The organism is Nostoc sp., assembly GCF_041747015.1.
Classification (GTDB): domain Bacteria; phylum Cyanobacteriota; class Cyanobacteriia; order Cyanobacteriales; family Nostocaceae; genus Nostoc.
The window spans coordinates 1-44,679 of record NZ_JBGTFY010000098.1 but is presented as its reverse complement, the minus strand read 5'-3'; the positions used below and the strand labels follow the sequence as shown (position 1 = coordinate 44,679).

The 44,679-nt window shown below is 39.7% G+C and carries 28 protein-coding genes and 3 pseudogenes; 13 read left to right on the top strand and 18 right to left on the bottom strand.

Features of this window, described 5'->3' with window-relative positions; genetic code table 11:
- Positions 1–64: 64 nt before the first annotated feature.
- The 4 genes and pseudogenes from ACEW80_RS07515 to ACEW80_RS07500 form a co-directional block, all read left to right on the top strand.
- Positions 65–268 (top strand): annotated as a pseudogene (locus tag ACEW80_RS07515) (Tn3 family transposase); the annotation flags it as partial.
- Positions 269–714: 446 nt separating this feature from the next.
- A complete protein-coding gene (locus ACEW80_RS07510; protein WP_373525997.1) occupies positions 715–2,235 on the top strand; it encodes an efflux RND transporter periplasmic adaptor subunit in 1,521 nt (506 codons plus the stop codon).
- Positions 2,236–2,277: 42 nt separating this feature from the next.
- Positions 2,278–3,543 (top strand): ABC transporter permease, encoded by a 1,266-nt coding sequence (locus tag ACEW80_RS07505; RefSeq protein ID WP_373525996.1) that lies wholly within the window; start codon positions 2,278–2,280, stop codon positions 3,541–3,543.
- Positions 3,544–3,824: 281 nt separating this feature from the next.
- Positions 3,825–4,487 carry an ABC transporter ATP-binding protein gene (locus tag ACEW80_RS07500; protein WP_373525995.1) on the top strand — a complete coding sequence of 221 codons (663 nt, stop codon included), beginning with the start codon at positions 3,825–3,827 and terminating at the stop codon, positions 4,485–4,487.
- Positions 4,488–4,641: 154 nt separating this feature from the next.
- On the opposite strand, the gene ACEW80_RS07495 is transcribed toward ACEW80_RS07500, so the two are convergent.
- From ACEW80_RS07495 to hutH, 10 genes are all read right to left on the bottom strand, one after another.
- Positions 4,642–6,438, bottom strand: a complete 1,797-nt coding sequence (locus tag ACEW80_RS07495; protein ID WP_373525994.1) for an ABC transporter ATP-binding protein — start codon at positions 6,436–6,438, stop codon at positions 4,642–4,644.
- Between the two features lie 54 nt (positions 6,439–6,492).
- On the bottom strand, positions 6,493–8,223 hold the full coding sequence (locus ACEW80_RS07490; RefSeq protein ID WP_373525993.1) for an ABC transporter ATP-binding protein: 1,731 nt from the start codon (positions 8,221–8,223) through the stop codon (positions 6,493–6,495).
- On the bottom strand, positions 8,220–9,224 hold the full coding sequence (gene tyrA / locus ACEW80_RS07485) for a bifunctional chorismate mutase/prephenate dehydrogenase (RefSeq protein ID WP_373525992.1): 1,005 nt from the start codon (positions 9,222–9,224) through the stop codon (positions 8,220–8,222). The genes ACEW80_RS07490 and tyrA overlap by 4 nt, the downstream gene beginning before the upstream one ends.
- 135 nt (positions 9,225–9,359) lie before the next feature.
- Entirely contained in the window at positions 9,360–9,953 is a 594-nt protein-coding gene (locus ACEW80_RS07480; RefSeq protein WP_373525991.1) for a hypothetical protein, read from the bottom strand.
- Between the two features lie 57 nt (positions 9,954–10,010).
- Complete coding sequence (locus ACEW80_RS07475; RefSeq protein WP_373525990.1) at positions 10,011–10,604, bottom strand: hypothetical protein; 594 nt, start codon at positions 10,602–10,604, stop codon at positions 10,011–10,013.
- A gap of 71 nt (positions 10,605–10,675) precedes the next feature.
- Positions 10,676–11,803, bottom strand: a complete 1,128-nt coding sequence (locus ACEW80_RS07470; RefSeq protein ID WP_373525989.1) for a 3-oxoacyl-ACP synthase III family protein — start codon at positions 11,801–11,803, stop codon at positions 10,676–10,678.
- On the bottom strand, positions 11,800–13,572 hold the full coding sequence (locus ACEW80_RS07465; RefSeq protein ID WP_373525988.1) for a thiamine pyrophosphate-dependent enzyme: 1,773 nt from the start codon (positions 13,570–13,572) through the stop codon (positions 11,800–11,802). Before ACEW80_RS07465 ends, ACEW80_RS07470 begins: the two co-directional genes overlap by 4 nt.
- 135 nt (positions 13,573–13,707) lie before the next feature.
- Positions 13,708–14,775 carry a methyltransferase gene (locus ACEW80_RS07460; protein WP_373525987.1) on the bottom strand — a complete coding sequence of 356 codons (1,068 nt, stop codon included), beginning with the start codon at positions 14,773–14,775 and terminating at the stop codon, positions 13,708–13,710.
- A gap of 58 nt (positions 14,776–14,833) precedes the next feature.
- Positions 14,834–16,483, bottom strand: a complete 1,650-nt coding sequence (locus ACEW80_RS07455; RefSeq protein WP_373525986.1) for a class I adenylate-forming enzyme family protein — start codon at positions 16,481–16,483, stop codon at positions 14,834–14,836.
- A gap of 61 nt (positions 16,484–16,544) precedes the next feature.
- Positions 16,545–18,254, bottom strand: coding sequence for a histidine ammonia-lyase (hutH, locus tag ACEW80_RS07450; RefSeq protein WP_373525985.1), 1,710 nt, complete (start codon positions 18,252–18,254; stop codon positions 16,545–16,547).
- A gap of 282 nt (positions 18,255–18,536) precedes the next feature.
- Here hutH and ACEW80_RS07445 point away from each other — a divergent pair, with 282 nt between their 5' ends.
- The 3 genes from ACEW80_RS07445 (at position 18,537) to ACEW80_RS07435 (ending at position 24,332) form a co-directional block, all read left to right on the top strand.
- The gene (locus ACEW80_RS07445) at positions 18,537–22,610 is read left to right on the top strand and encodes a beta strand repeat-containing protein (RefSeq protein ID WP_373525984.1); all 4,074 of its coding nucleotides are present in this window, start codon (positions 18,537–18,539) and stop codon (positions 22,608–22,610) included.
- 249 nt (positions 22,611–22,859) lie between these two features.
- Positions 22,860–23,435 carry a Uma2 family endonuclease gene (locus ACEW80_RS07440; protein ID WP_373525983.1) on the top strand — a complete coding sequence of 192 codons (576 nt, stop codon included), beginning with the start codon at positions 22,860–22,862 and terminating at the stop codon, positions 23,433–23,435.
- A gap of 471 nt (positions 23,436–23,906) precedes the next feature.
- On the top strand, positions 23,907–24,332 hold the full coding sequence (locus ACEW80_RS07435; protein WP_373525982.1) for a hypothetical protein: 426 nt from the start codon (positions 23,907–23,909) through the stop codon (positions 24,330–24,332).
- An 87-nt stretch (positions 24,333–24,419) separates the two neighbouring features.
- Here the strand turns inward: ACEW80_RS07435 and ACEW80_RS07430 are convergent, their stop codons facing one another.
- Positions 24,420–26,144 (bottom strand): ShlB/FhaC/HecB family hemolysin secretion/activation protein, encoded by a 1,725-nt coding sequence (locus tag ACEW80_RS07430; protein WP_373525981.1) that lies wholly within the window; start codon positions 26,142–26,144, stop codon positions 24,420–24,422.
- A 404-nt stretch (positions 26,145–26,548) separates the two neighbouring features.
- The gene (locus ACEW80_RS07425) at positions 26,549–27,091 is read right to left on the bottom strand and encodes a hypothetical protein (RefSeq protein ID WP_373525980.1); all 543 of its coding nucleotides are present in this window, start codon (positions 27,089–27,091) and stop codon (positions 26,549–26,551) included.
- 226 nt (positions 27,092–27,317) lie between these two features.
- Between ACEW80_RS07425 and ACEW80_RS07420 the strand changes: the two genes are divergently transcribed.
- From ACEW80_RS07420 to ACEW80_RS07405, 4 genes are all read left to right on the top strand, one after another.
- Positions 27,318–27,485, top strand: a complete 168-nt coding sequence (locus ACEW80_RS07420) for a hypothetical protein (RefSeq protein WP_373525979.1) — start codon at positions 27,318–27,320, stop codon at positions 27,483–27,485.
- 129 nt (positions 27,486–27,614) lie between these two features.
- Positions 27,615–30,410, top strand: a complete 2,796-nt coding sequence (locus tag ACEW80_RS07415; RefSeq protein ID WP_373525978.1) for a CHAT domain-containing protein — start codon at positions 27,615–27,617, stop codon at positions 30,408–30,410.
- A 384-nt stretch (positions 30,411–30,794) separates the two neighbouring features.
- Complete coding sequence (locus tag ACEW80_RS07410) at positions 30,795–31,088, top strand: hypothetical protein (RefSeq protein WP_373525977.1); 294 nt, start codon at positions 30,795–30,797, stop codon at positions 31,086–31,088.
- The gene (locus ACEW80_RS07405; RefSeq protein ID WP_373525976.1) at positions 31,009–31,911 is read left to right on the top strand and encodes a transposase; all 903 of its coding nucleotides are present in this window, start codon (positions 31,009–31,011) and stop codon (positions 31,909–31,911) included. The genes ACEW80_RS07410 and ACEW80_RS07405 overlap by 80 nt, the downstream gene beginning before the upstream one ends.
- On the opposite strand, the pseudogene ACEW80_RS07400 reads toward ACEW80_RS07405, so the two are convergent.
- Positions 31,906–32,211: pseudogene (locus ACEW80_RS07400) on the bottom strand (Uma2 family endonuclease); the annotation flags it as partial. The gene ACEW80_RS07405 and the pseudogene ACEW80_RS07400 sit on opposite strands and share 6 nt — an antisense overlap.
- A 32-nt stretch (positions 32,212–32,243) precedes the next feature.
- Here ACEW80_RS07400 and ACEW80_RS07395 point away from each other — a divergent pair.
- Positions 32,244–32,456, top strand: coding sequence for a hypothetical protein (locus tag ACEW80_RS07395; RefSeq protein WP_373525975.1), 213 nt, complete (start codon positions 32,244–32,246; stop codon positions 32,454–32,456).
- A gap of 50 nt (positions 32,457–32,506) precedes the next feature.
- Here ACEW80_RS07395 and ACEW80_RS07390 read toward each other — a convergent pair whose 3' ends face one another.
- From ACEW80_RS07390 to ACEW80_RS07370, 5 genes are all read right to left on the bottom strand, one after another.
- Positions 32,507–35,935, bottom strand: coding sequence for a filamentous hemagglutinin N-terminal domain-containing protein (locus tag ACEW80_RS07390; protein WP_373525974.1), 3,429 nt, complete (start codon positions 35,933–35,935; stop codon positions 32,507–32,509).
- A 729-nt stretch (positions 35,936–36,664) separates the two neighbouring features.
- Positions 36,665–39,550, bottom strand: coding sequence for a filamentous hemagglutinin N-terminal domain-containing protein (locus ACEW80_RS07385; RefSeq protein WP_373525973.1), 2,886 nt, complete (start codon positions 39,548–39,550; stop codon positions 36,665–36,667).
- A 20-nt stretch (positions 39,551–39,570) separates the two neighbouring features.
- Entirely contained in the window at positions 39,571–40,302 is a 732-nt protein-coding gene (locus ACEW80_RS07380) for a DUF928 domain-containing protein (RefSeq protein WP_373525972.1), read from the bottom strand.
- A 54-nt stretch (positions 40,303–40,356) separates the two neighbouring features.
- On the bottom strand, positions 40,357–42,309 hold the full coding sequence (locus ACEW80_RS07375) for a CHASE2 domain-containing protein (protein ID WP_373525971.1): 1,953 nt from the start codon (positions 42,307–42,309) through the stop codon (positions 40,357–40,359).
- Positions 42,310–42,325: 16 nt separating this feature from the next.
- On the bottom strand, positions 42,326–43,036 hold the full coding sequence (locus ACEW80_RS07370; protein ID WP_373525970.1) for a response regulator: 711 nt from the start codon (positions 43,034–43,036) through the stop codon (positions 42,326–42,328).
- Positions 43,037–44,037: 1,001 nt separating this feature from the next.
- Here ACEW80_RS07370 and ACEW80_RS07365 point away from each other — a divergent pair.
- A pseudogene (locus tag ACEW80_RS07365) lies at positions 44,038–44,202 on the top strand (ISNCY family transposase); the annotation flags it as partial.
- Positions 44,203–44,679 lie beyond the last annotated feature (477 nt).

Sequence of the window (44,679 nt, the reverse complement as noted above, 5' to 3'; positions counted from 1 at the left end):
GGAGTGAGCATTAAAGCTGTAGCCCTTATTCTGCAAAGCTTAGAGCTTTTCTTAGTGCCATTCCTACATGGATGCAGCAGTCAATAAGTTGAGTTCTCTTGGTCAGGCGACACATAGAGAAGACATTGCCCGACTTTCTCCGTTGGGACGCAAACATATTAATATGTTGGGGCGTTATTATTTCTTGTTGGCAGAACCAATTTTAAAGGGAGAACTCCGCTCTTTGCGTGACCCTTATGCTCCTGTTGATTTTGATGATTTGTTGTAGAGTTTAGGACTTATCCCGATTTTCTGTTCTTAAGTTATGTAACATTTCTAGCCATGTATATACATGGCTAGAAATGAAGAATGACCTATCTTCAATGCTTTTATCTATGTATATACATGGCAGTGGCTGTTTTTAGTCTTTGAACTCAATTTTCTTATCCCGGTTTTCTGTTCCATTGATACTCACACCCCGTATCAAGGGAATGACTAAAGGATTCCCAGGACAAACAATTCCTGATGCTGTTGGCGAAATATTCCTTAACATTAACGACAAAGGAAGCACGATGTCTGGAAATTGATACTCACGCCCCTTAATTTTTGAAATCAACCCACACCGATTTGTCAAGCAGAAATATGCAAATAAGTTTGCATTAACTAGCTAGACTTAGCAATAAAAAAGTCAGCATAATAAAAATGTTGTAATAAAGCAACCAAACAATATAACCCATGAAAATTGAACTACAAACAAAAACAAATTTATCGCCTACCTTGATTATTTTTTTTGCTAAAAAAGATAAAATTCGGATTTTATTATGGTTGCTTGGATGTAGTTTTTTAGGAGGAGCAGTTTATATAGCACAGCATTTAGCAAGTACAAATACCGTGCGAACACAAAACCAGTTTTTGACTGCTTCAGTAGAGAAGCAGAACCTAATAATTACAGTTTCCGCTAATGGTACTATTCAACCAGAACGCACAGTTAATGTAAGTCCAAAAAATGCTGGAATTTTAAAAAGTTTATTAATAAATGAAGGTGATTTAGTAAAAAAAGGACAAATTATTGCTTATATGGATGACTCAAATCTACAAGGACAACTGATTCAATCAAAAGCGCAATTAGCTTCATCTGAGGCAAATTTGCAAAAATTGATTGCCGGAAATCGTCCTCAAGATATTATCCAAGCGGAAGCACAGTTAGAGGAAAGTGAGGCAAATATGAAAAAATTATTATCGGGAAATCGTTCTGAAGATATTGCTCAAGCCGAAGCCCTCTGGAAAAAAGCACAACTGAGTTTTAAACAAGCAGAAGATGAATTTCACCGCTATGAAGAACTATTAAAAGCCGGTGCAATATCACGACAAAATTTCAGTACTTATAAAACAAACCGCGATACAAGCATTTTACAAGTACAAGAAGCTGAACAAGCTTTAGCATTACAAAAATCTGGTACGCGCCCAGAAGATATTGAACAAGCACAGGCAAGAGTAAAGCAGTTACAACAAGCTTTAAAATTGACTCAAGTCGGAGCTAGAAAAGAAGATATTGAACAAGCACGCGCTCAAGTCAACTCTGCACAGGGTTCGCTAAAGACTACTCAAGCTCAAATTAATGATACAGTAATTCGCGCTCCATTTGATGGTTTGGTAACAAAAAAATATGCAGAACCTGGTTCATTTGTTACACCGACAACTGCTGGGGGTGGTATGGCATCAGCATTGTCTGCTTCGATTTTGTCATTAACATCAAAAAATCAAGTAGTAGTTAATTTAGCTGAATCTAACATTTCAAAAATTCGGGTTGGTCAAAAAGTCAAAATTGCTGTAGATGCCTATTCAAAAATAGTTTTTGAAGGAAGGGTGTCGCAAATTGCAAGTCAAGCAACTGTGCAACAGAATGTCACTAGTTTTGAGGTGAAAGTAGCAATTATCTCTGAGTCTGAAAAATTGTTACGTGCTGGTATGAATCTAGCAGCAGAATTCAATGTTGGTAAAGTAGAAAATGCCTTAGTCGTGCCAACTGTTGCTGTTTTTCGCCAGCAAAATAAAACTGGATTGTTTATTGTTGGGGTAGATAAAAAACCAAAATTTGTAGCTGTTGAAACTGGTGTTAGTGTAAATAATAAAACTCAGATAGTTTCTGGAATAACTGGTGATAAAAGGGTTTTGATTAGTTTTCCACCAGAGATGAAACCCAATTCTCAACCAAAAGATATGTTTCCACCCTCTCCAGAAGGTGGTTCTAAATAATTATCAATACAATACAAAAAATTCGATATTGAGGGATAACTGATGCTTTTTAATGCACGCAAAACTAATGTTTCGATTTATTATATAGAAATCTTTACAATGGCAACAGAAGCGCTGTGGAGTAATAAACTACGCACAGGGCTAACTATGTTAGGAATGATTATTGGGATTTCTTCGGTAATTGGAATTACTTCTATTGGTCAAGGTGTTCAAAAAGCTACGGAAAAAGAGATTCAATCGTTAGGAACAAATGTATTGCAAGTATTCGCTGGTGCAGCAGTTCGAGGAAATGTTAGTCAAGGACTAGGTTCGACAAGTACTTTGACTTGGGAAGACGCTAAGGAAATGGCTTTGCAAGCATCATCTGCGGAAGTTGTTTCTGCTTATTTACAGCGTCAAGGACAAGTAGTTTATGAAGAAAAAAATATCTCTACAACGATTTATGGTACTGATTTAAGCTATCCCGAAGCTAGAAATACTTATCCACAAGCAGGGAGATTTTTTAATCAAGAAGAATTGAATGGTATTAAGCAAGTAGTAGTGTTAGGCCCTACTGCTAAACGCAATCTATTCGGTGATAATAGCAACGTTATTGGTCAAATAATTAGGATTCAGGGTGAAGCTTATGAAGTGATTGGAATCATGGAGGCTAAAGGTTCTCAAGGTCCGATAGATAGAGATGATGGAGTGTATATTCCCCTCACAAGTATGTCAGCACGGGTTGTGGGTAATAATGCTTTATCCGGGATTTCAGTTAATAATATTTTAGTAAAATCTAGTAATCAAGAGCAACTTCTGGCTGCTCAGTTTCAAATTACCAATTTGTTACGTATCCGTCATAATATTTATCCACCTCAAGCTGATGATTTCCGAATTACTAACCAAGCTGATATTATTAAAACATTTAGTAGTATAGTTGCTTTGTTGACAGTTATGGTAGTGGCAATAGCCGGAATTTCTCTGGTGGTTGGTGGGATTGGAATTGCTAATATTATGCTCGTTTCGGTTGTGGAAAGAACGCGAGAAATTGGCATTCGGAAAGCTGTGGGTGCCAAAAATTCTGCGATTTTAACTCAGTTTTTGGCTGAAGCAATTATTATTTCTACTTTGGGAGGAGGAATTGGCATTGGTGGTGGAATTTTAATTGCTTTTGGTGCAGCAACAGTTTTTAAATTACCGTTTGTAATTTCAGTCTCATCAATCATTATTGCTTCGGGACTTTCCTTCGGTGTCGGTTTATTAGCTGGGGTAGTTCCTGCACGCAATGCAGCTCGATTAGATCCAATAGCAGCTTTACGCAGCGAATAATTATTACACTTCCTTGAAAAGCTACTTTTATCTTAAAATAAAGGGTTTAAGACCCCCAATCATTACACGTAGCATCATTTAACCAGTGGGATCTTGCTACATACAGTAGGGGTTTAAATAAGAGTCTGAAAATGTCTTAAATTTTGAATTTTGAATTTTGAATTTTGAATTTTGAATTGTTAATGTTCCTTGTGAGCAACTGCTCATCAGGTATTTGTCGCATTATTTTTTTCAATTAAAAATCTGAATTGTACATTTATTGTGATTAACCATCAACTAACATGATTGACCTCAAGTCTATTACAAAAAGCTATCATTTAGGAGAAGTTAATATTCCCATACTTAAAGGTATTAATTTATCTATTCAAAAAGGGGAATATGTGGCAATTATGGGTGCGTCAGGTTCGGGCAAATCTACATTAATGAATATTCTTGGCTGCTTAGATCGTCCCACGGAAGGAGAATATATTTTTGAAGATATAAATTTAAGTAGTTTGGATGATGATGATCTGGCATATATTCGCAATCAACGGATAGGTTTTGTATTCCAACAATTTAATTTATTGCCGCGTTCAACAGCTATAGAAAATATTATGTTGCCGATGGTTTATGCTAGTATTCCCCAACAAAAGCGCCGCGAAATCGCAGAAAAAGCATTGGCAAGAGTTGGATTAGCGGAACAGATGTTTAACCGTCCAAATCAACTTTCTGGAGGACAACAACAAAGAGTTGCGATTGCACGAGCATTAATCAATAAACCAGCTTTAGTTTTAGCGGATGAACCTACAGGCGCATTAGATAGTCAAACATCTCAAGAAGTGATGAATTTGCTATCAGAATTGAATCAACAGGGAATGACAATTGTGATAGTAACTCACGAACAAGATATTGCTGTTCAGACAAAACGAATTATTCGAGTGCAGGATGGTTTAATTGTGTCTTGATTTTTTCGTTCAAAACTAGGAAGATTTCTGCCCCTCTCTGCGTCGGAGATGAGTTGGGGAGAGGTTATTTACCTGAAAAACGCTGTAAAATTAACTGGCGATGTCTGACGACAAGCCGCTTCTCTTCTCTAGGAGAGGCTGCGCCAATGAGAGGCTACGCATTTAAATCAGTCTTAATATTATTTGCCAATTGTAGGGAATAGAGGTTTGCATATACTCCTCTTTGATTAAGCAATTGTGCGTGTGTGCCTTGTTCGATGATTTGTCCTTGCTGGATAACTAATACTTTGTCTGCGTTGGTGACAGTACCCAAGCGGTGCGCAATGATAAAGCTGGTGCGACCTTTGAGTATATTAGCGATCGCTTGTTGAACTAAATTCTCTGTTTGGCTGTCAATATTGCTGGTTGCTTCATCTAAAATCAAGATGCGCGGGTTGACTAAAACAGCACGGGCTATGCTAATTAACTGTTGTTGTCCTTTGCTGAGATTTACTCCACGTTCCCCTAATTGTGTTGCATAGCCGTGGGGCAAAGTCAAGATAAAGTCATGAATATTGGCAACTTTTGCAGCTGCTTCAATTTGTGATGCTGTTGCTTGGGGACTACCAAAAGCAATATTTTCGGCGACGCTACAACTAAAAATTATAGTCTCTTGTGAGACAATGCCAATTTGACGGCGCAAGCTAGCTTGGGTAACTCTTCTTACGTCTATACCATCAATTTTTACTGCGCCGTCCGATACATCATAGAATCGCGAAAGTAAACTAATTATAGTTGTTTTTCCTGCGCCGGTGGCTCCAACTAAAGCGATCGTTTGTCCTGGTTGAGCATCAAAGGCAACATTTGTCAAAACTTTTTGACTGGGTTTATACTCAAAGTCAACATGATCAAACTGTACTTTACCTTGGATTGGTGGCATTGTAATCGCATCTGTGGCATCTTGAAGATTGGCTGGTTCATCCAACAGTAAAAAAATCCTTTCTAATCCGGCTAATCCAGATTGTGCTTGAGTATAAAAGTTACTGATAAGTTGGATGGGTTGAAAAAACTGTTGGACGTAAAACAAAAATGCCGCGACTGCTCCCACTGTCATAAGATTTTTATAGACTAGAAAGCCGCCACCAGCTAATACAATAGCCAACGCAAGTGTATTAAACAAGTCTATTGTTGGTAGAAAAGCAGAGGTAATTGCTGTTGCTTGGATATTGGCATTTCGGTTGTCTACGTTAAGTTTGCGGAACTCTTCAATGTTTAATTCTGCACGGTTAAGTGCTTGTACATCCTGGATATTACTAATATTTTCTTCGAGGTTACTCGAAAGTTGAGAAATTGTTTGTCTGGTAATGCGAAACTTTGCCCTAGCTAACCGAGCAAATAAGGCAGTTGTCAATAACATGATTGGCATCATTAGGTTAGTAAGTAAACCTAATTGCAAGTTGATAGCAAGCATGAATACTGCACTTGCTAATAAACCAAAAAAGCTACCAATTACTTGTGGTAATATGGGACTAAATACTTGATTTAAGGTATTTACATCACTCAGCAGACGACTCATTAAATCACCCGCCTTACTTTTGTCAAAAAAGCTGAGAGGTAATGTTTGTAGTTTGTTCATGATGTCTTGGCGTAACTGTGCGAGTAGCTGCTGCATAAGCACACCAACTTTCACAACCAAGGTGCGATTTGATAAGAATCCAATTAAATATACTATTATTAATACAAATAGCATCCATATTAGTCCTGATAAATTGCCTGTCTTAATCAAATTATCTATTGACCAACCAGTAATTAAAGGTGCTATTGCCTGGGTAATTGAGCTAATAATAGTTAGCACTACAATGGTGGGAACATTTTTGATGTATAGGCGAAAATATTGACCCAGTCGGCTCATAACAGGGAACGGTGTGTTTACCTGAGATGTCGATGCAAAAATATTAATTGTTCTGTTCATAGATGATAATTTCATGTTAAATAATAGAGCAAAATTTTGCGCCTAGAAATTCAATTAATTTTTGATAATTGAATTTTCAATTAGCTGTGTATAAGAACCTTGTGCGACTAATTTACCTTGATCAATTATGAAAATTTGGTCAGCACTATTTACCAAACTACTAATACGTTGAGTGATAAAAATTATAGTATTTTGGCGCTGCTGCATCAGAATTTTAAATGATTCTTGAATTAATGCTCCTGTCTTAGCATCAACAGCAGAAAAACTATCATCGACAATTAGAATTTTGTAATCATTTAGCAATATACGAGCAATAGTAATTCTCTGTCTTTGTCCTCCTGATAAGCCAATTCCTCGTTCGCCAATAACAGTATTGTAACCATCAGATAGGCTAATGATAAAATCGTGAATTTGAGCAAATTTAGCTGCTTCAATTACCTTTGCAAGTGGAGCATCTGGTATTCCATAAGCGATATTTTCGCGAATCGTTCCAGAAAATAAATTTGCTTCTTGAGAAATAAGACCAATGTGAGAACGTAAACTAACTAAATTTAAAGAGCGGACATCATAATTATCAATCTTGACTATGCCATTTGTCGCATCATAAAATCGTGGTATCAATTTAGCAATTGTACTTTTACCTGTTCCTGTCATTCCTAAAATTGCTACTGTTTGTCCTGCTTGGATTTCAAAGGAAACATTATCTAAAGTATTTTCTTTTACTTCTGGGTAGCAAAAATCAACATTTTCAAAAGAAATTATTCCTTTACATCTGTTTAAGAAAATTGCATTTGGAGAATCATTAATTTTAATCTCTACATCTATGACCTCGTAAACTCTAGCTGCTGATATTGAGGCTTGAGCAACCGATTGGAATGCAAAAGTCGTCTGAAAAATAGGTTGGATAATGAATACCAAATAGGAATTAAATGCGACTAAATTTCCAATAGAAAAGCTACCGCTAATTACCTCAAATCCTCCATAACCAAAAATGACGGCTGCAAGTAAATTGCTCAATAGAAAAATGATCGGAAATGTATCTCTTAGTGCATAAATTGTCTTGATATTTGTTGAAGTAAATTCCTGGTTAGCGACACCATAACGTTTTATTTCTATTTCTTCACGCACAAAAGATTTGACTGCACGTACACCAAGTAAATTTTCTTTCAAAGCTGCATTTAGTTCCTCTAACTGCATCTGAATCCTACCAAACAAAGAAGCATTTTTCTGAAAGAAAGCACCTAGTAATCCGAAGGAAATGGGGATAATTAATAATGCTATTAGTGTCAATTTCCAATTCATTAATAGCAAGATTATCACACTACTTAATAATACGATGACTGCACCGATAATTTGTAGCAATGTTGTACTAATAAATACACGAATCTGTTCGATATCGCTACTCATGCGAGTGAGAAGTTGTGATGTGGAAGTGCGATCGTGGTAACTTAAATCGAGATGCTGGGTTTGACTAAAAAATATATTTCTGAGATCATAAATAATACTTTGAGATACCATTTCTGCAAAAAAGCTTTGTCCAAAACTGAACAATCCCCGTATCAAAGCCACTAAAACCATCAATCCGCCACAAGTTACAATCACCTGTAAGTTACTTTTGGCAATACCCGCATCAATTCCCCAGCGAATCAGTTGAGGAGTAGCAATATTAGCACCCGTCAGCATTAATAAACTAGCGATCGCTGCCAATACCATTATTGGATATTTCCGCAACATTGCTAAAATTCGTTGTAATGCCTCAATAGGCACATCAGGTTTATGTCTCATAAATAATTTTCCTTATTTATATCTGCAAAAAAGCTTTGAACTTTTTGTAACTCAGAAATCAGCGCCTCACGATTTCCTTGGATGACTAATTGCGCTAATCTGTTACTGGTATTTGCTAATCGTGCGATCGCATCTCGTCGCTCTTGTGTAGCCAGCATGATATCTGCAACCATTGACGCAGATTGAACGATTAACCGGCTAATTATATTGATTTCTTGTCTGTAAATAGGGGTAGAAAAATCTAAACTACGCCGGATATTAACATTTTCTGCTGATAAAAAGACACCTAAGTTAAGAGTTGCAAAGTGGCGGATTGCTTGCACAGCTACCATCATTTGGTCGTGTTCTTCAGGTGTAGAAAAAATTAATTTCCCACCTGCATTTTCTATCAAATCTAAAAACCATTGGAAACGTTCATTCATGCGCCCTGGACACACTACAATCTTTTGAGATGCTAGGGATGTTACCCCAGGTCCGAACATGGGATGTAAACCAATTACAGCGCCGCTATGGTGTGAGAGCATAGCCGGAAGTATAGGAATTTTGATACTGGTGATATCGGCTAAAGCTGTTGTTGGATTCAGGTATTTAGAAGCTCTACTAATTACTTCTAAGGTGCAATCAATAGGAACGCAAATTAAAACTAAATCTGCTCCATTTAGTAAATATTCTGCTTGTTCCCAATCGTAGGATTCTAAAATATTAACATGATGTCCGACAGTAAATAATTGTTGGGCAAAAAAGCGCCCCATTAAACCTTTTCCACCAATTACAGTTACTTTTCTTGGCTTGGTCGTTAATGATGATTTGTGATGAGCAAGGGTAGCTGTGCAACCCATAACAATATTTTCCCATATTGATTTGGGAACGCTAGCTTGGTTGAGGATTTCTTGGTAATTAGGTAATTTCTCTTCTACATTAGATGATTCTGCTAATGTTTTGATTCTTTTACCTAAGAGATGAATTAGTTCTTGATCAATTTGTCTAAGTTGGTGTTGCATATTTACTGGATGATTTATTGGGCTACGCTCCGCGTAGCTTGCTTCCGAGGAGGGGTATGCTAACACGCAGAGGCGCAGAAAGGATCAGGAGGTTTTGATTTATCTGTGTGCTTTGCGTCTCTGCATTTCAGGTGATTAAGAAATTTCTTCAATTGCTGTTCGCACAGGTTGTTCAAATTTTATTTTGCCCATCCCTATCGGGAAATCCCAATAGGGATGGACGGACATTAGTGCTTGACTGGGGACTTTTTTAGGTTGAGCTACAGAGTTTTTAAATGTATTTTCTGGATAGCGAAATCGAACTGATAAGGCATATTTTGATTGGCGGGCAACTTCTGGTACGAAAAGGATAAACTCATCGTCTTTTGCAGAATTTTTAGGCAGATTTGGAGAAGCTTTAACTAACTCAGGACGGAGTAAAGTTACAATAGTTCTAGCTTCATCGTGGGTTGCTCTTTGAGGACTTTGAGAACCCTTTTCTGAGATTTCATCGCCAATATTTACTGCATATTCGACTACGGAACCATCATATTCACTCAACATATCTGGGCGAATTGGTGCGCCTCCCCGAATTGAGTCATCAAAGATAAAATAGCCGTTGGCTTGCTCGCCGTTGAAACTAAATTTATGTAGGGCTGCATGGGCTGGGATATTATCAATTATTCCCTGGGTAAATAAAACTGCAATACTTAAGATGGATACAATTGCTAATTTCTTCCAGAATTTCATTATTTTTCTCATTTTTACAAAAGACGTTGCAACGCAACGTCTGTACATCTATGTTGATTAATCTGATATCTTTTCAATCTTGGTTTGTACGGGTGCTTTAACTATGGCTTTACCTAATGTTTTCGGAAAGTCTACTTTAGGGAACACTTCAATTTCAGCATTTAGGGGAATATTTGTTGGTAATTTTGTGGAACCATGAAATGCTTCTTCTGGGTATTTGAAATAACTGACAAAGGAGTAATTAGACTTTGGTTGACGCTCAAAACTGCGTATTTGTAACAGGAAAAGGTCAGCAGGTAATAGAACATTATGTTCGTCATCTTTGCCATATTGTTTGTCGTGCTGCTCTCGAATTTTTGTGAGGATTTTATCTTCTTCTCTTGGCAGAAAAACGATGGCATTACTAACTGCTCCTTGAAACAATCCTTTCTCTCCTAGATCGACTTTGTAATCGCGTCCTCCGCCATAATATTGAGTCATATATGGCGATTTTGTTTCACCTTTAGCAGCAGTATCATAAATAAAGTAACCGTTGGCTTCTTCACCAGTGAAAGTGAATTTGTATGTAGCAGCTTCAGCCCTTGTTCCTTGAAATAGGAATAGGGCGATCGCAATTGCAAATACAACGGATATTTGTTTCCAAAATTTCATAAAAATCTCGCAAATTTGATAGTTGATGGTGGATCAGATCCCCGACTTCTTCAAGAAGTCGGGGATCTCAATTAACTAGGAATGAGAATTTTTTGATTGTCTAGAGAAAGACTAAGAGAGGGAGCCGGTGGGGTTCCCAAAGCTACATCACCCCAGCGCATGACGCTAGCACCTGCGTTTGATGAGGAACCCATTGTATAAACGAGAACTAAATCGTTTTCCCGGATTTTACCTGCTTGGGCGGCGTGGTAAAGGTTAGCCACGGGGAAGGTTGGGCCAATATTGGCGTAGAGGGGATTGAGGTTAATAGTTCGTTCTGGATTAATCCCTAATGCGCGGGTGCAAACTTGGGAATACCAGGCGCTGGGTGTGTTGAATGCAAAAAAGTCAATTTGATCTAAGCTGACATTTGCAGCAGCGATCGCACCATGACAACATAGACGAATAAACTTCACCGTCGTCTCGTTAAACATCTTGCTCGCACCTTTACCCCCCCGGATGAACATTCTGATATTTCCTTGTTCATCGGTGGTAAATTCGTTATAAAAGGCTCCACAAGTAGCGGCGGTGTTGGCAATTTTAGTCCCCAAAATTCCTTGATTGGGTTGCAGTTCACCCACAATAAATGCTCCGGCTGCATCACCAGATAAGAAAGCGAGGGTATCATTCTCGTCGGTATAACGGGAGTATGTGGAGGAGACAACCACTAATACATTGCGATATTCCCCGGTTCGTACTAAAGAACAAGCTGTTTGCAGAGATACTAATACAGAGGTACAAGTTGATTCTATATTCCAGGCTGCACTTAATAATCCTAATTTACCGGCGAGAAAGGCTGCATTTCCTGGTGTGACTTGTTCGGGGAACAAGGAAGTTACGAGCATCAAATCGATATCTTCCGGCTGTAGTTTCGCTGCTTGGAGAACATCGATCGCAGCCTGATATTCTAAAGATAAAGAGGTTTCATCTAAACTAACTACTCGCCGCTCTACAGTACCGCGAAAGGGATCAGACATATAGGGGGCTACTTCTTGTGACCAGATATCTGTAGAATTATCTGTGACAAACAACCGCGCCAAGGTTTTTTCTTCAGCCTCCGCTACCATCTGGGGGAAATTCTGGCGGTAATAATCGTTAGTGCGGATGGTGCGAGGAAAATTTAGGGCGATCGCCCGAATGCCAACTGGTTGTAAAATCATGATTGTTCTCCTTTTGATTCGATTGCTCCTTGTTGGATCAGGCTGCGAATCCTACCGCCAATAGGAGCAGGTTGTGTGGGGTCTAAGTTAATGTCAACAACGAAGGGAGTAGTGGAAGCAAGAGCTTTGATTAATGCTGCTTCTAATTCCGATTCTGTGGAAACGCGGATACCGTCTGCACCCATCGCCTGAGCTAAGTTGACAAAATTTGTACTCGGTATTTCCGTATCTACGCCTTGAAATCCTTGTAAACTCATACCTTGAGCGCACATATTGTAGCGTCCGTCATTCAGTACAATCCACACTGCGGGAATGTTAAATTTAACGGCGGTGCTAACTTCGCTATTCATCAACATTGCACCGTCTCCCACAATGGCCACGGCTTTACCATTGCGTCCCCAAGCCGCCCCCACGACTCCAGTTACAGCATGACCCATCGCCCCCACACCAGTACTGATGCGGTAGCGTCCTGGTTGGGTAAAGCGGAGTCTGTTAGTCGCCCAAGCGAAGGAATTACCAGCCTCAGCTAGGATGACAGCATCACTACCTTCAACGATGATTTTTTGAATTGCATCCATCAAAACTTCCGGTCTAACTAAATTATCTGTATGAGGAGAAACTTGTTGGAACTCTGGATTGGGTAATCTGGGGAAATTAAGAGGACGGTGGGGAAAATATGGTAGCAGAGAGTTGAGAAAAGCTTTTACCTCCGATTGAATTGCAAAAGTTGGTACTGATGGATAAGCTACCCCTGGGACTTCTCGGTCTATATCCACATGGATAAAGCCACCAGAGGGAATCATCAAAGGATTCCAAAAAGAAGTAGGTTCACCTAAACGGGTTCCTAAAACTAGAATGCGCTGGGGTTGCTGTGACTGCATATATGTGAGGACAGAACCATGACCGCTAAACCCAGTAACACCGATAAATTGGGGATGATTTTCGGAAAAAATGCCCTTAGCGCGGGGTGAACACATCACCGCAGCCCCGGTGCGTTCTGCTAATTGGCGAATTTCAGCAGATGCCTCCCTTGCACCAAAACCCACCCAAATCGCAAAGGGTTCCTGGGAAAGCAACCGCACAGATTCAGCAATGACATCTTCATTGGGAACAGACGCCCCACGAGTAAATCCAAATTGCGATCGCGCCGTGGATGGTTTGGTTTGAACCGGGGTAGGAATACTGATATGGGCGACAAAACCACCAGGTTGGGATAATCCTTGCGCTAATCTACGGGAAACTTCCGGGATTTCTTCCCCAGTTTCAATGATGGTGGCGTAGTTAAATAATACTCCTGGGGTAAATATACCGGAAATTGGCATAGTGTGAGCGCTGGTTTCTTGACAAGCCCAGCGTCCGCGATTTCCGGCCGCAGTTGCAGCAGATAGTAGAATTACCTTTGCACCTTCCCCTCTGGCGGCTAGTAATCCAGTTAAGGCGTTAGTGATACCGGGGCCAGTGGTGACGAACACAACCACAGGGCGATCGCTAGCAAAGTGAGCTTCACAAGCTGCAAAAGCTGCACCCGATTCGTGGCGAAAGTGTAGTACTTGAATATTACTACGGTTGAGGGCTGCCCACAGTGGCCCAATTCCACCACCAGAAACACCAAACGCAGATTCAACCCCCATCTCTTCTAAAACTTTGACTATAGTTTCACCAACTGTGAGTTCAGTTGATGTTGATGGGGTAAGTTTTCCATTTGCGGGTGGTGAGAAAATGGAAGATCCAGATGATGTATTTGTAAGTGTTTGATGAGATGTATTCATAATTGGATTTTCCTTTGCGTCTTCTCTACGTGATGCTATGCGTAGCTTGTTTCTCCGTAGGAGTATGCGCCTACTCTACGGGTTCCGCTTGCGGTATGCGCGAAACAAAATTCATTTCATAAGCAAACCCAAAAATTATGGTTTGCGACCTGTGATGATACTCCAATAGCTAGAAGCAGGTTTAATTTCAATATCAATAAAACCTGCTTGTTTTAGCATTGTTGACAATTCATGGCCTGAATATTGCTGACCGCCTAAACTTAAAGTTGTATTTACATTGTGAGCCGCTATTGGAAAAGGGCCAGTTTTCTGATCGTTGAAAAGCATTTCATGGAGGATAATTAGCCCTCCTAGTGGTAGGTTATAGAAGCTTTTCTGAGTGAGAGACTGGCATTTTTCTGGTAGCCAATCTTGATAAACAGCACTGTAAAAATGAATATCGCCTTTGGGAAAAGAATCGTTCCACATATCAAATTTCCGTGTTGCAATTCGATTTTGTAAGCCATAGTTTGTGATAAATTCCTCAGCGATTTCGCACACAGGAGGTAAATCGAGGACAGTTGCTCGCAAATTTGGATATTTTGAAGTTGCACCAATAGAATGAGCGCCCGAACCTCCGCCAATATCCAGCAACAATTTATATTCTGATAAATCGATTAGTTCTGGCCAAACTAATGCCGCCGCCATACTTGGCCCATTCATACTAGAGATAACGCCACGGATTAATTTAACATTAGTTCCAAAGGTGATGGTACGAATTAGTTCATGATTTTTACCTAGAGATTTGTATAACGGATTACCGGGAAGATTATTACTAAATAACGACTTTTTGAAATTATCAAAAGAGGATATGTGCTGGCGATCGCGGAAGATCATCATTTCTAATAAAGCACCGAAATATGTGGGGCTACTTTCGATGAGATAGTTTTTGGCAATGGGAGTAAGTGAATAAAATTTATTTTCTAGTTCAACCAGTCCGATAGATACAAGCACTGCTAAAATGGCTTCTGCTGGACGGGGATAAATTTTTAATTCATCACAAATTTCTTCTAAAACGCGGGCTTTTTCAGAGAGGAGAGGAAACAGTTTTAGGTCATAAGCAACCAGCAGTACTTGACGACCAGTCTCGGCAAACAGCAGATCCCATAATAGACTTTCATCAGTTTCCACCTTGGGAATCTTCACAGATGTAGTTGTGTTCATAATCTTTTGGATGTGTTAAGTAAATCAATGTTTGTAGTAAGCACTAAAGTGCTTTCAACTATCTTGGCTGTGCCAGTAAACTAACATTCCTGTTAGAGGTAACAGCTAATTCTGCCTCACGCAAAAATCGTTTCATTACCTTGCCTGTAGGATTTTTAGGTAGATTATTTACAAAATTAATTGCCTGGGGAATTTTATAACTTGCTATTTGCCGAGAGCAAAATTCTATAATTTCTTGCTCTGTAATTGTGTGACCATTCTTGACGACAATATTAGCTTTGACTATCTCGCCTTTTATGGAATCAGGAACGCCATAAATAGCAACTTCAGCAACACCATAATGTTTATAAAGTACATTTTCTACCTCTGTGGGATATACCTTAAATCCAGAGACATTAATCATGTCTTTTAAACGATCAGCGATGTAAAAAAAACCCTCTTCATCCATACGACCAATATCGCCACTCCGTAACCAACCGTTTCTAATTATTTCTTGAGTTTCTTGAGGACGGTTCCAATAACCAAGCATCACATTAGGACCCTTGATTACTATTTCACCTAATTCTCCTGGTGATACTTGATAACCGTTAGTATCAACAATTTTCATTTCCACATTTTGAATTGGGACACCAATGGAACCAAACTTATATTTAAAGTTATGGTTATAGCTAGCGCAGGGTGAAGCTTCCGTTAAACCATATCCTTCGTGAATCACCTTTTTATATTTCTCTTGCCACATTTGGGCAATTTCTACAGGCATGGGAGCAGCAGCGCTAAAATAATAACGCAGACTGCTAAAATTATATTTAGAGATGTCTTGATTTATTAATCGAATAAATACAGTCGGTACTCCAAAAAACATAGTAACTTTGTATTTATCGACATTTTCCAAAACTCGCTCTAAATCAAATCTCCTTTGCAAAATAATCGTTGCACCAACATTTAAACCAGCATTGAAAATTGCATTTTGACCAAAGCAATGAAACAAAGGTACATACAACAGCAATCGATCATTTTTATTCATCCCGCAACAACGATTGTGTGCAGAGATATTAGAAATGATATTACCGTGGGAGAGAGTTGCACCTTTGGGAAAGCCAGTAGTCCCAGAAGTATAAACAATACTAGCAGGAGAGTTCCATTCCATCTCCACAGCGCGGGCTATGGGAGAAGCATTTGCAATCAAGTCCGCAAAATCTAACCCCCCATCAACCATACCCTCAGCAACGAGAATATGTTTTAAATGGGGTAAATCAGCATCTACCACCTGCGAACGACCCAATTCCGTCGTGACGATCGCCTTCGCCGCACAATCATTGAGAATGTAACTCACCTCAGGCGACTTCAGCATCACATTTAGCGAAACTGCGATCGCACCAATTTTCAAAATTCCCAAATAAGCGATCGCAAACTCCGGTATATTCGGCAAATACAACGCCACGCGATCGCCTTTACCAACACCTAATTCACGCAAAGCATTCGCTGTACAATTCACCAAACGGTCAAGTTGCTTATAGGTATAAGACTGATCTTCGTAAACTATCGCAGTCTTATTGGGATATAGCCGATAACCGCGCTCCACATGATGTGCGATATTCATAATTAGGGAATAGGGAATAGGGAATGGGAAATGGGGCATTGGGCATGGGGAATTGGGCATTGGGCATTGGGCATTGGGCATTGGGCATGGGGAATTGCTGAGATTCAAAAATCCAATCTCTCAAACTCCTCCCCTCCCCTCTGCGTTTCTGCGTCAGACAAATCCTTCTTTAAATCTCACGAAAACTCGACAAAACTCGACTAACAGCCGTAACAATTTCACCACCAGCCGCAATATCAGCCGCAATCTTACTGATATGCAAATCCAGAGCTTGCTCATTGTCATCCCATACATAGGGGCGTTCCTCAGATGGTGGTCTTCCCACCACATTCCGCACCGCCATGTATAAATCTTTCGTAGCTGCTGACAAAGTTGCACGAGCATCATAATGTCCAGCCACAGCATGAGTACGCAAGTCTACCGATTGCACTGCAAACATCAAAGCCACAGCCATATATTGTTGAAAAACTTCTACACTAGTCCGCGCTAAATTCGCCGAAGCAAACCCTTGACTATTAATATTCTGATTATATTGTTCCGCATGGGTAGGATATCTATCAGCAATAGAATTGCCATAGAAAGTTAATAGGGGCATAATCGAATTACCAGTAATTTGTAACCCCTTCAAACCCATATTTACACTACGCTGTTGATTTCCTACTAACGAAGGAGACAGTCCATTATTAAACTCTGGTGCAACTAAATAAGCGATTTGCACATCCAAATGTTTCGCCAATAGTCCAATATAATAACGCAGTTGATCCATGCCGACGCCAATATATTGTCCTAAAAAATTGCCGCCATGATAACTTGCTTGCTTCTCCACATCAATCAATGGGTTATCAGTCACAGAGTTGATTTCTACCTCAACCTGTTGAGCAATTTTCTCAATTCCATCCACAATCGGCCCCATATACTGCGCTAGACAACGCAAAGAATAACGGTCTTGAATTGGATGCTGATCTCGATAATCATGAGAACCATCTAACTCATCACGAATTAACCGCGAACCTGCTAATAATTCCAGCATTTGTGCAGCAATCCAAACTTGCCCAGAATGGGGTTTGAGTTTGTGAATAAAGGGATGAAACGATTGATTAGTACCTAATAAACCTTGAATTGCTAAAGCATGGGTAGCCACACTTAAGGCTAATAAAATTTTTGTATCTTGTACACAATTAGCCGCAATTCCTGTCATTACAGAAGTACCATTCATCATTGCTAACCCTTCTTTAGGAAGCAATTGCAATGGCTCTAAACCCAGCTTTTTAAGTGCTGTTGGCGCATCCATTTCTTCACCGTTAAAGTCTACGGTATAGCTAGAGTTTAACCCAATCAATGCTCCAGTGATATATGCTAAAGGCGTTAAATCACCACTCGCACCAATTGAACCAAATTCGCAGACATGGGGTGTGACACCAGCATTTAAAAATATCAGCATCCGCTTGATCAGTTCCAGTCGAATCCCTGATGCACCAGTAATGTGGGAATTTGCACGTAGAAGCATAGCAGCCCGGACATCAGCCACAGGTAATTTTTTTCCTGCACCTACCTTGTGATACCACATCAAATTATTTTGTAGCAAAGCCGCAGATTCAGGAGAAATCACCACATTAGCCATCCCCCCAAAACCAGTTGTCACGCCATAAATCGGGTTACCAGATGCAACCGCATGGTGAATAAAATCACAGGATGCTTGAATATTAGCTAAGGTTTCCTCTTTATCAGTTAAACGTACCTGTGTCCCATAACGGGCTACACTAATTACTTCTTCGATAGTAAGATAGCGATCGCCTACAACCACAGCGTCATTAGAACTATGCACAAAAGGAAATACATTTTGGTAGGCAGTGTTTTTATTTAAGCGAAGTGTATCCATATTGTTAAGATATTGTGACTACCTTAAGTTGTGTAATTACTTAGCAAGAAAAGCAAGGAACTAATTAGCGTTCAGTAGTTTTACTATTGCCGATGAGTTATACATTAAATGAGAAGTTAAAGTTACACAGCCACCTTTTCTGCTTGTTTGCGTGCAGTATTGATACCTAAAGAATGCACGAATGCGATCGCCCCATTGCAGAAAACTGCATACTTAACCTTGTTTATTATCCAAATGTGCAGCTTTATTAGATACTTAAGTAATCTATATGAATAGCACCCAATGACGATCAAATACGGATTACACAAGTGTTTGCAGTTTGGATTAGCAGGGTTGCTGGGCTGCTTAAGTATCAGTCTCTCCACTGGTAAAACCCAGGCACAGCAAAGTAATATCGTACCCGACAACACACTTGGCGCTGAGTCCTCTCAAGTTATAGGCAACTTTCAGGGACTACCGATTGAAGTAATTACTGGTGGTGCAACTCGCGGAATCAATCTTTTTCACAGCTTTCAAGAATTTAATATCAGTGAGGGACGTGGGGCTTATTTTTTCAGTCCTAGCACAGATATTCAGAATATTTTGGCACGGGTTACAGGTAATAACCCTTCAGAAATTTTGGGAATACTTGGCACATTTGGCAATTCTAACCCGAATTTATTTTTGATAAATCCCAATGGGATTGTGTTTGGGGAAAATGCCAGTTTAAATGTACAGGGTTCATTTGTAGGGACGACTGCAAACGGGGTTCAGTTTGGCAATCAAGGTGTTTTTAGTGCCACAAATCCCCAAACAGTGCCATTGTTGACTATTAATCCTTCGGTATTACTGTTTAATCAAATCCAAGCAAATGGTGGAATTATTAATCAATCGCAATCACCCGCAGGTACTAATCTCATCGGCGCAGATGTTACGGGTTTGCGAGTTGCTGATGGTAAAAGTTTGCTGCTTGTTGGTGGAAATATCAATATAGATGGTGGGAGTATTCGCGCTTATGGCGGAAATGTTGAGTTAGCAGGTTTGGCTGCACCGGGAAATGTGGGATTGAGTATTGCGGGTGATAATCTGGGTTTAGTTATACCTGAGAATGTGGAACGCGCTGATGTTTCGTTGAGTAATGGTGCAGAAGTTAATGTTCGCAGTGAGGGTGGCGGGAATATCAAAATTCAAGCTAGAAATGTAAACTTGGCAGGGGAAAGTAAACTAAGAGCAGGAATAGATAGAGGTTTAGGTACTCGAAGTAGTCAAGGTGGAGATATTACTATTAATGCCACAGCAGATACAACGTTAATAGATGAAAGTTTCATCGCTAATGTCGTGCAAGAAAGAGCATTTGGTAATGCTGGCGATATCAATATTACGACTGGGACATTGACATTACGCGATGGTGGACAAATCAATGCTAATCTCTTTGGAGAAGGTAATGCAGGAAATATAAATATCAATGCTCAAGGTGATATCAGTTTTCGTAACTCAACAGGGGAACTTAACGGAATTTTTTCCGGGGTAGCTGAGGGTACAATAGATAATGGTGGGAACGTTACTATCAATACTAGATCCTTGGAAATAAACGATGGTTCACAAATTCAAGTTAGCACTGAAGGAAAAGGTAATTCTGGTAATATCATCATTAATGCTCGTAATAATATTTTGTTAGATGGTAGTAACGGTAATAGATTTAGCCGGATTATTAATAATGTGCAATCCACTGCTGAAGGTAACGCAGGTAATATTGAAATCACGACAGGTACGCTAAAAGCTACTAATGGAGCTTTTATTGGTAGCAATATCTTTGGCAAAGGAAATGCTGGAAATATCAGCATTAATGCCCTTGATAATATAGTCTTCGATAGTAATAGTGATGTTAGTAGTCAGGTGCTTAATGGGGGGGTAGGTAACGGAGGAAATATTTATCTTAAAACGGGTTCACTGTCATTAACTAACGGCGGTCAAGTATCAACAAATGTCTTAGGACAAGGCAATGCCGGAAATATTACAATAGAAGCCTCTGAAAATGTTAAGTTAGATGGCTTTTTCGTGGACGTGGATTCTAATCGGTTTAGTGGTTTACAAAGCAACTTACTCATTGGAGGTGTTGGTAAAGCAGGAAATATTCAAGTTACAACAAGCTCACTTTCTATTACTAATGGTGCCAGAATATCTAGCACTGCTGCTGGAGTTGGAAATGCAGGAAATATCACTATTAATACCCGCGATAATATGGCAATTTCAGGTTTTGGAGGTAGGGAAAAAATTGGCAGTCTAGTATCAACTGAAGGTATTCAAAACGGGATAAGTAATGGTGGTGATATTCGCATCACTGCAAGTAATTTACTACTGAAAGATGGCGGACAATTAAGAGCTATCAACGGCGGACAAGGAAATGCAGGTAATATCTTTCTTGATGTTGGTAATACTATTACTTTTGATGGAATTGGCGGTAATGGTTTGCCCAGTAGTGCAGATACACGAGCATTCGATGGTAACGGCGGAAATATTCAAATTGAAACAGGATCGCTGTTTTTAACAAACGGTGGTGCCATATCTTCTCCATTTACCGGAGTAAGAGGTAATAGTGGAAATATCACCATTAATGCTCGTGATAGCGTCAGAATTGATGGTGTAGTTAAAGGTGTAACTTTTAGTACTGGTCAAATTCTTGATGTACGTAGCAATATAGCTAGTTCCTTGCTGAATGGTGAAGGTAAAGGAGGTGACATCGAAATAACAACCGGGTCATTTTCCCTTACCAACGGTGCAGACATTTTTGGAGCCACAAATGGACAGGGAAATGGAGGCAATATTACCATCAACGCCCGCGATACAGTTTCTGTCACCAACGGTGCAACCATTTCTGGAGCCACAAATGGACAGGGAAATGGAGGCAATATCACCATCAATGCCGGCGATACAGTAACTATTGATGGTGGAGAAAATGGTTTATTTACTTCCGTAGGCACTAGTGCGCTAAACAATAGCGTGGGTAACGCTGGGGATATCCGTATCAACGCCAGAGAATTATTTCTAAAAAATGGTGCTATACTCGATGCTTTTAGTAGTGGCCAAGGGAATGGTGGTAATATCTTTATCGATACACGCAATGCTGTAATTATCGATGGTATTAGTAGCAATAAAACGACTGGCGTTTTAACTATTTTGGGCGCTGGAGGTGTTGGCAAAGGTGGGGATATCCAAATTACAACCAACTCTTTAACACTAAGTAATGGTGGACTACTTATTGCTACCAGTTTTGGCAAAGGTAATGCAGGTGACATTATAGTTAATGCTGGCAATGCTATTGGCATTGATAGTGTCGGTAGTAATGGAAGTTCAAGCGGTGTTTTTACTACCTTAGAAGGTAACTCTGAAGGTAAGGGAGGCAATATTAACCTAACAACAGGTTCTTTATTTTTAACCAAAGGTGGAACAGTCAATGCTAGTACTTTTTCTATAGGTGATGGGGGTAATATCACCATTAATGCACGCGATCGCATTTTAATTGATGGTGTTAGCACCACAGGTTTTTCTAGCGGTGTTTTTAGTGCAGTCAATTCAACATCTGTTGGCAATGGAGGTGATATTAACCTGACAGCAGGCTCTTTATTTTTAACCAACGGTGGAGCAGTAAGTACCAGCAGTGTGGGACAAGGGAAAGCCGGAGATATTAATATTAATTCTGGTTCCACAACACTTGATAATCAAGGATTTATTGCAGCAATAACCAACTCTGATGATGGTGGAAATATCAATTTAACTGTTAATGACCTTTTACTATTGCGTGGCGATAGCGTAATTTCAACCACCGCAGGTAGAGCGCAATCAGGTGGCAATGGTGGTAACATCAAAATCAAATCAAAATTTATCGTCGCTATCCCCAAAGAAAACAGCGACATTAGCGCCAATGCCTTCACAGGAACAGGTGGAAACGTCGAAATTAACTCGCAAGGTGTCTTCGGTATCGAAAAGCGTCCAAAGCCAACCGAAAAAAGTGATATTACCGCCAGTTCCGAATTAGGCGTTTCAGGTGTGGTTAACATTAACGTATCCGATACCAGTTCTATTCAAAACAGCTTTACTGAATTATCCCCAGTCATCGATACTAATGCACTCATCGCCAATAGTTGCATTTCACGCGGCACTAAACGACAAGAAAATTCTTTTACTATTACAGGTTCTGGCGCTTTGACTACTAATCGTCCTGGCGATGTTTTGGTTTCTAACTACACAACTGGTGAGGTGAGAAGTGTAGAAACTTCATCCCGTCCCTGGAAGAAAGGCGACCCAATTATCGAACCCCAAGGATTATATCAGCTGAATAATGGACAGTTGCTATTGAGCCGAGAATGTTCTAATTAATTTTATGGATTTAGATCCCCGACTTTTTGAAGAAAGGCGGAAGTTGCTACAGACAAGGCAAAACAGAGAAATTTCTCTGTATACCCAGAGTTTTACCTCCTATTGCCCCGATGTATTCTCAAATACTGAACAAAGACTCAAATCCCCGACTTTTTGAAGAAGTCGGGGATTTAAACCTAGCAATTTTCACAAATCAAAACATTACACCCCTGTTTGCTAAAATCAAAACAAACTATAAAAATCCTACTAATGGTAGCCATCCCCCAGCAACCGCTAAAAATGACCATTGAGGAATATTTTGCCTGGGAACTCCAGCAAGAACTTCGTTACGAATATGTCAATGGCGAAGTTTTTGCGATGACAGGTGGGACAATTCCCCACAATGACATTGCACTTAATTTTTATAGGGCTTTATACCCACATTTACGTGCTAGAGGTTGCCGAGTGAATGTGTCGGATGTCAAAGTGCAAGTCACTCCTCAAAGTCCCTATTACTATCCTGATGTTATCGTCAGTTGCGACCCTCAAGACCTGAATGCCCGCAAATTTATTCAAAACCCGACAATTATTGCCGAAGTTCTCTCCCCTAGTACAAGCGGGAAAGATAGGGGCGAAAAATTCACCAATTACCTGAAAATTCCCTCTTTACAAGAATATTTATTGATAGATTCCCAAACAATCTCCGTCGAACGCTACTGTCGAGGAGAGGGTAGAATGTGGCTTTATTATCCCTACACTGAGGGAGATATTATTACCTTACCCAGCATTGAATTTGAGTTGGCGATCGCACTATTCTATGAAGGTGTTATTGTTGAACCAGAATAATAGCTGTATTTATAGTGCAATACAACGAACATAAATAATGCTTTTTTGCTCTTTGTTTTAAGCTTGTCCTGATTTATTAGATATAAATACCGTGAAACTCATAATGCTCGTATTTTTGAGTAATTCTCTTTGCTCAAAATTACTACATTTAAGCTCTTTTTTTTGTTAAATTGCCCAATTTTTGAGAGCAGTTGGCTTTTTGACACTTATCGAAAATTTGGCATTATAGCCTGTGGGCTTATCTGAAGTGTATTGAATTTTGTTTGACTGCTAATCACCAAATTTGTCAAATGACAATACAGTTTTCTGTAATCTTTAATACCAGATGCTGCACCTGTCGGTGGTAAGTCCTGCATCTTGATCAGCATAAACGGTGAAGGAATAATTTTTACGTTTTTTGTATTCTGTAATATGTAAGCAAAAAAGCTGAACAGCAAAACAATTCAACAATTTGTCATTAGGAGAAAAATTATGTTCAAAAGAATGATTACATCCTTAGTAGCATCTGTAGGTTTATTCACCCTAAATGCTAACCCTGTATTAGCAGAAAGAGCAACTAGTTTTAGAGTATCTAATACCAGTTATCCATCAACTTGTAATATTGTGTTCGGAGATCAAAGATATAGTTGTACTTCTACTGTGGTAGGTGCTTTTGATAATGCTAGTGCCAATATTAAGTTATGCTCACCAAGCTATTGTTTCCTCCTCATTTTGAATCCTACCCAACTAGTTAATGCTTCCAGTGGGGAATATTTCTATGTTGACCAAATGTCATGGCAAGAAGGTAATTATATCACTCGCACATGGAATGTATCTCTAACCTGTGGGCTGAGTTCAGGAATAGGATGTGTGGGAACATCAGAAGATGGTAGTGCGATCGCTCTGTATACAGAGTAGTCTTTTACTTAATCCATTGTAATTTTTTGCTTTGATGCTAACAGGAACAGGTGAAAAAGTCGAAATAAACTCACAAGGTATTTATTGTTAAAATGGCTGATATCGTACTAAAAAATTAAAGCCATTATCTTGTAGTGAATTACCGCGATCGCTTGTTCCTATTAATGGTATACCGTAATCTGCACGCAGTACTAAACCGTTAAAAGGTTGCCAATTCAAAGCTAATCCCAGACTAGCAAGAGTTTGTGAGTCTGGATTACTACCGCGATTATTCCAAACTGTACCGATGTCAAAAAATGGTATTAGTTGTAGTGTCTCCAAATTTGATGCTAGGGGAATGCGAACTTCTACACCGCCAACTACCCCATTGTCAGCTACAAGTTGATTTTGACCATAACCTCGCACTGTGTCTACTCCCCCAATGCTAATTTTTTCTAGCGAAAGTAAGGAATCAGGCGTAAGTTGAGTGTTAACTTTGGCTAGCATCAAGATGCGGGGAGATAGCCGTTGCACCCATTGAAATTGTCCCACCCAGGAGAAAAAACGCCCATCAGTACCAGTATCGTTGACGGTAGCATCTATTGCACCTATCCCAAAACTAAATTGTGATCGCGCCGCTAAGACACTGTTAGTATCACGTTGTAACCAATCTTGAAAAAAGCGGATTACCGTAACTCTTGATTCCCCATCTTCAGGCCCTTCAGTAAAGGAGAAGGGAATATCATTGAGGATGTAAGTTTGACTGCGCCGTAAATCAAATGCTAAACCTACAGCAAATTCGTTGTTTGGCGTGTGAGTTAAGGGTTGACGGACGTTAAAAGAAAGGGTTTCGGCTTCGCTGCGGATATTTAAATCACGAAATTTGCTTTCAATAATACTGTTATCACTATTGCTGTAGCGGACACTAATAGTTCCATCTAGGGCGTTAAAGGGAATAGAGTAACTGATATTGTAAATGCCTAACCCTTCAGTGATGCCATATTCAGCACTGAATTTATCTCCAAATCCTGATATATTATCGTGAGCAACAAAAACACTTGCTTGTTCTGAACCAACGCTAGTTGATTGGTTATTTGCAAAGACTACCCCAACGTGAAATGGTGGTGATTCGATAACTGTCACCTGTAAAATATTGCTACCTGGGGTGCTACCTGCGGTTAACTCAGCATTTACTCGTTCAATTATAGGGTCAAGTTGTAATAATTGTAGCGCTTCTTCGAGACGTTTTTGGTTTAAAGGCTTACCCGCAAGCCGTTCAATTCTAGAACGCACATATACAGGTTCCAATCTTTTTAACCCTAAAATTGAAATGCCTTCAAGTTCGCCTTCTACAACTTGGATTTGCACGACACCACTAGCAACATTTTGATTGTTGGGAAGAAATGCACCACTGGTGATATAGCCATTTTTAACATAAAGTTCAGTGATTTGCGATCGCAGTTGCAATAATTGCTCAAATGTGACGTTTTGATTTTCTAAAGGCTGTTTTAACTTGATGATTTCAGCTTTTAAAACAGAATAGCCTGTAACTTGGATTTCTTTGACAAAGAAACTTTCACCACTGGGAAAGGTTGTATCGGGGAGATTTTCTTGTGGGGGTGATGGGAGTATGGGAACAGTTGGTGTTGGTGTAGGAACAGTAGTTGGCGTTGGAGATGGCTGAGGAATAGTTTCTTCTACTTTTGCTGGAATATTGGGGGGAATAGTTACTCCAGATGGGGGTGTCGATTGTGCAGATACTGGGATGGGAGTAATGCTGATGCAGGAAAATAATATGAAAAAAAGTTTTTGAAACGGTAGATAGGAACTCATTATTGATCTATGATTTGTTAGGAGTAGTAACTAAAATAGTTCTATTTATTCGCACCACTTGACTTGGCGATCGCGTTAATAAATTAGATATGTAACAAGTATTACCACTTAATTAGAATACCATACTACTTTCCTTGATAATTGCACCTTTATGCAATCATTGAGTTCTAATTTTTCCATGCTAATATTTAGAAATTACGCCTTAGACATAGGAGTGAAAATTAATTCTACGTTGCCCGAAATCCTTGTTAGACAAAATTTACATAACTGAAGGCTTGTCCAAGGGTATTGCATTTACGTCATTTTCACTTCTATGTCTTTTGATAAAGCATACATGATGACGCAAATGTTGACTTTTTTGTTTGCTGATCACCAAGTAACTTGAAAAAGTGATAATGTAATTGCTATATCTTTTCTACATCTACAGTCGAGCATTGTCTCAGAGTATCACAAGTATAAGCTGCCACTGAACCATCAGGCTCAATAGAAAACAAAAAATTATCAGCAGCATAAGTAGGATGTCTTCTGGAAGTTCCAGCATAGACGGGGTTATATCCCAATAAAACTAATCCTTGAGCAGAGGACTTGAGGCTAATTTCTTGATCTATAACCTGCTTCTTATTTATACTAAGGTCAAAATATCTAGTTCTCATCGCTCCAGAATATCCCTTCATTACCAGCACACTTTGATAGACGATTCCATCAACGCTATATCTTAGCTGCCAATTTCCGTAAATCGGAGAATTTGCATCTATAATTTGTGCGATCGTATACGATGAAGATTGAGAAACATCTGGTGTTTGTACTAAAGCATTTCTCGCCTCTGCTGACTTGATACCAAACAATCCAATCCCAGCTACTAAAATGGCAATCGAAGTGCTTTGTTTGAAATTTGGTAATGTCAAAGATGTTGTTAAAATTGTGTTGCGAACTAATTTAGAAAACATAATCAACCCCTCAGTCTAAGTTAAAAAAATTACAAACTTTTCATCAGTAACGGGGAATCAATTGATGTTTTTTGTGGTTTTTCGATTCATTAACCGTTTCTTTAATACTCAGATTAAGGGAGATGACTAAGTAACACACTCACTATTTATGCACAGACAATTGCATAATTTGTATAGTGCGATCGCATGATTGCGCATCCCATTATGTAGAAAACTGTATAGACGAATGGCACTAAGAAAAGGGACAATCGTTGAAGCAGCAGGGGTGCAGAGGAGCAAAGGAGCAGGGGAGAAAGAAGAAGTTTTAGGCAATACGAAGGGATATTTAGAAATTCCCCTCTGCACCCTTGCCCCTCTGCAATCCTTACGCTGCCTACCATTCAGCTTAACTTAGTGCCATTCCTGTATAGACTATTTCAGGACTTACGCAGTGGTGTTCAAAATCAAGGTCTTTTGACTGTTGACTATTTATGGTAATTTAAATAATAAAAGCTAAATAAATATTTTTTCTTGATGTAAAAATATGAAATTCAAAAATAAATATCTCCAAATATTGCTCTCTAAGCCTCGGCTAATATATATGTTGCTGAAGCTGGGAAAACTAAATCATCATCAATTCACTAAAGTATTATTTTTGCTAACTATCGTCATTTGTTTATTGTTTGGACAATTTGTATCCGCACAAACTCCAAATGTTAATTCATTAGTTGAACAGGGAATTAAAGATTATAATGGGGGAGATTTTTTTAATGCAATCAAGCATTGGCAAGAATCATTAAATCAGTATAAAAATAATCCGTCAGCTAAGGCTATTGTCAATGAAAATTTGGCGCGTGCTTACCAGAAAGTAGGAGAAGAGAAAGCAGCGATCGCATCCTTATCAGCAGCTATTAATGACTATGGTACAGTGGGAAATATCCAACAAGTCGGACGCATGAAATCGGAACTTGCCCAAGTTTACAGCAATTTGGGACAACCGCGCAAGGCGATCGCACTTTTGTGTGGCAAATTAATAGATAAGTCGAAAACATCCGAAAATCAGGCAATGGAATGCACTATTGAAAGTGCAGCACAAATTGCCACTAAATATAACGACAAAGACGGTAAAGTTGTAGCTTTGGGTATTCTCGGTGAAGCATATCGCTTAATTGGAAGTTATGACCAAGCAATTAAGTATTTAGATGCAGCACAAAAAGTTGCTCCTCAAGACTTTTTGGTGTTAAATAGTTTGGGTACTGCTTATAGAAGTCGCGCTCAATTGCGAGAGTTACAAGCTGATTCTGCCAAGAAAACTGGTATTTTGAGTAAAGAACGAGAATTTACTCAAAAGTCTGTAAAAGACTACGAAAAAGCTCGTCAATATTTCCAGGATAGTATAAAATTCGCTCGCAACGAAAAACAAGATTTAGCTCAGATGCGGGGATTATTAAATTTAATTCAATTGGATTCCCAGAAAAATCAAAGCAAATTTATTAATGATCAGGAGTTTAACAAAACCCTCCAGGATGCTTTAAAAATTCTCAAAACCTTACCAGACTCAGCTACAAAAGTCTATGGGGAAATTAATTTAGCATACTTACAGCGCGATACTCAAGGAACTTCACCTTTTACGCGCTGCCAAAATCCTGGTGACAACGAAGCATTGAATTTGCTGGAAAACTCAGTATTAACAAGTAATAAATTACAGGATAGTCGCTTAATTTCCTATTCTAATGGTGCTTTAGGTCATTTCTGGGAATGTTTCAGAAATAATGAAAAAGCCTTAAAATATACCCAGGCAGCCATTAATGAAAAAGCCTTAAAATATACCCAAACGGCTATTATTACAGCAGACAGAAAGTTGAGTGCAAAAGATAGCTTATATTTGTGGGAGTGGCAAGCAGGAAGGATTTTAGATCAACAGAACCGCAAAGAAGAAGCGATCGCATCTTATCAAAGAGCATTTGATATCTTAGAAGATATTCGCCAGGATATTTTGACAGCCGAACGGGATGTACAATTTGACTTCCGCGATGTTGTGCAGCCATTATACCGCGCATTGGCAGAGTCTCGGCTCAATTTGTTAGGAGTCGGGGCAATTAGCGACGAACAACGTGCAAAGGAACTATCGCAAGTAGTTAACACCATTGATGCTCTGAAACTTGCAGAATTACAAAATTATTTTGGCAATGATTGTATTTTGAGTGGGTTAAATCCCAAACAAGTGGGGGAACTCCTCGAAGATAATAGTGTAGCGTTTAAAAATACCGCATTTTTGAGTTCCATCATTTTAGATAACAAAACTGGGATATTATTGCAGTTACCCAATCAGTCAACTAAATTTAGGTGGATTGAAGACCCCAATCAACAAGGTACAACTAAAATAGTTGATAAAGATAAACTAGAGAAAAAAATTGCCGAATTTCGCCAAGGATTAATTGCAGGAGAAATAGCAATTAATTACGATACAGCAACGGCAGCAGAGCTTTATGATTGGATAATTCGCCCCTTTGCGGAAGATATTAAACCGGAAGAAGTTAAAACTCTTGTGTTTATTCAGGATGGTTTTTTGCGTAGCGTACCAATGGCTGCACTTTATGACAGTCAACAACAGAAATATTTAGTTGAAACCTACGCCATTGCCACAACTCCTAGTTTACGACTTACCACACCAAAATTACGCGATCGCAGTACTCAAAGAGCGCTAATTTTGGGTTTGACAACAGAAGCAACAATCGACGGTAAGACTTTTGATGCACTTTCTGCGGTTCCTGGTGAAATTAGTATCGTGGATAGTATATTTCCTAATAGTATCAAACTCACCGACAACAACTTTATCCCCGAAAATTTTCAGCAAAAACTTCAGAAAACCACATACCCCATCGTTCACATAGCCAGCCACGCTCAATTTGGCATCATTCCTGAAGACACCTTCATTGTCACAGGCAAAAACCAAAAACTTACTATCAGTCAATTAGAAACATCTCTGCGAAACCTCAACAGCAAATCAGATAGTGTCGAACTTCTAGCACTTACAGCTTGTGAAACCGCAGTTGGCGACGACCGTGCCACACTAGGATTAGCAGGAGTTGCATTGCAAGTTGGAGTTAAAAGTGCAATCGCTTCTTTGTGGAGTATCAAAGATGAATCAACAACCGAGCTAGTCAAAACATTCTACACCAACTACCGCTATTCAGGAATGAGTATTGCAGAAGCATTGCAAAAAGCCCAAATTAGAATGATTCATGCTAAAAAATTGGCGCAAACTGAAGATATAAATATCAAATATGATAACCCGGTATATTGGGCATCAATGATTGCGATCGGTAATTGGCTTTGAAAAAAGACTTGTCGAAGTTCCTTAGAGGGTTTTCATCATATTTCATCCTTGCAAAACTTCAACCGCAGTTAACTGAAGATTAGCAAAAATTGAAGAAACAATAACACTTTCTCCCTGATAAACTCGCTCATCATAAAATCCCTCTACTCATATCTTGCACCTGATAAAAACAATCAGTATTAACCAGGAACGAGAAAATAAAAGTAACATCTAAAAATGGAGCTTCTACTTTATGTACTGATATAATAAACTACATTTATTATCAGGATATATACAAATGACATATACAAAAATGGGAATAATGTCATCTGCATAAAGATATTTTTATATGTTCGTAAAAAATGAGAGAAAAGGGCGTAGATAACATAAATAACAGCAAGAAATATGGAAATCATTCTTGCCCACGCCCATACCCTAATGTATACGATTCTGGCATTGATGCCTACTCGTTATCAACGAGACAACTTGGAAGCAATGCTAGGGCTATTTTTGGCGGCAGATGGAAAACCTTTGCCACACTATAGCAAATCCTTTTCTGTTAGCGCTCTAAGTCGATTTTTAAATACTTATAAATGGCCGACTCGCAAGTTAATTCGTCATGTTCGCCAACAGGCGATTGAGCCTGGTTTTCAGTCATTGTCCATTGGGAAGAAAAGCGTTTCTACAAGTAATAGTTGACCTGACAACTTTAGAGAAATGTGGTCAGTTTAAAGCATTTAAAAATCTAATAACCGTTTACAACGGTAAACGAGGCTTGCATATAGTAGTCTTATATTTGGTAGTTGGACAATGGCGTATCCCTTGGAATTTCCGTGTCTGGAGAGGTAAAGGGACAGCTAGCCCGTCTCAATTAGCATTGCGAATGGTACGTCATTTACCCAAAGATTTAACCAAAAGATTTCGGGTAAAAATTCTCGCTGATACTGCTTTTGGGACTAAAGATTTTATTAACAACATTCGGAAACTAAAATATCATGCTGTTATTGGTATTGGTTGTAATCGCAAGTTGGTTAATGGTTATCCAGTTAAACTTCTACATCGTCGAGGGCAACAGGTTAGACTTGTTGGATTAGATTTTCCTGTCACTCTTTCTTGGTATTACTTCAAACGCGATAATGGTCAGTTTGTTAAAAGATATGTTATTTCTACACAACCTCTTAAAGCTAGTACTATTTCCTGGTGGGGTAAACGTCGTTGGAAAATTGAAGGTTGGTTCAAAACTGCTAAATATCGCTTTGGTTTAGATAGATTTGGACAAGGTACTCTTTTAGGAATTTATCGTTGGTTAGTCTTGTCCATTACTGCCTATTTATTAGCATATTGGACGTATCTTTCATCCTGTTTACCTGATTCTTTGGACTGGGGTAAAGCTGCTTTTCTTGCACTATCTACTTTTTTACCTCATTTAGTCTTGTCTTTATTGCTACTAGATATTGAACGGCTTCGACCCTTAGCACTTAGTCATGGAATTGACATTACTATTTCCAGGTGCAAGATATGAGTCTACCCATTCCAAAACCGTCACCTTTTGAGCGATAGGATCAACAATCCAATACTCAGCAATACCCCGTGCTGCATACTCAGAACGCTTGTAACGATAATCCCGATTTTCCTGATTTGGACTCACCCTTACGGGTGACGCTCCTGCGTCGCTACCGCTTGCGCTAACGTCAGTTGCTTCAACGCGGGGAACCCGCGCAACGCACTGACTCACCACCTCAACCACCAACAACGGCGGCGGCATATCCATCAAAATTAGCGATCGCTTTGCCCCTTGCATTACCGTCGCTAACTCTTCCGACTGGAGTTTAGACTAAATTGGAGCAAGTTTCTATGTTTGAGTCCATTGAGCAATCCTCAAAAAGCCTATGGAATGGACAGTGTAGTAAAAACTATCCCTCGTCGGAGGAGATTACAGGAATTATTGAAGAGTTTGGGCACAATTGTATCTGCAACCAAACCCTCAATAAATCGGCAAACCCACCTCAAATAAACCTTAAGCAACGCAAAGTCTTGGGTCTAGCCTTTGGTTTATCGAGTAATTAGTCTAAACTCCAGCTTCCGAAAACAGCGTCAGATTGTGGTTAAACTACAAATTACAAATTATTCTGGCATTTTCGACTGAGTATCAAGCGTCCATCAGCAAGTCGATAAAGCCCTTGTGGTTCCACTATTCCATCGCCTTTTTTCCAAGTCTGCGATGTTGGTTCAACACTACGCACATCACCAGTCGAATAGACTGAAACTAATTCATCCCCCGGACTATTACGTAAAGCACCAGAACCAGTGATGAAGAATGTACTTTCTTGTTTTGAACTGCGAACAATGCAACTATTAGCAATTAGTGCATTAGTATCGATGACATTTGGGGATAATTCGGTGAAGCTGTTTTGAATGGAAGTGGTATCGGGTGCGTTAATATTTGTTATACCTGAAACACCTAATTCAGAACTTGCAGTAATATCACTTTTTTCAGTTGGTTTTGGACGCGACTTAATACCGAAGATCCCTTGGGAGTTGATTCGGATGTTTCCACCAGTTCCCGTGTAGGCATTTGCGCTGATGTCGCTGTTTTCCTTGGGGATGGCAACGATAAATTTAGAGTTGATATTGATGTTACCGCCATCGCCACCAGCTTGGCTTCTACCTGCGGTAGTTGAAATTAAACCGCCACCTCGCAACAGTAATAAATCAGCGATATTGAGGGTTATGTCACCACCATTACCTGCATTCGTGAAAGAAGCGATCGCACTACCTTTGCCATTAATTTCTAGAACATTAGCACTAATTCTAATATTTCCAGCGTCACCTGTACCTAAGCTGCCGGAGACAATTTCAGCATTATCACGTATAATCAGACGATTGGTAGTAATATCTATATCACCACCTTGACCATTAGCTCCTTCGTCAACAGATGATAGTAAGCCAGTTGCAAACTCACTCTCTGAACCAGTCAGGATAATGTTATCAGCTTGTACCGTTAAATTACCCGCGTTTCCATTTCCTTGAGTTGCTGATGATATCTGTGATTCTTCTTGTACATTTAATAGTTGAGTTGTGATACTGATATCACCTGCGTCACCTGTAGCTTCATCGTCAACCTGAGTTCTAACGCTGCTACTTCCACGTAAATCAAAACTTCTGGCATTAATCGTAATAGTTCCTGCATTACCTTGATTGAATGTGACGGCAGAAATTTCTCCGTTATTGCTGAGGTTTAAGCGTCCTGTTGTAACGTCAATGCTTCCCCCCGAACCAATTCCCCCAGTTTGCAATTCTGCAAATAAACCTGATGGTACAAATGAACCATCTAGTCGTTCTCCACCAACCCCAGTAATATCAATAGAATCAGTGGCACGAACCACCAAATTACCCCCTTGTCCCCGTCCCAATAACACTGAGGTTGATATATTTCCACCATTACTCAACCGCAATCGTTCTGTATCAATAGTTATCGTGCCACCTCGCACATCTGCATTACTTCCCTGAACATCAGAGGTTAAGTTACTTGTATCAAAAAACCCCCCGAATCGGGACAGTACTTCTTGTAATAGAGGATCAGACAAGATTTCTTCCGCACCAGCTTGATCTAGTGTAGCCAAAAGCTGTTCTTTAGGTACGAAAACAAACCCATCCACTTCTACATCCTTGGCGCGGATGGTAATATTTCCAGCATTTCCACTGCTTTGAAGAGATGTGGTGCTTACGCTTCCTCCTTGAATAGCAGTCAATCGAGGCGTTTCAATTGTCACGTTACCGCCATTCCCTGAGCCAGAAAATGTACTGCTTGACAGACCACTAGAGTAACCGCTAATTTCTACGTATTCACTAGCTTTAATAAAAATGTTAGCTGCATTTGCACTGCTAAAAGTATTTGTGCTGATATCACCCCCATCCTTGAGATTAAGTCGCTGGGTTTCAATAGTGATATCCTCTGCTATTGCTTGAGTTGTACTTCCAGGGCGAACACCTGTAAATATAGTACCATTGGTAACATTAACCGCATTCCGAGCCTGGATGAAAATAGAGCCAACACTTCCACTTTCAGTAATTGCTATTACTCCCCCCCCTAGAAGAACTCGCAAAGTGCCGGTTTCAATTCGCAGATTACCTGTTGAACCCGAACTTAAGCTTCCAAGTCTTAAAGAACCTTGGTTAGTGATATTGACATCATCGGTAGCTCGCACTGTCAAGTTCCCTGCATTACCAGCACCCGCAGATATAACACTGACAAAACCGCCATTAATATTAACAGACTCAGCAGCATTTAAAGTGAGATTTCCCCCATTGCCTGTACCACCAGTGTTTACCGAAATACCACTGCGATTTTCTGCATTTTCATCTCCGGTAATTGTGATTTTATTAGCATTGATAGTAAGATTACCACCCGCACCCGTAGCTGAAGCACGGCTGTTGGAAAAAATCTGACTGCTGTTAGCCAGATTAACTGCATCGCTGGCTTGAATTTGAATATCACCACCCTTTGCTGCACCAGAAGTGCCGCTCTGAATTCTAGCGCCGTTATCTAAATTAAGTTGAGTTGCATCAACAACAATTGAGCCGCCATTGTTACCGAAAATAATGGAACCGTTTAGCCCAATCTCCCCCCCAAATAGTTCAATTGCACTATTACCACTTGCAATGATGAAGCTATCATTCGTTAAGTTAATGGGTGCGCGTCCGAAATTTTCTGGAAACTGAAAACCCAATGAGGAGCCATTGACATTCAGCCCAACGCTTGAATCTCCACCGACTGCTGCCAATTTTACTTGTCCATTTTGAGTAAACAAAAAACTACCATCCAAGGTGATTTCACCGCCGATCAATGCTAAGGTGCTACCATTGCCAACACGCAAACCATCAACAGGATTTCTCTCTGAATCCCGAATTACTGCTTGACTAGTAATACTTCCAGGTTGTGAACCAAACTGCAAGCCAATTGGTACATTAATACTCAACAACGGCGACGCTTGGGGATTTGTAGCGCTAAATTCTACCCCATTAGGAAAGACAAAGCTATTTGCTGTCGTCCCCATAAATGATCCCTGAATATATAAAGTGGCATTTTGACCGAATACAATGCCATTAGGATTTAGCAAAAACAAATTTGCATCACCTAATACTCCCAATGTCCCGGAAATATTCGATGAGTTACCACCAGTAACGCGGGAAAAAATATTTGTAATGCCCTCTGGATTGGCGAAATAAACACCTCGACCATCACCTACATTAAAATCTTGAAAACTGTGAAATAGGTTAGTGCCACGAGCCGCACCGCCATCAATAATATCATTACTTTGATTAAAAGGAATGACTTGCGATCGCTCACTTCCCAGGCTGTTATCGTGAGTTAATTGAGCAAAAGCAGGATGAATAGAAAGTGCGATACCTACGGTAAGCTCCGCGATCGCCCCCATGCAACCCAGCCATCCAGGGACAGCAAACCGCCAAATCTTCACCATAACCTCTGCGCCTTTGTTTGATAATAGTTGCCTATCTTGTGCTGGGTGGATTTTAAAGGTCATTTTTCGATATCAATTAAGAAAACTTTGGACAATTATCCCTCCTTTGGGGTAATGTTATTTGACGCTTGCACCGACACTAAAAGACCTTTAAGCCTCCTATTAAGAGTTCCCTTTTAATGACATTCTCGACTGAGTACCAAGCGTCCATCAGCAAGTCGATAAAGCCCTTGTGGTTCAACTATTGCATCGCCTTCTTTCCAAGTTGGCGATGTTGGTTCAACATTACGCACTTCACCAGTTGAATAGTTTGAAATTAATTCATCCCCCGGACTATTACGTAAAGCACCAGAACCAGTGATGAAGAATGTACCCTCTTGTTTGGAACTGCGAACAATGCAACTATTAGCGATAATTGCATTAGTATCTATGACATTTGGGGATAATTCGGTGAAGCTGTTTTGAATGTAACTCGTATCAGGTGCGTTAATATTTGTTATACCTGAAACGCCTAATTCCGAACTTGCAGTAATATCACTTTTTTCGGTTGGCTTTGGACGCGAACCAATACCGAAGATACCTTGGGAGTTAATTTGGACGTTTCCACCTGAACCAGTGTATGCATTGGCTCTAATGTCGCTGTTTTCTTTGGGGATGGCGACGATAAATTTAGAGTTAATATTGATATTACCGCCATCACCATCGGCTTGGCTTCTACCTGCGGTGGTGGAAATGAAAGGGGAGCAATGCGATTTTGTGAGGTGGTTAAAATTCGGGTACTAAATCACCTATCTAGAGGTGCGATCGCAGCCAAATAACTGTTTTTATTGAGAATCTAGCTCTGTAACTGAGAATTAAAGTCGGATCTAACAAAATCGCATCGCTCCCAATGAAAGCGCCACCGCGCAAAAATAATAAATCAGCGATATTGAGGTTTATGTTACCACCATTACCAGCATTAGTTGAAGAAGCGATCGCGCTGAGTTTACCAATAATTTCCAGAGTATTAGCACTAATTCTAATATTTCCAGCTTCACCTATACCGAGGCTGCCGGAGATAATTTGGGCATCATCACTTATATCAAGATTATTGGTAGTAATATCTATATCACCACCTTTACCATTAGCTTCTTCGTAAACTGATGATGTTATACCAGTGAATAACCCACCGTTTAAACCAATCAGGCTAATTTTATCAGCTTGTACCGTTAAATTACCCGCGTTTCCATTTCCTTGAGTTGCTAATGATATCTGTGATTCTTCTTGTACATTTAATAGTTGAGTTTTGATACTGATATTGCCTCCGTTACCCTTAGCTCCATCCTCAACCTGAGTTATGATGTAGCTACTTCCGCGTAAATCAATTTGATTGGCATTAATCGTAATATTTCCGGCATTACCTTGATTGAATGTGGAGGCAGAAATTGCTCCGTTATTGCTGAGGTTTAAGCGTCCTGTTGTCACGTCAATACTTCCCCCAGAACCAATTCCCCTAGTTTGTAATTGAGCAAATAAACCTGATGGTGCAAATGAACCATCTAATCGTTCCGCACCAACCCCAGTAATATCAATAGAATCAGTGGCACGAACCACCAAATTACCTCCTTGTCCCCGTCCCCCTGCCAATACTGAGGTTGATATGTTTCCACCATTGCTCAATCGCAATCGTTCTGTGTCAATAGTTATTGTGCCGCCTCGGACATCGGCATTACTTCCAAAAACATCCGAGGTTATGTCACTCATAGAAGAAAGACCCCCGAACCGAGACATAATTTCTTGTGTTAGAGGATCAGATACAGATAAAATTTCTTCTGCACCAGCTTGATCTAGTCCAGCCAAAAACTGTTCTTTAGGTACGAAAACAAACCCATCCAATTCTACATCTTGGGCGCGGATAGTAATATTTCCAGCATTACCACTTCCTCTACCGGATGATGTGTTTATACGTCCTCCTTGAGTTAGGGAGAGTTGAGGCGTTTCTATCGTTACATTGCCACCATTGCCTGAGCCAATATAAGTACTGCTTGATACATAGCTGTTGCTACTAATTCCTACATATTCACTAGCTTTAATCAAAATGTTAGCTGCATTTGCACTGCTAAAAGTATTCGTTCTGATATCACTCCCATCTTTGAGATTAAGTCGCTGGGTTTCAATGGTGATATCCCCTACTTTTGCTTGAGTTGTACTTCCGAGTGGTAGAAAAACATTTGTAGATATATTACTTTGAGTCACCTCAACTGCATTCCGAGCCTGAATGGAAATAGAACCGACACTTCCACCACCAGATGCAAGTGCTATCACTCCGCCCCTTAATAAATTATTTTGAAGTCGCAAAGTACCCGTTTCAATTTGTATATTGCCTGTTGAGCCAGAACTGAAGCTGAATAGCCCTAAAGAGCCGTTCTCAGTGATATTGACGGCATCTGTGGCTCGCACAGTCAAGTTTCCTCCATTACCTGCACCATCGTTGTAAACGCTGATAAAGCCACCATTGACGTTAACCGACTCTTTAGCATTGAAGGTGAGATTCCCTCCATTACCTTCACCATCGCTAGATGTAGAAATTAGACTGCTATTTCCTGGTGTTCCATCTCCGGTAATTGTGATTTTCCTAGCATTGATAGTAACATCACCACCCGCACCCGTATTATTGCTGGCGGAATAAATTGAACTGCTGTTAGCGAGAGTTACTGCATCGCTGGCTTGAATTTGAATATCACCACCCTTTGCTGCACCAGAAGTAGCACTCAAAATTTCAGAGTCATTGTCTAAATTCAATTGATTCCCATCAACAACAATTGAGCCGCCATTGAAACTAAATAGATAGGAACGGTTTCCATTTAGGGCGATTTTTCCGCCAAATAACTCAATTCCACTATTTCCACCTGTAGCGACAATTCTTCCATTCGTTAAGTTGATGGGTGCACGCCTTACATTTTCTGGTAACTTAAAACCCAATGAGGAGCCATTGACATTCAGCCCAACTGTTGTATCTCCCCCAACTGCTGCCAATTTCACTTGTCCATTTTGAGTAAACAAAAAACTACCATCCAAGGCAATTTCACCGCCCAGAAGCGCTAGGGTGCTACCAGACCCAACACCCAACGTACCAACTGCTTGACTAGTAATACTTCCGGGTTGCGAACCAAACTGCAAGCCAATTGGTACATTAATACTCAACAACGGCGACGTTTGGGGGTTTGTGGCACTAAATTCTGCACCATTGGGAAAAACTAAACTATTTGCTGTCGTCCCCATAAATGATCCCTGAATATCTAAACTGGCATTTTGACTGAATACAATGCCATTAGGATTTAGCAAAAATAAATTCGCATCACCTAATACTCCCAATCTCCCTAAAATATTTGATGAGTTACCACCTGTAACGCGAGAAAAAATATTTGTAATGCCCTCTGGATTGGCGAAATAAACGCCTCGCCCAACACCGACGTTAAAATCTTGAAAACTGTGAAATAGGTTGGTGTCACGAGCCGCACCGCCGTCGATAATATCATTATTTTGATCAAAAGGAATAACTTGCGATCGCTCACTTCCCAGGCTGTTATCTGGAGTTAATTGAGCAAAAGCAGGATGAATAGAAAGTGCGATACCTACGGTAAGCTCCGCTAACGCTCCCACCCATGCCATGAAAGCAAACTGCAAAATTTTCGCCATTTCTATTCTCCCTACTCTTTCTATAGTCTTTCCTTGGCAATTTCCTGGAGGTATTCAATGCGTTGCTCAATATTTGGTCTATTTACCTCGCTATTTGGTAAAACTTCTGACTGTGCAAGGTCTTTAACTAAAGTTGCCCCAGTTTGACCAAGTTTACCATTACTTGCTGCTTTCAATGCTTCTTCTAATGCTTCATACCACAGTTCATTTTCTGCATAATAATTTACGCTTTCTGAAATGCTAGTAAATTTTTTTTTAGTCAGTAATGGTGAATTGATAACGGTAAATTCTGCACGGTTGACAATGGAGGTATTTTCGCATTCAGTAGTTATTTGCCATAAATATGTTTTACCTACAGTTAATTCGGGATAATCTAGGGGAAGTTTTAGCTTGTTGATCCCAACTGTTGTGGGCATTTCTTGAGGGTTGCCGATTTGTTTAACAGTTGTTGGTGACTCGAATTCAAATAGTCGGAATTCTACAGTTTGGGAATTTGACATATACCAAGCAAGCATTGGACGTGTGGAAGCCATTTTACTAATAAATGTCTGAGGCGCAAGCTGCGTTAACGGAATACCGCTACTCGAACATCCACGAGAACCACCGGCACTAGAATATCCACTAGCAGGTTTGCGATCGCGCGGTTTAAACTGAGCCAATGCAGGGATTGCAGTTATCAGGAAAATCATTCCTACAAACAAGCTTGTCAATCTGTAGCTATTTCGCCAAAATCCAAAATGTTGATGATTCATGGTAGATGTTGTTGATGTGTGATTATCTAAAATTTTGGAAGAATAATTGAAAATTCATAATTCCTTTGTAGGTGTCCAACTCAGTTCGCATATAGTCCCGCGAGGTGAAATAGATTCGCGGCGAAACTCTCCTCCTAATTGTTTCGCAAGTATTTTAAACTGTTTTGTACCTTTATTTTCCACATTTGATTTAATTCCTGAGCCATTATCTTTGACAAATAATTTATATTTATCTGCACTATAAACACCCGATGCCTCAACAAATTTGACTCCCTGGGCGTGTTTACCAACATTACATAAAGCTTCTTCCAAAAACAGACATATTCCCCGTTTTTCCTCCAGATTTAAGTATTTATCGTCAAGGGGATCGAAATTGCGAATTTTGACTTTTAAGGTTGTAAAACATTCAAAATCTTGACGTTCCAATGTACTTGAATAAACTTCATATAATAAATCATGAATTGGCCGGTTTAATTCAAGTATTAATCCGCTACCTAAACGTAAGCTTTCTTCTTTTGTTAATGCTTGAAGTTTGAGAAATTCGCCAATTGCTCGAATTTCTTGATCAAGTTTTTCAAATTGCCCAATCAGTTGTTCGTTAGGGATATCTTTAGCACGGATATGCTTTAATCCATAAGCAAGGGTTTGCAAAGGGCCATTATGAATTAGGGTAAAAGTGTTTTGAATTGTATTTTGACGTTCGTTAATTTGCGATCGCAATAATTTATCGTGTTGGTAAAAGGCAAAAGCGCTCAAACCAACCCCATTCACAGCTAATATCAGCAAACTAGGTGCCACAGGAATCCATATACCCCACACCCACAGCATCATATAGCCGCACGTAAACAGACTAATTACTGCTACACCAACACTAAATATATTTCTCCAAACAGATTGGGTGAGCCGTCCGATGGCGATCGGCAAAAACCCCCAAATAAATATCCAAGTGTACTCTCCCATATCTTCCCAAGTGTTTAACATTGGGCGGCTATCTATTACAGTACTAAGAATTTGACTGATGACATGAGCATGATAGTCAATGCCATAAATTTGACCCCTTAATTTTAAACTTGGCAAAGCAGATGTATAAAAAATATCGCCAGCGCTGATGTTGCGGTTGCCAACTAATACAATGCGATCGCGCAACAATTTTGCATCAACTTTCCCATTAATAATGTCATGCAGCGACAAAACATGAAAAGGCTCAGAAGTGTTGCGGAAGTTCATCAAAATTGATACTCCGCCATCATCTTTACAATTTCGGAGATATCTAAAGTATTTGCCAAAATTCCTGACTGATACTGAATCTCCATCATCAAGACAAACGTATCCGCCAAAATTCTTGGTAATCCGGGGTAATTCTATTCCCTGAATCATGATTGTATTCGGATCATTTTTCCCAGATTGCAACTTAATTCCTTTCGCGTCTAAGTACTTAGTTACTAACTGTAACGCTAGAGAATATTTATCTTCGTTATCATTTTTAGGATTTGGTGTAAATAACAAATAGCGTCGATTTTTGCTATCTTTATCATGACGCAAATCGGCAAATCCTACTTGTTCTGCTGACAAACTCTTATGTGGGGAAATTTCGCCTGGTCGTAAAATTTTTTCAATACCAATAATATTAGTATTTTGCTGTAATACCTGGGCAAGTTTTTCTTCACCTGGTTTAACAGGAACATTCTTGAAAATATCCAGCCCAATTGCTCGCGGTTTATAAGTTTCCAGCTTGGTGAGTAATTCTGCAATTGTCCCATCTGGAACAGGATATTGCCTAATTAATTCAATATCTTTTTCATCGATACCCACAATTACTACACGTTCATCAAGTTTTTCTTCTGGACGCAGACGTAACATGGTATCGAGAAGCATCCATTCCCAATATTGCATTCCTCCAATTATACGGATCAATATCACCATAACCAGCACCACAATTCCAGGGGGTGCTGCTAGCGACCACAATCCAAATTCTTGGCGAATGCGATTCCAGATTCTCCTTCTCATTTACCTTTTTCCGGCATTAATCAATTAAACCTTCTTCACGGGAACGAACTTCGGTTTGGATTCGCATATTCTTACCATTTTGCCTACAGTCTTCAGGATACACTCCCAACACATCCTGAATCTTCGTCCAGTAAGTTCTTACCGCCCGTTCTGATTTATACATTCGATCGGCGATCGCCTTATCGGTCAAACTTTCTTCAAAAGCCAACCGCAACACCTCCAACCATTCCGGTTTGAGTTCAATTCCCGTTTTGATATCTTTGGTGTGAGTTGCACCATGAAGTGCTAAATTAACCCGCATCAGCATTTCAACTTCAGGTAATCCTTTGTCTGCGATCGCAAACCCACCTTGATGATTATCAATCTCGTGTTTGATCCGGATTAACGCCTTCACATAACTAGTTTGCACCATGAAATTGCGATCGGGATATTCTTTGAGCAAAGTTTGTAACAGCTTAATTCCGGTATCAATTTCTGCTGTCTCCCCTTGCTCAACAGGAATTGATAAATCCATTACAATCAGGTCAAACTGGTGAAATTGCAGTTGAGAAAGTGTCTCTTTTCCTGTCTGAGCCTTAATAATCGAAGCTTCGGGATACTCTCGACTTAATACATCGAGGGTACCAGTCAAAATTAACTGGTGATCATCGACAACAAGAATACCCAGCTTTTTCTCCACTGGCAAATGTCCATACAATTGATGTTCTTTCAAATCCATCACTACCATATTTTCACCTATATTACATCCAAAATCAAAGTTTATTTAAGCTTTACAGAAAAATCCTGACTCTACTTTTGAGGAATTGCCAAAATCAACAGCCTACCCTCCCTCAGACTCAAATAAGGCAAGGGATAGAGCTAAAAAATAAATTACCCACTGAGGGAGAAGTGGAAGTAAACTCAAGCTTACTGAGCAGGCTTTTGAAGCACAATTCATTGATATCTTGCACCTTTATATCCCTAAATGTACTCTTTGAAGTATCCGCCTATTTTAATTGAGAATGAATTTTCAACCTATGCAGAAAAGTGCAAATCTGAACCTATCCCACTAATAAAATTTTGATAGGAATCATATTTGATTACTATTGACTGAAGGAAGGGCGGGTTTCAATACGGTTCAGATAAGATCCCCCCGCCCGCGGCGACCCCCTTAAAAAGCAGGGCTGTTTCATTCCCTAATCAGCTCAAAAAATCAAGGGTTATGGGGTCAAATGAGCAGGTGCGACCTGAACTGGTCGTTTAGAACGCGGAATCTACTCCGCTAAGGGATTCACACCCCTTACCCTCACGGAAACGACTCTAAGAAAGAGTTTGGTCACGCCCAAGTAAGTAATGAAACAGGCGGAGTGCAGACCCCGAAAGTAGCCAAAAACTGGTTATAGAGCAAGAGGGAGTTCTCTATTATGAACATAAGTGAATTGTCATTTTAAACTACGTCATTTGACAAAAAGCCAAATTAGGCTGATAGGCTTTAACCAAAAGGTAAATGAGTAGTTTTGGTGTTTTGCTCTCACCAAAAAGTGTGAATACAAATCCCATCGTAGAAGAGACAACATCTTAGGAGAACAGACAACTAAACGACGCAACAGGCAGCAATTCTCATTATGAGAATAATTATCACTACAATCTGGAACTATGCAAAATTTTCAGTTAAATGTATGGTTTTTGTATCTCTTGAACTCATAGGCGTAGGGGCTTTTGTTGAATCAACCAAGCATTTTCGATGAAATAGTGCTTCACTTTCGGTCAATCTTAGAAAATTTTCCTGATAAGCGAACAGGTAAAAACAAACGTTATCAGATGAGCGATGCCGCATTAAGTGTATTTTCAGTGTTTTTTACTCAAAGCCCTTCATTTCTTGCCCATCAAAAGTCAATGGCGCTGAATAAAGGATAGATAAAGCTGCGATGCCTGCGGCGAGCTACGCTAACGCAAAATGTATAATTAAGTTTCATTGGCTGAAAACTTTGTTCTCATTGGGTTGTAGATAATTCCAGAATGCTAAAAATTACCTGCTGGATGTGGGTTACATAGTTATAAATTTTCTCGCCTACCTACTTACATCATTAAGGGACTTCCAAAGAATAAATCATTCCAAAAAAACAAGAGACAGGTTTTCTCAAGAATGATAATCATTTTAAGGGGGGGGAGAAAAGGGTTGCCCTCGGCAACCCTTTTCTCCCCCTCATCTATGCATGAAGAATCTATACACTTGTGGTCTACTTTGAAGTTAAACAGTGTAAAATTAGTACGTTTTGTAGCTAAATAAATGCTGTTATTAAAATCAAATAACTTTTGTTTTACTACAACAAATATCAATAAACCAATTACCTAAATTTGGGAAAACTTCATGAGTAGAATCGGTTAGCC

Excerpts from the sequence above, each read along its gene's own strand:
- ACEW80_RS07510 (WP_373525997.1), top strand. The coding sequence starts at position 715 with ATGAAAATTGAACTACAAACAAAAACAAATTTATCGCCTACCTTGATT.
- ACEW80_RS07505 (WP_373525996.1), top strand. The coding sequence starts at position 2,278 with ATGCTTTTTAATGCACGCAAAACTAATGTTTCGATTTATTATATAGAA.
- ACEW80_RS07500 (WP_373525995.1), top strand. The coding sequence starts at position 3,825 with ATGATTGACCTCAAGTCTATTACAAAAAGCTATCATTTAGGAGAAGTT.
- ACEW80_RS07495 (WP_373525994.1), bottom strand. The coding sequence starts at position 6,438 with ATGAACAGAACAATTAATATTTTTGCATCGACATCTCAGGTAAACACA.
- ACEW80_RS07490 (WP_373525993.1), bottom strand. The coding sequence starts at position 8,223 with ATGAGACATAAACCTGATGTGCCTATTGAGGCATTACAACGAATTTTA.
- tyrA (WP_373525992.1), bottom strand. The coding sequence starts at position 9,224 with ATGCAACACCAACTTAGACAAATTGATCAAGAACTAATTCATCTCTTA.
- ACEW80_RS07480 (WP_373525991.1), bottom strand. The coding sequence starts at position 9,953 with ATGAAATTCTGGAAGAAATTAGCAATTGTATCCATCTTAAGTATTGCA.
- ACEW80_RS07475 (WP_373525990.1), bottom strand. The coding sequence starts at position 10,604 with ATGAAATTTTGGAAACAAATATCCGTTGTATTTGCAATTGCGATCGCC.
- ACEW80_RS07470 (WP_373525989.1), bottom strand. The coding sequence starts at position 11,803 with ATGATTTTACAACCAGTTGGCATTCGGGCGATCGCCCTAAATTTTCCT.
- ACEW80_RS07465 (WP_373525988.1), bottom strand. The coding sequence starts at position 13,572 with ATGAATACATCTCATCAAACACTTACAAATACATCATCTGGATCTTCC.
- ACEW80_RS07460 (WP_373525987.1), bottom strand. The coding sequence starts at position 14,775 with ATGAACACAACTACATCTGTGAAGATTCCCAAGGTGGAAACTGATGAA.
- hutH (WP_373525985.1), bottom strand. The coding sequence starts at position 18,254 with ATGGATACACTTCGCTTAAATAAAAACACTGCCTACCAAAATGTATTT.
- ACEW80_RS07445 (WP_373525984.1), top strand. The coding sequence starts at position 18,537 with ATGACGATCAAATACGGATTACACAAGTGTTTGCAGTTTGGATTAGCA.
- ACEW80_RS07440 (WP_373525983.1), top strand. The coding sequence starts at position 22,860 with ATGGTAGCCATCCCCCAGCAACCGCTAAAAATGACCATTGAGGAATAT.
- ACEW80_RS07435 (WP_373525982.1), top strand. The coding sequence starts at position 23,907 with ATGTTCAAAAGAATGATTACATCCTTAGTAGCATCTGTAGGTTTATTC.
- ACEW80_RS07430 (WP_373525981.1), bottom strand. The coding sequence starts at position 26,144 with ATGAGTTCCTATCTACCGTTTCAAAAACTTTTTTTCATATTATTTTCC.
- ACEW80_RS07425 (WP_373525980.1), bottom strand. The coding sequence starts at position 27,091 with ATGTTTTCTAAATTAGTTCGCAACACAATTTTAACAACATCTTTGACA.
- ACEW80_RS07420 (WP_373525979.1), top strand. The coding sequence starts at position 27,318 with ATGGCACTAAGAAAAGGGACAATCGTTGAAGCAGCAGGGGTGCAGAGG.
- ACEW80_RS07415 (WP_373525978.1), top strand. The coding sequence starts at position 27,615 with ATGAAATTCAAAAATAAATATCTCCAAATATTGCTCTCTAAGCCTCGG.
- ACEW80_RS07410 (WP_373525977.1), top strand. The coding sequence starts at position 30,795 with ATGGAAATCATTCTTGCCCACGCCCATACCCTAATGTATACGATTCTG.
- ACEW80_RS07405 (WP_373525976.1), top strand. The coding sequence starts at position 31,009 with ATGTTCGCCAACAGGCGATTGAGCCTGGTTTTCAGTCATTGTCCATTG.
- ACEW80_RS07395 (WP_373525975.1), top strand. The coding sequence starts at position 32,244 with ATGTTTGAGTCCATTGAGCAATCCTCAAAAAGCCTATGGAATGGACAG.
- ACEW80_RS07390 (WP_373525974.1), bottom strand. The coding sequence starts at position 35,935 with ATGACCTTTAAAATCCACCCAGCACAAGATAGGCAACTATTATCAAAC.
- ACEW80_RS07385 (WP_373525973.1), bottom strand. The coding sequence starts at position 39,550 with ATGGCGAAAATTTTGCAGTTTGCTTTCATGGCATGGGTGGGAGCGTTA.
- ACEW80_RS07380 (WP_373525972.1), bottom strand. The coding sequence starts at position 40,302 with ATGAATCATCAACATTTTGGATTTTGGCGAAATAGCTACAGATTGACA.
- ACEW80_RS07375 (WP_373525971.1), bottom strand. The coding sequence starts at position 42,309 with ATGAGAAGGAGAATCTGGAATCGCATTCGCCAAGAATTTGGATTGTGG.
- ACEW80_RS07370 (WP_373525970.1), bottom strand. The coding sequence starts at position 43,036 with ATGGTAGTGATGGATTTGAAAGAACATCAATTGTATGGACATTTGCCA.